51 protein-coding genes and 1 pseudogene (1 of these 52 running past the window's edge) are annotated in these 57,671 nt (G+C 42.1%); 25 read left to right on the top strand and 27 right to left on the bottom strand.

Features of this window, described 5'->3' with window-relative positions; translation table 11 throughout:
• A protein-coding gene (locus EYW48_RS11170) for a type I secretion system permease/ATPase (RefSeq protein WP_274682008.1) crosses the window boundary here: on the top strand, positions 1-955 show its 3' end. The gene continues 1,187 nt to the left of window position 1, outside the view; the window shows 955 of its 2,142 coding nt (coding positions 1,188-2,142); its start codon lies off the left edge, out of view; it ends in the stop codon at positions 953-955.
• A 36-nt stretch (positions 956-991) separates the two neighbouring features.
• Here EYW48_RS11170 and EYW48_RS11165 read toward each other — a convergent pair whose 3' ends face one another.
• Positions 992-1,780, bottom strand: a complete 789-nt coding sequence (locus EYW48_RS11165; RefSeq protein ID WP_053311134.1) for a helix-turn-helix transcriptional regulator — start codon at positions 1,778-1,780, stop codon at positions 992-994.
• A 99-nt stretch (positions 1,781-1,879) separates the two neighbouring features.
• Between EYW48_RS11165 and EYW48_RS11160 the strand changes: the two genes are divergently transcribed.
• From EYW48_RS11160 to EYW48_RS11150, 3 genes are all read left to right on the top strand, one after another.
• Positions 1,880-2,779, top strand: coding sequence for a DMT family transporter (locus EYW48_RS11160; RefSeq protein ID WP_176313312.1), 900 nt, complete (start codon positions 1,880-1,882; stop codon positions 2,777-2,779).
• A gap of 174 nt (positions 2,780-2,953) precedes the next feature.
• The gene (locus EYW48_RS11155) at positions 2,954-3,715 is read left to right on the top strand and encodes a DeoR/GlpR family transcriptional regulator (protein WP_053311136.1); all 762 of its coding nucleotides are present in this window, start codon (positions 2,954-2,956) and stop codon (positions 3,713-3,715) included.
• A 152-nt stretch (positions 3,716-3,867) separates the two neighbouring features.
• Positions 3,868-4,590, top strand: coding sequence for a LuxR family transcriptional regulator (locus tag EYW48_RS11150; RefSeq protein WP_053311137.1), 723 nt, complete (start codon positions 3,868-3,870; stop codon positions 4,588-4,590).
• Positions 4,591-4,596: 6 nt separating this feature from the next.
• On the opposite strand, the gene EYW48_RS11145 is transcribed toward EYW48_RS11150, so the two are convergent.
• The gene (locus EYW48_RS11145; protein WP_053311138.1) at positions 4,597-5,178 is read right to left on the bottom strand and encodes an acyl-homoserine-lactone synthase; all 582 of its coding nucleotides are present in this window, start codon (positions 5,176-5,178) and stop codon (positions 4,597-4,599) included.
• 1,086 nt (positions 5,179-6,264) lie between these two features.
• Between EYW48_RS11145 and EYW48_RS11140 the strand changes: the two genes are divergently transcribed.
• The 3 genes from EYW48_RS11140 to EYW48_RS11130 are packed head-to-tail and all read left to right on the top strand — an operon-like array spanning position 6,265 to position 10,137.
• Positions 6,265-6,552: a hypothetical protein gene (locus tag EYW48_RS11140; RefSeq protein WP_277432404.1), complete on the top strand. Its 288-nt coding sequence runs from the start codon at positions 6,265-6,267 to the stop codon at positions 6,550-6,552.
• 52 nt (positions 6,553-6,604) lie between these two features.
• Positions 6,605-8,377 carry a carboxylesterase family protein gene (locus EYW48_RS11135; protein WP_277432419.1) on the top strand — a complete coding sequence of 591 codons (1,773 nt, stop codon included), beginning with the start codon at positions 6,605-6,607 and terminating at the stop codon, positions 8,375-8,377.
• Between the two features lie 35 nt (positions 8,378-8,412).
• Entirely contained in the window at positions 8,413-10,137 is a 1,725-nt protein-coding gene (locus EYW48_RS11130) for a hypothetical protein (RefSeq protein WP_277432403.1), read from the top strand.
• Positions 10,138-10,296: 159 nt separating this feature from the next.
• On the opposite strand, the pseudogene EYW48_RS11125 reads toward EYW48_RS11130, so the two are convergent.
• A pseudogene (locus EYW48_RS11125) lies at positions 10,297-10,457 on the bottom strand (IS5/IS1182 family transposase); the annotation flags it as partial.
• Positions 10,458-10,607: 150 nt separating this feature from the next.
• On the opposite strand from EYW48_RS11125, the gene EYW48_RS11120 reads away from it, so the two are divergent.
• Complete coding sequence (locus tag EYW48_RS11120) at positions 10,608-10,853, top strand: hypothetical protein (protein WP_171981333.1); 246 nt, start codon at positions 10,608-10,610, stop codon at positions 10,851-10,853.
• A gap of 343 nt (positions 10,854-11,196) precedes the next feature.
• Here the strand turns inward: EYW48_RS11120 and malG are convergent, their stop codons facing one another.
• From malG to malE, 3 genes are all read right to left on the bottom strand, one after another.
• Positions 11,197-12,087: a maltose ABC transporter permease MalG gene (malG, locus tag EYW48_RS11115; protein WP_168524427.1), complete on the bottom strand. Its 891-nt coding sequence runs from the start codon at positions 12,085-12,087 to the stop codon at positions 11,197-11,199.
• A gap of 12 nt (positions 12,088-12,099) precedes the next feature.
• Positions 12,100-13,674, bottom strand: coding sequence for a maltose ABC transporter permease MalF (gene malF, locus EYW48_RS11110; protein ID WP_053311141.1), 1,575 nt, complete (start codon positions 13,672-13,674; stop codon positions 12,100-12,102).
• Between the two features lie 80 nt (positions 13,675-13,754).
• Positions 13,755-14,936, bottom strand: a complete 1,182-nt coding sequence (gene malE / locus EYW48_RS11105) for a maltose/maltodextrin ABC transporter substrate-binding protein MalE (RefSeq protein WP_053311142.1) — start codon at positions 14,934-14,936, stop codon at positions 13,755-13,757.
• Between the two features lie 664 nt (positions 14,937-15,600).
• On the opposite strand from malE, the gene malK reads away from it, so the two are divergent.
• Positions 15,601-16,719 carry a maltose/maltodextrin ABC transporter ATP-binding protein MalK gene (malK, locus tag EYW48_RS11100; RefSeq protein ID WP_053311143.1) on the top strand — a complete coding sequence of 373 codons (1,119 nt, stop codon included), beginning with the start codon at positions 15,601-15,603 and terminating at the stop codon, positions 16,717-16,719.
• A gap of 129 nt (positions 16,720-16,848) precedes the next feature.
• Here malK and EYW48_RS11095 read toward each other — a convergent pair whose 3' ends face one another.
• Both EYW48_RS11095 and ppiC read right to left on the bottom strand, forming a co-directional pair.
• Positions 16,849-17,520: a LuxR C-terminal-related transcriptional regulator gene (locus EYW48_RS11095; protein ID WP_171981330.1), complete on the bottom strand. Its 672-nt coding sequence runs from the start codon at positions 17,518-17,520 to the stop codon at positions 16,849-16,851.
• Positions 17,521-17,826: 306 nt separating this feature from the next.
• Positions 17,827-18,105 carry a peptidylprolyl isomerase PpiC gene (ppiC, locus tag EYW48_RS11090; RefSeq protein ID WP_053311184.1) on the bottom strand — a complete coding sequence of 93 codons (279 nt, stop codon included), beginning with the start codon at positions 18,103-18,105 and terminating at the stop codon, positions 17,827-17,829.
• Positions 18,106-18,291: 186 nt separating this feature from the next.
• Here ppiC and EYW48_RS11085 point away from each other — a divergent pair, with 186 nt between their 5' ends.
• Entirely contained in the window at positions 18,292-19,209 is a 918-nt protein-coding gene (locus EYW48_RS11085) for a chemotaxis protein (protein WP_171981329.1), read from the top strand.
• 1 nt (position 19,210) lies between these two features.
• Here the strand turns inward: EYW48_RS11085 and EYW48_RS11080 are convergent, their stop codons facing one another.
• Together EYW48_RS11080 and EYW48_RS11075 are read right to left on the bottom strand one after the other, a co-directional pair.
• The gene (locus tag EYW48_RS11080) at positions 19,211-19,588 is read right to left on the bottom strand and encodes an MmcQ/YjbR family DNA-binding protein (protein WP_171981328.1); all 378 of its coding nucleotides are present in this window, start codon (positions 19,586-19,588) and stop codon (positions 19,211-19,213) included.
• 16 nt (positions 19,589-19,604) lie between these two features.
• Positions 19,605-20,087 (bottom strand): MarR family transcriptional regulator, encoded by a 483-nt coding sequence (locus tag EYW48_RS11075; protein WP_171981327.1) that lies wholly within the window; start codon positions 20,085-20,087, stop codon positions 19,605-19,607.
• A 116-nt stretch (positions 20,088-20,203) separates the two neighbouring features.
• Between EYW48_RS11075 and EYW48_RS11070 the strand changes: the two genes are divergently transcribed.
• Entirely contained in the window at positions 20,204-21,094 is an 891-nt protein-coding gene (locus EYW48_RS11070; protein WP_176246206.1) for an EamA family transporter, read from the top strand.
• 45 nt (positions 21,095-21,139) lie between these two features.
• Here the strand turns inward: EYW48_RS11070 and EYW48_RS11065 are convergent, their stop codons facing one another.
• Entirely contained in the window at positions 21,140-22,837 is a 1,698-nt protein-coding gene (locus EYW48_RS11065; protein WP_168524421.1) for a methyl-accepting chemotaxis protein, read from the bottom strand.
• A gap of 214 nt (positions 22,838-23,051) precedes the next feature.
• Between EYW48_RS11065 and EYW48_RS11060 the strand changes: the two genes are divergently transcribed.
• Positions 23,052-24,068 (top strand): GGDEF domain-containing protein, encoded by a 1,017-nt coding sequence (locus EYW48_RS11060; RefSeq protein WP_176246193.1) that lies wholly within the window; start codon positions 23,052-23,054, stop codon positions 24,066-24,068.
• 64 nt (positions 24,069-24,132) lie between these two features.
• On the opposite strand, the gene EYW48_RS11055 is transcribed toward EYW48_RS11060, so the two are convergent.
• Positions 24,133-24,711: a hypothetical protein gene (locus EYW48_RS11055; protein WP_168524419.1), complete on the bottom strand. Its 579-nt coding sequence runs from the start codon at positions 24,709-24,711 to the stop codon at positions 24,133-24,135.
• A 161-nt stretch (positions 24,712-24,872) separates the two neighbouring features.
• Between EYW48_RS11055 and EYW48_RS11050 the strand changes: the two genes are divergently transcribed.
• A complete protein-coding gene (locus tag EYW48_RS11050) occupies positions 24,873-26,390 on the top strand; it encodes a DUF3612 domain-containing protein (protein ID WP_053311151.1) in 1,518 nt (505 codons plus the stop codon).
• A 317-nt stretch (positions 26,391-26,707) separates the two neighbouring features.
• On the opposite strand, the gene EYW48_RS11045 is transcribed toward EYW48_RS11050, so the two are convergent.
• On the bottom strand, positions 26,708-28,060 hold the full coding sequence (locus EYW48_RS11045) for a diguanylate cyclase (RefSeq protein WP_176246194.1): 1,353 nt from the start codon (positions 28,058-28,060) through the stop codon (positions 26,708-26,710).
• Positions 28,061-28,388: 328 nt separating this feature from the next.
• Between EYW48_RS11045 and EYW48_RS11040 the strand changes: the two genes are divergently transcribed.
• Both EYW48_RS11040 and EYW48_RS11035 read left to right on the top strand, forming a co-directional pair.
• Positions 28,389-29,492 (top strand): DUF3541 domain-containing protein, encoded by a 1,104-nt coding sequence (locus tag EYW48_RS11040; RefSeq protein WP_274699628.1) that lies wholly within the window; start codon positions 28,389-28,391, stop codon positions 29,490-29,492.
• A gap of 242 nt (positions 29,493-29,734) precedes the next feature.
• Entirely contained in the window at positions 29,735-30,025 is a 291-nt protein-coding gene (locus tag EYW48_RS11035; protein WP_171981059.1) for a hypothetical protein, read from the top strand.
• On the opposite strand, the gene EYW48_RS11030 is transcribed toward EYW48_RS11035, so the two are convergent.
• A complete protein-coding gene (locus EYW48_RS11030) occupies positions 30,006-31,172 on the bottom strand; it encodes a GGDEF domain-containing protein (RefSeq protein ID WP_277432402.1) in 1,167 nt (388 codons plus the stop codon). The genes EYW48_RS11035 and EYW48_RS11030 overlap by 20 nt on opposite strands.
• 379 nt (positions 31,173-31,551) lie before the next feature.
• On the opposite strand from EYW48_RS11030, the gene EYW48_RS11025 reads away from it, so the two are divergent.
• On the top strand, positions 31,552-32,400 hold the full coding sequence (locus EYW48_RS11025) for a pirin family protein (RefSeq protein WP_277432401.1): 849 nt from the start codon (positions 31,552-31,554) through the stop codon (positions 32,398-32,400).
• A gap of 215 nt (positions 32,401-32,615) precedes the next feature.
• Here EYW48_RS11025 and EYW48_RS11020 read toward each other — a convergent pair whose 3' ends face one another.
• Positions 32,616-32,897 carry a pyrimidine/purine nucleoside phosphorylase gene (locus tag EYW48_RS11020; RefSeq protein ID WP_171981057.1) on the bottom strand — a complete coding sequence of 94 codons (282 nt, stop codon included), beginning with the start codon at positions 32,895-32,897 and terminating at the stop codon, positions 32,616-32,618.
• Positions 32,898-33,291: 394 nt separating this feature from the next.
• Between EYW48_RS11020 and EYW48_RS11015 the strand changes: the two genes are divergently transcribed.
• Both EYW48_RS11015 and EYW48_RS11010 read left to right on the top strand, forming a co-directional pair.
• A complete protein-coding gene (locus EYW48_RS11015; RefSeq protein WP_053311158.1) occupies positions 33,292-33,735 on the top strand; it encodes a DUF2850 domain-containing protein in 444 nt (147 codons plus the stop codon).
• A gap of 148 nt (positions 33,736-33,883) precedes the next feature.
• Complete coding sequence (locus EYW48_RS11010) at positions 33,884-34,969, top strand: mechanosensitive ion channel family protein (protein WP_277432400.1); 1,086 nt, start codon at positions 33,884-33,886, stop codon at positions 34,967-34,969.
• A 38-nt stretch (positions 34,970-35,007) separates the two neighbouring features.
• On the opposite strand, the gene EYW48_RS11005 is transcribed toward EYW48_RS11010, so the two are convergent.
• From EYW48_RS11005 to EYW48_RS10995, 3 genes are all read right to left on the bottom strand, one after another.
• The gene (locus EYW48_RS11005) at positions 35,008-36,252 is read right to left on the bottom strand and encodes an MFS transporter (RefSeq protein WP_053311160.1); all 1,245 of its coding nucleotides are present in this window, start codon (positions 36,250-36,252) and stop codon (positions 35,008-35,010) included.
• 252 nt (positions 36,253-36,504) lie between these two features.
• Positions 36,505-38,133: a methyl-accepting chemotaxis protein gene (locus EYW48_RS11000; protein ID WP_277432399.1), complete on the bottom strand. Its 1,629-nt coding sequence runs from the start codon at positions 38,131-38,133 to the stop codon at positions 36,505-36,507.
• Positions 38,134-38,383: 250 nt separating this feature from the next.
• Positions 38,384-40,744: an ATP-binding protein gene (locus EYW48_RS10995; protein WP_053311161.1), complete on the bottom strand. Its 2,361-nt coding sequence runs from the start codon at positions 40,742-40,744 to the stop codon at positions 38,384-38,386.
• A gap of 564 nt (positions 40,745-41,308) precedes the next feature.
• Between EYW48_RS10995 and zwf the strand changes: the two genes are divergently transcribed.
• The 5 genes from zwf to EYW48_RS10970 all read left to right on the top strand — a co-directional run bounded on the left by zwf (position 41,309) and on the right by EYW48_RS10970 (position 46,211).
• Positions 41,309-42,811, top strand: coding sequence for a glucose-6-phosphate dehydrogenase (gene zwf, locus EYW48_RS10990; RefSeq protein WP_277432418.1), 1,503 nt, complete (start codon positions 41,309-41,311; stop codon positions 42,809-42,811).
• On the top strand, positions 42,808-43,524 hold the full coding sequence (gene pgl, locus EYW48_RS10985; protein ID WP_171981053.1) for a 6-phosphogluconolactonase: 717 nt from the start codon (positions 42,808-42,810) through the stop codon (positions 43,522-43,524). The genes zwf and pgl overlap by 4 nt, the downstream gene beginning before the upstream one ends.
• A gap of 33 nt (positions 43,525-43,557) precedes the next feature.
• A complete protein-coding gene (gnd, locus tag EYW48_RS10980) occupies positions 43,558-45,006 on the top strand; it encodes a decarboxylating NADP(+)-dependent phosphogluconate dehydrogenase (RefSeq protein WP_277432398.1) in 1,449 nt (482 codons plus the stop codon).
• Positions 45,007-45,141: 135 nt separating this feature from the next.
• Positions 45,142-45,279 (top strand): hypothetical protein, encoded by a 138-nt coding sequence (locus EYW48_RS10975; RefSeq protein ID WP_168524312.1) that lies wholly within the window; start codon positions 45,142-45,144, stop codon positions 45,277-45,279.
• A 305-nt stretch (positions 45,280-45,584) separates the two neighbouring features.
• Positions 45,585-46,211 carry a DsbA family protein gene (locus tag EYW48_RS10970; protein WP_171981051.1) on the top strand — a complete coding sequence of 209 codons (627 nt, stop codon included), beginning with the start codon at positions 45,585-45,587 and terminating at the stop codon, positions 46,209-46,211.
• Positions 46,212-46,266: 55 nt separating this feature from the next.
• Here the strand turns inward: EYW48_RS10970 and xapA are convergent, their stop codons facing one another.
• Positions 46,267-47,097, bottom strand: a complete 831-nt coding sequence (gene xapA / locus EYW48_RS10965) for a xanthosine phosphorylase (protein ID WP_172532949.1) — start codon at positions 47,095-47,097, stop codon at positions 46,267-46,269.
• A gap of 122 nt (positions 47,098-47,219) precedes the next feature.
• Here xapA and EYW48_RS10960 point away from each other — a divergent pair, with 122 nt between their 5' ends.
• Complete coding sequence (locus EYW48_RS10960; protein ID WP_261928023.1) at positions 47,220-48,113, top strand: LysR family transcriptional regulator; 894 nt, start codon at positions 47,220-47,222, stop codon at positions 48,111-48,113.
• Here EYW48_RS10960 and EYW48_RS10955 read toward each other — a convergent pair.
• From EYW48_RS10955 to rbsD, 6 genes are all read right to left on the bottom strand, one after another.
• Positions 48,110-49,114, bottom strand: coding sequence for a substrate-binding domain-containing protein (locus EYW48_RS10955; protein ID WP_172532951.1), 1,005 nt, complete (start codon positions 49,112-49,114; stop codon positions 48,110-48,112). The genes EYW48_RS10960 and EYW48_RS10955 overlap by 4 nt on opposite strands.
• An 11-nt stretch (positions 49,115-49,125) precedes the next feature.
• Positions 49,126-50,046 (bottom strand): ribokinase, encoded by a 921-nt coding sequence (gene rbsK / locus EYW48_RS10950; RefSeq protein WP_053311167.1) that lies wholly within the window; start codon positions 50,044-50,046, stop codon positions 49,126-49,128.
• A gap of 157 nt (positions 50,047-50,203) precedes the next feature.
• Positions 50,204-51,082 (bottom strand): ribose ABC transporter substrate-binding protein RbsB, encoded by an 879-nt coding sequence (gene rbsB, locus EYW48_RS10945; protein ID WP_053311168.1) that lies wholly within the window; start codon positions 51,080-51,082, stop codon positions 50,204-50,206.
• Positions 51,083-51,206: 124 nt separating this feature from the next.
• On the bottom strand, positions 51,207-52,190 hold the full coding sequence (gene rbsC / locus EYW48_RS10940; protein ID WP_053311169.1) for a ribose ABC transporter permease: 984 nt from the start codon (positions 52,188-52,190) through the stop codon (positions 51,207-51,209).
• A complete protein-coding gene (gene rbsA / locus EYW48_RS10935; protein ID WP_176246204.1) occupies positions 52,187-53,692 on the bottom strand; it encodes a ribose ABC transporter ATP-binding protein RbsA in 1,506 nt (501 codons plus the stop codon). The genes rbsC and rbsA overlap by 4 nt, the downstream gene beginning before the upstream one ends.
• A 20-nt stretch (positions 53,693-53,712) precedes the next feature.
• Positions 53,713-54,132, bottom strand: a complete 420-nt coding sequence (gene rbsD, locus EYW48_RS10930; protein ID WP_171981049.1) for a D-ribose pyranase — start codon at positions 54,130-54,132, stop codon at positions 53,713-53,715.
• A gap of 305 nt (positions 54,133-54,437) precedes the next feature.
• Between rbsD and EYW48_RS10925 the strand changes: the two genes are divergently transcribed.
• Entirely contained in the window at positions 54,438-54,698 is a 261-nt protein-coding gene (locus EYW48_RS10925; RefSeq protein ID WP_053311172.1) for a DUF3012 domain-containing protein, read from the top strand.
• A 185-nt stretch (positions 54,699-54,883) separates the two neighbouring features.
• Here the strand turns inward: EYW48_RS10925 and EYW48_RS10920 are convergent, their stop codons facing one another.
• Positions 54,884-55,288 (bottom strand): lysozyme inhibitor LprI family protein, encoded by a 405-nt coding sequence (locus tag EYW48_RS10920; RefSeq protein WP_129532948.1) that lies wholly within the window; start codon positions 55,286-55,288, stop codon positions 54,884-54,886.
• Positions 55,288-57,671: type VI secretion system tip protein TssI/VgrG (tssI, locus tag EYW48_RS10915; protein WP_277432397.1), on the bottom strand; the 2,384-nt coding region annotated here is incomplete at its 5' end. The genes EYW48_RS10920 and tssI, both read right to left, overlap by 1 nt.

Raw genomic sequence — 57,671 nt, 5'->3', positions numbered from 1 at the left:
ATTACTGTGGTGGGGAGTCAACGAAGTGTTAAATGGTGAGCTAACACCAGGACAACTGGTCGCTTTCAACATGTTAGCTGGCCATGTTACTCAACCCGTACTTCGACTTGCGCAAATTTGGCAAGACTTTCAGCATACTCTCATTGCGTTAAGGAGAGTGGGCGATATTCTTGACGAGCCAAGAGAAAATAGCAAGCAAGGGTTAGCCTCCGTCCCTGAACTCAATGGCGGCATAGAATTTAATAACATTCGTTTCCGTTACCATGAAGATGCTCCTGAAGTGTTAGCCAACCTATCTCTGGAGATTAAACCGGGGCAATTTATCGGCATCACAGGGCCATCTGGCTCAGGTAAAAGTACACTTACCCGCCTACTGCAACGCTTGTATATTCCTCAACATGGGCAAGTATTGGTCGATGGAATGGATCTCGCCATAGCTGATCCTGTTTCTCTGCGTCGTAATATGAGTGTGGTCTTGCAAGAAAGTATTCTTTTCTCCGGTAGCGTGGCAGATAACATCAGGCTAAGTAAGCCCCAAGCTTCTGATGAGGAAATTCGCCATGCAGCACAACTAGCTGGCGCTTTGGAATTCATTGAGGGGCTTCCCCACGGATTTAATCAGCCAGTGGGTGAGAAAGGATCGGCTCTATCCGGTGGTCAGCGTCAGCGTATTGCCTTGGCAAGAGCACTGCTGGTGAATCCTCGAATTTTGCTGCTCGATGAAGCAACGTCTGCACTCGACTATAACTCTGAGGCTGCCATCATGAGCAATATGGAGGAAATTTGTCGAGGCCGCACCGTAATTAGTATCGCACATCGCCTAAACACAATTCGTCATGCTGACAATATTCTTGTCTTAGACAAAGGCCAAGTATGTGAAAGAGGAACTCACCATGAGCTGGTTGCGAAAGAAGGACTTTATGCCAAACTATGGAAACAACAAATTGGCATCTAACTCAAAGACATAAATTATTGATGGCATAAACGATGGCTATAGCAGTCGATTTTTATACTGCTCCGGTGTCTGGCCGGAGTATTTTTTAAACATTGCAATAAAAGGGCTGGCTTGGTTGTAGCCTAAGGTCAGCGCCACTTCTTTCACTGAATGACCGGTGCGCAATAAATCCATTGAATATAAATAACGCACTCTTAAACGCCATTCAGTAAAACTCATACCTAACTCTGTCTGGCAATGCCTTGCCAAAGTCCTTTCTGTAGTGTGCACTTTCTCGGCCCATTGAGAGAGAGTGGTATCATCGGTGGGGTTTTCTTCAACCGCAGCTAAAATTGGTGCCAAATATTTATTGTCTGTCGATGGCAAAAAGTGATGCTGCGTTTCTTGAGTTGCGAGTTGATCCAACAATACCTGTACTAACCTCTTATCTGCTGGTGTTTGAGCAACGTTGATATCACGTGCACGAAAATCTTCAATTATGGCAGAAACGATAGGCGTGACTTTAATAAGGCTAGTCTGCTTGGGGAAATGACGAGTCATAGCATGTTCGATATTCAACGAGCAATATTCAATCGGCTTGCGATTATAACTACAGTGTTTCACTCCAGCTGGGACCCAAATCGCTAAATGCGGTGGTGCAAGAAAGCGAGTATCTTCCGCTTCCATCTCAAGTATTCCACCTGAAATCAGTTGTACCTGACCCCAAGGGTGGCTGTGAGTACGGGTTTCAGTGTTCGATAAGAACGCCTCAAAATTCATAAACACGTCCGATGGTGCTCTATCAATGGATAAAGAAGGGTGAAGATTCCGCGCCGCTTTTTTCAAACTTGTCTTCCTATCGCTCGCAATGTCGTTTTAGAGATATATATAATTATATAGACCTGCCACACTATATTCCTAGCCACATTTTGCGACGAGACTCACATGGTATATCTTCTTCCGCTCTTCACGGTCCTTATTTGGGGTGGGAATTCCATCATCAATAAGCTTGCGGCCGAAACCATTGAGCCAAGCGCAATGAGCTTCTATCGTTGGTTTGTTGCTATGTTAATACTAACACCGTTTTGCCTGCCGACGGTGATACGTCAGTGGAACATCATCAAGCCATACCTAAGCAAACTAGCTTTTCTTGCGATGCTAGGTATGGTGCTCAACCAGTCGCTAGGTTATTACGCAGGACTGACCACAACCGCTTCCAACATGTCACTCATTACATCACTGGTTCCTCTACTGAGCGTCTTTATCAGTGTTCCCTTGCTCAATAAGCGTATTTCTGGATTAAGCATTGTTGGTGGAGTGCTTTCTCTTTCTGGACTCACGTTTATGCTTGGCCAGGGTGACATGAGCTTTTTTATACACCAAGATATCACCCAAGGTGACGCTTTAATGGTCGCAGCGGCCATCGTTTATGCTTTGTATTGTGTTCTTCTTAAGCGTTGGAAAATGCCACTTAGCAACTGGACGCTCATTTATATGCAAGGCTTATTTGCTGTTTTCATGCTGATCCCATTATGGCTAAGCAGTGATCAATTACTCCCCACCAAGGGCTCTCTTCCATTAATCGCCTATGCCGCTGTCGGTGCCTCGCTACTCGCACCATGGATGTGGGTGAAAGCGATAGATATTATCGGTGCAGATTCCAGTGCCATGTTTATGAATTTACTGCCAGTCGTTGCTGTTTCTCTAGCGGCCACACTATTGGGAGAAACCGTGCAAAGCTATCATTTTATCGGCGGATTGATGGTTGTCTCTGGTGTTATCCTTTCGCAAGTAAAGCTCAAGAACAAACGCTCGACAGCTATCGAACGCGTGACTCAACCTTAAAAGCAACGGTAAGTTATGAGGTAAACTTTGGCTAAGAATGTTCGTTTAATGTGAATTGTCGCTTAAAACGCGCAAATAACGTCACTCTAGTGATTGAATTTGCTCAAGTAAAACGTACACTGTTCAAGATTGGAGCATACAATCAAGTCAGACGAGCATATAAGGATATTTAGGGTGAAAGCAGTTAAACGCCATCAAGAAATCATCGAATTGGTTCAAACTCACGGTTTTGTCAGCACTGATGACTTAGTCGAACGTTTTAATGTTAGCCCGCAAACCATCCGGCGAGATCTTAATGAGTTGGCTGATGCCAACAAATTACGTCGTAATCATGGTGGAGCAACCATTGCTTCCAGTTCAGAAAACTCTTCTTATCACACTCGACAAATAACATATCAACAAGAAAAACAGAAAATTGCCATCGAACTTGTCAAACACATACCTGATGGTGCAACGCTGTTTATCGATATCGGAACCACACCAGAAGAAATAGCTCGCGCCTTGATGCTCAATCACGAAAACTTACGTATCGTGACCAACAACATTAATGTAGCAACCATCCTAATGGCAAAACCCGATTTCAACGTAATTTTAGCTGGTGGAGAAGTACGCAATAAGGATGGTGGTGTTACGGGTGAAGCAACGCTAGATTTTATCTCACAATTTCGTCTTGATTTCGGCATCTTAGGGATCAGCGGTATTGACTACGATGGTTCACTACTTGATTTCGATTATCATGAAGTTCGAGTAAAACGAGCAATCATCGAAAATAGCCGATGCGTCTATTTAGGTGTGGACCACAGTAAGTTTGGGCGTAACGCGATGGTCAAACTTGGTACCATTGCTGATGTGGATTTGATCATTACCGATGCCAAACCCCCTGAAGAAATTGATACTTTTGCTCGTGAGAATGAAGTCATTATTCAGGTGATATAGCTCAATATTTCACCTATTGATTTTTTCTTTTACGCTGTGGGATGACTGTTTTTAGATTTTAATATAAATAGTTTTATCATTTAAACGTACTACTAGTAATTTTTTTGGTATAAATATCACTATTCTTCCCCATTCTATAAGAATAACTGTCAATGCATAAGATCCTTCGGCTTATTCAAGAAAACCAGCACATTACCAGCCACCTGGAACTGGAAAATGTGCTGCTTGCTCTTAATAACCTGATTGACCATGAATTCTTTTTATTTGGTCTATCTTTGCATCCCACATTGAGAAGCCGTGAAACACTCTTAACTGACAATTACCCAAATTGTTGGCGCCAGCAATATGATGAATCTGGTTTTATGCACGTTGATCCCATAGTGAAATACAGCATGACCAACTTCTTACCCATTAGTTGGGATGATGCAAAGTATGCTAATAAAGATGGCCGCACAATTTTTGAAGAAGCACGCTCTAATGGCCTAAAAGCAGGATTCAGTATCCCCATCCACGGACTACGTGGGGAATTTGGCATGATCAGCTTTGCAACCTCTGACATTAAATCTTATCAACTTAACCAACAAAGCATTCAAACCTCTCAGTTGATCGTTCCGCTATTGGCACACAATATTTATAACATTGCCCGTTGCCATAAAGACGCCGAACCTCGAGCAAAATTAACAGCCCGTGAAATTCAATGCTTAACTTGGGCAGCTGAAGGAAAAAGTGCATGGGAAATTGCAATCATCATTGATACTTCAGAACGAACAGCCAAATTCCATATCAGCAATGCGTGTAGAAAGCTTGGAGCGACGAATCGCTACCAAGCAATTACTAAAGCCATTTTAGGCGGTTACATTAACCCTCATTTATAAAACGCACTAAGCATTTACACTTGCTCGGTATACCTCATTCATTGGGATATGCAGCGCGACTGATCGGGTGCTTCCGAGCATATGAACCTTTCTATCACCTAAGCGTTCGCAAGGAATTCCCATTCGTTTGATCAGCTTTTCAACACTGGCAGACGTAACCGTTACATACGACTCGATATGATGCTTCTGCGCGTGATGGTATAGTGATTGAAACATCTGTAAAGTAACATTACTCACCCCTCCTAACTGCGCTGAATAATCCTTATCGACGGCAAAACGACTCAACTCATAAATAGAGCGATCAACGGGAGCTACTTGGCTTCCCATCAGCTCTGGAAAAGTATTTTTGAGCATATAGTTGGTTGTGGTCGGTAAAATACGCCAACATCCAACTAGGTGACCATTATCTTCTTTTGCGTACAGATAATGAGCATCAGGAATATCATATTCATCACTTTCTAAACCTTGATTCGTTTTTAACTCCCACTGCAAACGTTGCGAAAACACTTTGTAACGCAGCTTAAGTAAGGAGACGTAATCGCCTTGAGGAACCGTTTGAAAATTGTGTGAATATATTGAAATAGTCATGGGATTTCTCCGTAGGTTGATGGAGAAATCAAGCTAACCAATATTAAAATATATAAAACCTGTTCGATCGAACAGTTACACCAAGATAATGTTTAAACTATTATTAACTCTACTGAACAACTAACGCTCAGTTGGCTTAATAAAGGTACAACATAAATTAAATAATTCGTACCGCTCGGCTTTAAAAATCCTCCTAGGCAACTAGGAGGATTTTTTATATCTCATCAATTTAATTGCTAAAAATATCATTACAGTTTGGTTGGTGCTTTGTTATCTGTTGGTTAATGGCAACGTTTAACCAAACCAGTAGCCACCAATGAGTATTGATCCAACCATAAGTTAATATTTTTGTGATACCGTACATTTGAGCGTAAATTAACGCGGGAAATTTCTTACGCAAAATGCTCCTAAACTCCCCTCACTCCACCGACAAATTCAATCGATAGTAAACATATGACAAAGGCTCTTGGTAATTAAGGCACGACAGAATCGCTGGGTGGCCACACACATTTTATGCCAAACGCTAACAATTCAACGAAACCGTAATATCTTAAGGTTTCGTTAAAACCGAAGTCATCGAAAAGACAAAGTGAATCTCAATGGAAACAAGAGCGTCAATCCTTACTTGAACAACTCACACTCGTCTTCGACCGCCAGAGAATCACGGTTAATGAGTGATTGGTTGTATTGCTTCCTGTTGGCTGTTTTGTAGCGAGGCTTAGGCATAAGGCTGAGAGGTAGTGGATGTAGCTGATCAGATCGTAGGTTATAAATTTAGTTTCATCGATTTGAGCAACAAAGCCCGTGTAATGCATGACCGATTAGGTTTAATATACTATCAATAGTAAGTTACAGTTAAAATTTGTGTTCGAGCTTGATTCAAAGTGACCATGTGATGTATGAATGCTCAATCAGCTATATTTTGATTAGCCTAACCATGCTCAATGGCTATTTTCTCATTTATGGCAAGATTGAGTTGAAGCCGTGGTCATCTTGCAAATCTCATACTGTTTAAAGTCTGTTATCTTGGCGTTAAAGTGTTTGTGATGATCATGCTCTATAATTCCTATGTTTAAGAGGTGAGTGATGAAAAAAATTTTTGCAGTTATGTTGGGGGTTGCCCTTTTCGGCTGTCGTGATGATACGACGGAGTTCAGCTTCACCCCAGATCCCGAAGAAGAATCGCCTACCCCCACCATTTTTGAGACTCAAATTGGCGGGGTGACTTTACAAGGTCTCAAAGAACCAATAAGCCCCGTTGTTCCTTCGTCTGTCGCAGCTTCATCCGTTGTTTCTTCATTTTCTGAGACAGTACAAGGCACCAACTTAGTCACTATAGAATCGTTCAAAGCCTTATGCCTATTCGGGCGATAGTAGTACTGAGGCTTTTTTCTTCGGTAAACCAAACCGCTTTGAGCACAGCGTGATGTTGCCGCTTGCAAAGGCTGCGGTAGAAGACAACTCCTTTACAGATTTTGGCAACATATGCCCACAGCCTGATTCATCAGAATATTCAGAGACTTGCCTTTACCTCAATATATGGCGACCTAATAACACCTCTGCAGATGATAAACTACCTGTGTACGTTTATATTCATAGCGGTACTTTTGAAACGGGATCGGGTAACTTGCCGAATATCATTCCCGATGTAGCTGTTGCACAAAGCAGCATGGGTAATAACCCATTTATCGCGGTCACTTTCAATTATCGTCTCGGTTTATTGGGAAAGCTTTGGGTTGAAGATAAGAGCAATACCAAGGGGGGCAACTTCGCTATTGGTGATCAAAAGCGTGCACTCGAATGGGTCAATCAACACATAGGTGATTTTGGTGGCGATAGCGCCAACGTGACGGTGTTTGGGCAAGGTGCTGGTGCTACATCAATTAATGCTCTTCAACAAACAACGACTGGAGATCGCGAAACGAACGATAATGTTGCAGGCAACTTCTTTAACAGAGCGATTATGCAAAGTTTACCGCTTGGCCTCTCATTTGAGTCCTACGCGGCGGCCAAAAACCAGTATGATACGTTGAAAACTGCAAAGGCCACACTGTATCCAGATCTGACCATCAACCAGTTAACTGTTGAGCAAGTTTTAGAGCTTCAAAAACAAGTGAAAGCAGAAATTACGGGACGCTTGTTTGGTTTACCTGACCAAACGATTGAAAATATGGTGAGTGACATTTTGGGTTGGATTGACGATGGTGATAGCACTCAGTCCATTGTTGCGAAACTTGGTGTGAAATACGCGTCAGATATTGCATCTATAGAACCGAGAGCTAAATTACTCCCGTTCTCTCCCTATATTGAATCACACCGTGAGTGCGTAAAAACGTTTTTGGGACTTTGCACAGAATATAAAGACTACCCGGGTTACCACATAACATCTCTTGCGCATGAAGCACCGTTAAAAGTGCCTTCTATTATTGGTTTCAATAACAATGAATCTGACGGTTATATTGCAGAACTAAAATTACTATTTTTAATTAATGTTGAGTTACTACCTGGGGTTAAGCTGATTGATGTTGTGCTATTCCTCATCGGAGATAGTAATGATATTCGAGACTTGCCAAATATTCCTGACATTCCAGCATATACATTAATTTCATCCATTTTATTCGCTGACCGTTTGACCGATACACCTTTACGTCTGGACGATTTTGCTCCTTCGACAACCCCAACAACTCTTGAGGGGATTAAGGAAGATCTTGGTAAATTTAATCAACTGAATAACCAATTGCTGTATAAATGTGCAGTTCGTGATTACGCCAAAACCGTTACCCATGATGTTGCGCCGACCTTATATCACTTTGATTACGAAGCGAGTTTTAATAATCAACTCCTTGATGGTTCAATTTTTGACACGATAGGCAACTTAGCTTGTTTTGGTGGAAAAGCATGTAATCAAGCTGAAATACCATTTATATTCAACCGGTTATACAACCAAGATGGTAAAAAAATCGCACCTAATGAAGGTGACCTACTTCTTATGGGGGAAGTGTCACGTTTCTGGTTTAGTGATGATTTATTTAATCCTGAATATCGATATCAAGAAAATTTGGATAATGTCTTGATGATATCTAATAATTCCGCAGATGACGGCGGTGAAATAAACACCAATCTTACAGAATGGGACGCTACGATGAATAAAGGTATTGATACCGAAACACTAGACGGTATTTGTGATGCGCTTTACTAAAGCAAATATTATTAATTACAGTGGAGGTAGTAACAATGCTGAATAAGTTAAACGGTACATACTGGGCTGAAATAAAGAACAACCGGCTCATAAGGTTTTATTTTACTCGTCATCTTAGTTGGTGCATCAGTATATTAGCGTGTGCTTTAACGCTCGTTAATATTGCTCATGCTGAAGAAGTTTCTACATTTGAACAATATGGCATACCGGAACATTTACCTAAGTTCGGTATTAGCACTTTATCTCAGGGAGATCATATTGTTGAGCACGTTCGTAAAGTCACTTCAATTAATGATGAGTCTTCCTCTTTTTATCTAGTACAAACAACAGATTTAAAGGGAAACATTGACTTGAGAATAAAATATTTCTCGGATCAAATTTCTCAACTCGATGGTGAACCTTCACTTTCAGAGGATGGTGGAGCGATTGACTCTATTGAATATTTGACCAAAACAGAATATCGACTTCGCACTTACGCTGAAAGCTACGATCGATCGTCGGTTACCGTTGAAGAATTAGATGAACGTCACGCAATTGTGCGCTTTAACTACTCTAAGTATCAATTACCTCAAGATGTTGCCTATTTTCGTTTCATGAAAGTTGAGATACATGTTGAAGATCGCAAGCCTGTAAAAATGGTGATCACTAATTCACAGCCATTTGCCTACGGTACTTATAGCATTCAGGATTATAGACAAGAAACTGTATTAAGTGAGCTTGATGATGGTTCACTTTATATTAAGAATAAAACCATTGTTGCAAACGGAGAAACTAGAAAGAAAGAAAAGCTTACTCTTTCAGTGGTCATGACTCCCGTTGCTTTTTATGACGATGTCGATGGTGCCGAAGTTCTAGATAGTCAAAAGCTTGAAGAAGCTTCTGACCCGCGCATTCGGGAAGCAAAGGTCGAGGTTGACAGTTTTTTCCCATTAATGGGAGACTTAGTCCGTAGGCAAGGGATTGATATTCCTCTTCCCTATGGTTTCTCTGTCGCGTATCGTAATCAAGATATGGATTTAGATTTTCGATCTTTTACCTTAGGTCTGGGGGCATTAGGACTGCAAAATCTAGATAAGGATTTTGATCCGAGTCAGACTTTCGCTAAGGTCAATGCTGAGAGTTTAACGGTTAGGGGAGATGTGTATATCTTGCCTTTCTGGAATGTTTACGGATTGGCTGGAAAAGTCAAAGTTAGAGCAAATATTGATGCAAGATATACATCAGAAAGTGTAAATGAGATTAAAGATAAATTAAATGGCATTGGCCCTGGGCTAGGTGACGCCTTATGTGATGCGTTAACAGGACAAGGGCTTCCTTTGTGTCGCCCCGGTAGGTTAAATCTTCCTTTAAGTCTTGATTACGACTTGCTGGGTGTTGGTACAACTTTGGCTGTCGGATATAAAGAGTTTTTCGCTACTTTAAATATGACAGTCTCCCAAACACGATTAGAGGGGTCTTCGAGTTGGGGCGAACCTTTATTTGTTGCCCAACCAATGGTCGGATATCAATTTGTTGATTATAGAGCTCAAATTCTTGTCGGTGCAGAATACCAAGGCATAGATTCTAAGTTGTCGGGTAACCTAGGGTATGTTGATGCGTTACAAGGTGAATTTAGTTACGATGTTGATGTTTCTTTAAACCAATGGGCTTATTTAGTTGGTGTTAATAAACAGCTCGGTAAGCACTACAATATTACCGCGCTTTATAATAAAGGTGAGACGAGAGAAGCCTACACACTTAGTTTAGGTTATCGATGGTAAATGACCGTGGTACCGATGAGTAAAAACTAATATAAGGTATTTTGTTCTTTATACTTTATTGGTTCCTCAAAACCACCGTCTAAGGCGGTGGTTTTGTTTCTTGAGGCGATAGCCTAAATAAAAGTCCATGAATAAAAGTAACTTTTATGCATGGCAAGTAAGCGCAACTGCTTGCTTATCGTGACAGGCTCTCATGCCATAAGCGCCATCATCAAACACCTCAAGGATGCTTCGGCATGTTTGTTCAAGTAAGTTTGGAGTACTTCTCCATCTCTAGCAGTCGATAAACTTAGCTCTGCTGCAATGATTTCATAGTTACTGTACATGCGTAAAGAGATTGGTGAAGAGATGGAGTATCTCAAATAATATCTTGTACTTTGCTCATCAAGTTTCCTAGATTGTCATTTTTCTTTCATCTTTATCTGATTAAATTGCCGCTTTGCAATTAGCGAATAAAGATGGAAGACACATTGAGCTTGCAAGGTATTACATTGAGTGAATCCACGATCGTGGACCCAAAATCTGTAGAATATCAGTGGGTCCGCACGCTTTATGTCGAAGGTTACCAAGCTCAAGAGATCAATCACTATATTCGAACCTGTTTTGGTGGTGATGACACCTTTGCCGATCTGTTCCGTAAGGTCGCCCTGCAACAAGAAAGTCTCTATGTTTTATTACAATACTTAGGTTGCGCCCCTTCTAGTCGCGAGTTCTAATTTTTTTGTGCCGCTAACCTTATTTTGCAGCAACATATCTGACATGCGTCGCATCTGAGCGCTGTACTACTTTTGAGAAAACAATTACCCAATATACTTTATTCGCGCTACGAATTCTGGATAACAGTACTGCATGTGTATTTTCCAAATTGACACATATAAAAAAACCCAAGCAATGCTCGGGTTTTGGTTACAAAAACTGTTAGTCGTTTGATAGTAAGGAATAGAGCTAACAGCCAGCTATGCGTAACGCCAGATTTGCATATTACTTAACTGACCGGCGGCCAAACCAAAGACGTTAAGCATATACAAAATGGGCGACCTCACGATCGCCCTATCGTTATTATCCTTTCACACCACCAGCAGTAAGTCCTCCGACAAGCCAGCGCTGTGCAAGTAAAAATACGACAGTGATAGGTAAGGCAGACAATACTGCCGCTGCTGCAAAATCACCCCATAGATAGTTCTGTGGGTATAGATACTGCTGCATACCAACCGCTAATGTGTACGAGTTTACATCAGAAAGTAGTAATGACGCCACTGGTACTTCACCAACGACACCAATAAATGACAGTATGAATACCACCGCAAGGATTGGCACTGAAAGTGGCAACAGTACCAATCTAAAGGCTTGCCACGGTGTTGCGCCATCTAGTGCTGCAGCTTCTTCCAACGAGTTATCAATGGTTTCAAAGTAGCCTTTTATCGTCCACACGTGCAGGGCAATACCACCAAGATAAGAGAAAATCAGACCACCGTGAGTATTCAACCCTAAGAACGGGATGTACTGACCTAACTTATCAAACAGAGCATACATTGCAACCAAAGCCAATACTGCTGGGAACATTTGGAAAATCATCATCGCTTTCAAGATGGTATCTTTACCCTTAAAGCGCATACGAGCAAATGCATAAGCCGATGTTGTTGAAAGTGCCACAATCAGTATTGATGTAATCCCCGCCACTTTCACTGAGTTCCATAACCAAGTTAATACTGGGAATGGAGGCGGTGTTACTGAACCATCAGCGTTAGTCACTGAGAAACCTAATGCCAATTTCCAGTGCTCTAACGATGGGTTATCTGGAATCAAGCTGCCTGTCGCAAAGTTACCTTCTCGGAATGAAATCGCAATTACCATCAAAAGTGGAAAGATAATCAGTGATAAGAAAGCCCAAAGAGCTATATGGGTTGCCCATACGCGGTATTTCAATGAGTTACCTTGTACCATAGCCATAATGATTGCTCCTTAATTTTGAGAAAGTTTAGTGAAACGTAGGTTGAGTAGCGCCAAACCGCCCACCAACAAGAAGATCAAGGTTGCAATCGCACTTGCCAAACCAAAGTCTTGGCCACCGCTGCCTTCAAACGCAATACGGTAGGTATAGCTTACAAGTAAGTCAGTATAACCAGCAGGTTCCGATGTACCGATCATGTTTGGACCACCTTGTGTTAATAGCTGAATCATAACGAAGTTATTGAAGTTAAAAGCAAAACTTGCAATAAGCAGTGGTGTCATCGGCTTAATCATTAACGGCAGCGTAATCTTAGTAAAATTGTGCATAAAGTTCGCACCATCAATCGCAGATGCTTCGAATAAATCCTCTGGAATGGCTTTCAACAACCCCATGCATAAGATCATCATGTATGGGAAGCCTAACCAAGTATTAACCACAAGCACCATACATTTAGCTAGGAATGGGTCAGAGAACCAACTCGGGCTGATGCCGAAGATGCTATTTAACACCATGTTGATCTCACCAAAGCTTTGGTTGAAGAGACCTTTAAAGATCAAGATAGAAATGAAAGCCGGGACCGCATAAGGCAGAATTAAAAGTACTCGATAGACAGCTCGACCTTTAAGCTCTTCCCATTGCACAACACTCGCCAGTACTAAACCGATAACCAGAGTGAAAATAACGGTCAATGTTGAGAATACAACGGTCCAAATAAAGATATTAATGAAAGGCTCTTTGATGCCATCATCTTTCCAGACTCGTTCAAAGTTATGTGTGCCAATTTGCACGACAAAACCAGGAGAAACCGTAGAGTCTATAAATTGACCTTTTTCATCAATGGGTTGATAAAAACCAACATCCATATTTGGTCGTAGTGTATCGCCAGTTTGGTTGTTAACTAGTGTCTCACCATCGGCTTGCATCGTGTACAAAGGCGCAACCGCAGCGAGTTTGCGAAGACCACTCATGCGCACGCTTTCACCTGTCGGTAAATGCAAATCCACACCACTTAACGCAGAGCGATTATTAATAATTGTTTTGATTGGCTCTTTTTTGCCATCAATAGAATCCACGATTTGCAGATCCATATCGGTAAGTGACATGCCTTCAAGCGAAAACTCTTGTGTAGCCAAAGTTTGCTCACCATCCACGGTTGAGATTCGATAACCATTGTCTGTTTTGTACAGCGTAAATGGATAGCTTTGTCCACTTTGGTAGGTTCTATCTAAAAGGACCGACTGAGCGCGATCTAAAGAAAGTTGGTTTTTGGCACTGTAGTTAGTAAAAGCAAGGCCAACGGTGTACGCCAGAGGGAAAAGAATGAACAGAATCATCCCCGCAATACCTGGATAAATATAACGGTGTGCGTACGTTTTTTTACTACCGAAAATATAAAGTGCCAGAGCGGTAAGAATGAGAGTAAGCATAGCAAAAGCGAGCTCACCGCGTGAATACATAAGAATAGTGGCATAACCATTCACAACGCCAACCGAACCAAGTAGTGCCCATTTAATAAAGACATTTTTACTGGTAGGTAATGTTGTTTCTGGTGCTGACAAAGCATCTGTACCTTGAACTGACTGCATAGAAAGAACCTGCTAACGATATAAAACTTAAAATGAAGGAGGGGTTACCCCCTCCTTAAAAGGGTTTGACCAAAACCAAATTATTTAGTCATTTGTTTCTCAGCATCAGCAAGTGCTGCATCAACTGTTTGACGACCATCTACGATGTTAATGATTGCGTTTTTAGCACTTCCCCAGAAAGCGTTCATCTGTGGAATGTTTGGCATGATCTCACCGTTCATTGCGTTATCCATTGTTGCAGCGATACGAGTATCGGCATCAAGTTCACGTTGGAAAGAGTTAAGAGCAACCGCGCCTAGTGGCTTATCATTGTTAACCATACGTAGGCCATCATTGGTTAGTAGGTAGTTTTCAATGAATTCAACAGCAAGGTCTTTGTTTGGAGAAGCAGTGCTGATACCAGCAGTCAATACACCTACGAACGGCTTAGAAGACTGACCGTTAAATTTAGGTAATGTAGTTACACCGTAATTGATGCCTGACTTCTCGATGTTACCCCACGCCCATGGACCGTTGATAGTCATCGCCGTTTTGCCTTGGTTAAACGCAGACTCTGATACTGAGTAATCCATATCTGGAGAAATTACACCTTTCTCGACTAAACTTTTCACAAAGTTCATTGAGTCTTTAACGCCTTGGTTAGCAATACCAGCGTCTTTTACGTCATAGCCATCAACAGTGTATTTGAATGCATAACCACCATCAGCAGCCATTAGAGGCCACGTGAAGTATGGTTCTTTTAGGTTCCACATGATCGCAGACTTGCCGTCTTTTTTCAGTTTCGCGTTCAACGCTTCAACTTCTTCCCAGCTCTTCGGTGGGTTTGGCACTAAATCTTTGTTGTAGATAAGTGATAGAGATTCAACCGCCACTGGGTAACCAATAATTTTACCGTTGTATTTCACCGCATCCCAAGCGAAATCAACAATGCCATCTTTAACTTCTTGTGAAGGTTTGATTTCAGCAAGTAGACCTGATTCTGCATAACCACCAAAACGGTCATGAGCCCAGAACACAATATCAGGACCATCACCAGTCGCTGCTGTCTGTGGGAATTTATCTTGAAGTCCATCAGGGTGAGCGACGGTCACTTTAATACCAGTATCGGCTTCAAATTTCTTACCCACTTCAGCAAGACCGTTATATCCTTTGTCACCATTAATCCAAATGGTCAACTGTCCTTCTTCAATAGCAGCATGGGCACCAAACGAACCAAGAGCAACTAACGTACTTAGTGCTACAGTGCTTAGGGCGTTTTTCATGTTCATATCCTTTTTATATTTGTGTTGTAGGGCTCACCGAGAGGTTTCGCCGTATTTCGTCATATATAATCAGAGAAAACCTATTTAGACTCATCCTCCTACGCCCTACGCCCTTGGTATTATGGACTATTTTCGTGATCACCATCGCCCAAGGTTAGAGAGGCAAATCACAAAAAAGCACCTTTATGTGACAAGGCTCTACTTTGGCACGACGAAATATTTGAGCTAGATCTAACTACGCCTTTTTACCCCTCCTCCACCTCATCCTTTTCTACTCCCCCTACAAAAAATTGGATTGGGAGGATGTATCCCCGTTCAACTTCACGGAAACTACAGTCATCCAAGAGTGGATAGTAAGAACCCTTTCCAGTAACGCTTAGGTTAACTTAGTTTGACTGGCTTACATTGCCGGATTGGTTTGCTGTCACAAATGAGCGTTCGTGGTATTGATTCATTACGGGGGAGGCGCTCACTGTGCGGGGGAAGCAAATCAATAGTTGGCATTGATGGGTGATGTTTGCTTCAAACTCCCTTATTTTGAGGCCATCACCCTTTTTTCTTACATTATTAACCACCTTACCGAATTCCTACTGTTATTGCCTGCGAGAACATTCATATAATGATAGGCAGTGATTTATAAAAATATTGATCGAGGACAAGCTACATGGCAGGTGTCACGTTAAAAAATGTATGTAAAGCATACGGTGATGTACTGATTTCTAAAAATGTTGATTTAGAAATTAAAGAAGGTGAATTTGTTGTCTTTGTTGGTCCATCGGGCTGTGGTAAGTCAACCTTATTACGTTGTATTGCAGGTTTAGAAGACATTACCTCTGGTGAATTGTTCATTGGCGATCAACGAATGAATGATGTGGAGCCTTCGAAACGAGGCGTCGGCATGGTATTCCAATCTTACGCACTTTATCCGCACCTTAATCTTTTCGATAACATGTCATTTGGTCTTAAGCTTGCCAAAGCTGATAAAAAAGAAATCGAACAACGTGTTGAACATGCTGCTGAAATTCTACAACTTAGTCACTTACTTGAACGCCAACCAAAAGCGCTATCTGGCGGTCAGCGTCAACGTGTAGCGATTGGTCGAACGCTTGTATCACAGCCGAATGTATTTCTATTGGATGAACCGCTTTCTAACCTAGACGCCGCACTTCGTGTACAAATGCGTTCAGAAATTACCAAGCTACAACGTAAACTGGGTTGTACCATGATTTACGTAACACACGACCAAGTAGAAGCCATGACAATGGCCGACAAAATCGTGGTACTTGATGCTGGGTTTGTTTCTCAGGTTGGTAAGCCACTAGAGCTTTACCACTACCCAGAAAATCGTTTTGTTGCAGGCTTTATCGGCTCACCAAAGATGAATTTCATGAGCGTATTCATTGAAGAAGCGGAAGCAGAGCGTGTCAAAGTTCAATTATCCAATGGCACTTCTTTCTGGATCCCTGTCGATGGCACAACTGTCAATCGTGGTGAACGCATGTCTTTAGGGGTTCGCCCAGAGCATTTACTAAAAGCTGAAGATGGTGATGCGCAAATCGAAGGCAAAGTGATGATTGTCGAAAAACTCGGTAACGAAACACAAGTGTATATGAACTTGAAAGGTTCAGATTCTGATGTAATTTATCGTCAACCCGATACGTTAAGTGTTGAAACAGGTGATACATTAACTATCGGCGTTCCTGCTCATCGCTGCCACCTTTTCCATAGCGACGGTCGAGCTTGTCGTCGCCTTCATAAAGAAAAAGGCGTCTCTTTCGAATAAATGTGCTAAATGAAAATAGCCCCTGAATGGGGCTATTTTCATTTTTATAAGATAAAATTTTTACTTAGAGTGAGAACGTTTTGTAGCAGAAAATGTTGTTAACACATTGGTCAGGCCTGTCTTAAAAAATTAGCTAAACTCTTCGATGCCGATATTTTCTTTAGCCCACAACAACGCTTGTAACCTATTTTTGGCATTGATCTTCTTAAAAACATTATGCAAGTGCGTCTTCACTGTATTTTCACTAACAAATAGTTCATCAGCAATTTGAATATTCGAAGCCCCACTACCCAACAGTTTAACGATTTGCTGCTCGCGTTTTGTCAACTTCGCATAGGCTTGGGAAGTAACCGAAGAATTACCAGCCCGATAGTGTTGAATATATTCTTGGGCTAACTTCCGATTAAACCACATTTCATCATCAAGAACTTTTTCCATGCCTTTGACCAGAGATTCAAGCTCATCGTGTGAATAAAAAACCCCAACTAGGTTTTGCCACTTAAATAATATTTTGGGCTCAATATCTGCCGGGCAATTAATCAACACCTCTTTAGCATCTGGACATGACAAACGTTTAAAAGCAGAATAATCAGCAAAATTATTAGCATCCACGCGCGAATAATCAATGATGATAATTTGGATGTCTTGTGATGATTGATTGCTCTCTTGCATCCAAGTATCGCAAAATGGCGAGATATCCATACTGATCGGTAATTTTGACTCTAGAGAATCTTTAAGCAGTCGAGACTGCATACAAATATCAGATAGCAATCGAACGTTAATTTTTCTGTCATCACTCATTTTAAACTCCTAGACCATACTGCTGACTTAGTAAAACTAACGTTAAGCCAATATAAGTCAATATACCAAAGTAACCGTACTTCTCTCCCCCGATAAAAATGACCAATAACCACAATAAATTCAATGTGTTATTTAAATTTCTTATTTGTGAGAAGAAGTGGTAGTTTTATTAGTAGTAAGCTGCCCGACAGGGTGATTAAGGGAAAATGAAGATAGAAGAAATACGTTGCAGCTTAGGCCACTGCAACATCTGATGGGGAAAGGCGTACGATGCTCGAAAGGTCCCTTACAATCTCTAGGTACGACCTATGTCCTGTATAACACTTTAACAACGTGCCAACCAAACTTCGTTTTCACAAGGTGTGGTGTAAGTACTTCGCCGCTAAAACATATTTTATCAAACTGAGGAACCATTTGCCCTTGGCGAAACTCGCCTAAATCGCCCCCTTTTTTACCCGACGGACAGGTGGAATACTTACGCGCCAAAGTTTGAAACTTCGCGCCTTTTTTAAGTTGTGTAATGATATCTTCAGCTTGTTCTTTGTGCTTCACCAAAATATGAAGCGCTGCTGCTGTTCTTGCCATCATGTTTTCTCAGTAAATGTAAACTGCTGAATAGTGTAACTGATGCTTTTCAAGAGTTCACCCACAGCTTTGGATGAAAGAGATCAATAAACCTGCGGTTAACGGGTTAATTTGTATTTAACAGATTGCTGTCGGTAAGAGATCGTTTAGTATTAAGCATAAGATCAAGATTTAGAGTAAAGCGTTATGGCTAAAACACCTAGTAAGGCAAATCAATCTCAAGGTATGTTGATGTTCACATTGAACACTCAAAAACAACTGTTTGCGATTGGGACCCTAAAAGTAAGAGAAATCGTCCCTTACATGCCAATGACACAAATCCCATACTCTCATCACCATGTGATCGGTACAGTGACCATTCGTGAATTAACCGTCCCTGTGATCGATATGGCTGCGGCGATTGGCTTTAGAGCGATAGATCCAAGCGAGTACAAAAGTTGCTACCTCATCGTGACTGACTGCCTGCGAACCATTGTTGCCTTTATGGTGCGTAGTATTGAAAAAATTATCGAATGTGATTGGCGTTCTATTGAATCCTCACCACCGACTGCCGGTAAGAATGTCTTTGTTACTGGTATTACGCGTTATAAAGAACAAATCGTCCAACTCCTTGATGTAGAGCTACTGCTGTCGAAAATTTATCCACAGTATGAATCCGCTAAAATTCCAATGCTAACGGACATTGAACGCGAACGTTTAAAAGCACTACGAATTTTATTGGTTGATGATTCATCTATCGCCCGTAAACAGCTTGCGGACGCGTTAGACAGTATCAATATCCCTTACCAAATTTGTAAGAATGGATTAGATGCCATTGAGTTAATGAGGAAAGACGCACATAACCATCAGCCTATCGATCTTTTAGTTAGTGATATAGAAATGCCAGGTTTGGATGGTTACGAGCTAGCATTTGAAGTTCAGAATGACTCCATGCTAAACCATGCTTACTGTATTCTGCATACTTCACTTTCTAGTGAAATATGCCTAGATAGGGCTCACCAAGTAGGGGCACACGAAGCATTGGAGAAATTTAACGCGACAGAGTTAATTGAAGCTATGCTGCGTGGTGCCAAAAAATTAGAGCAAACCAGCCAAAGCGCTTAGATTAGCTTGGTTTAGCTTGTTGGAAAAGGTGCTGTAGTGCCACTCTGTCGGTTTTTTTCAGTTTACTAACCACTAACTTATAAGAGCATTCACATAACTCTTCTAACATGTTGTCATCGACATCTCCATTCAACGTGATGGAGATCCAATGCCTTTTATTCATATGATAGCCAGGGCGTATCGAAGAAAATTCACTGGTCAGTACCTCCGCATCTTGAGGAGTACATTTTAAGGTCACAAATGGCTGGTTAGAAGATTGTGAAGTATAAGCAAACATTTTACCGCGAATTTTATACACCAAAGCATCAGGGCCAAACGGATAACTGCTTTGTGCTTGCGGTAATGCCTCTAAAAACGATTCAATATCAGCAAGTTCCATGTGCACTCCTTTACGCTTACTCGAAATGGCTCAACCATACTTTAAGGCTTTGGTTTATCATTTTTTGTTCATCTAATGATAAGTTTTTGACCAACTTTTGTTGAGCTTTAACGTGTTCTTCTATTATTTCGTCAATGAGTTGCAGACCTGATGCTGTCAGCGCGACACTCACACTACGACGGTCTGCTGTACTATGACAACGTGTAATGAGCCCTTTATTTTCTAACTTATCCAATCGATTAGTCATTGCACCGGAAGTCAGCATCATCGAAGCAATCAGTTCCGACGGTGTTAGCTCAAATGGCTTACCTGCACGACGCAGCGTTGCAAGCACATCAAACTCCCCAAGTTTTAATCCGTAACGCTTGTGAACGTCTGCAATAGCCATTTCTAAATGTTTATAAAGCCTTGATAATCTACCAATCATCGCCATTGGTAGGGTGTTTAAATCTGGTCTTTCTTTATCCCATTGAGCAACTACTCGATCAATCGCATCCACGTACAGCCTACTCCATCACTCATCATCAAGGTATTTATCTTAACATAAAGATTCTTTACAAGAATAAAAATAACCATTATCTTTACACAAAATAACTTCATATAAAGATAATAATGATGAACATATTACTGGCTATGATCCCTGCCTTTTTCTGGGGAACGACTTACGCAGTAACAAAATTCACGTTGCCAGACTGGCCACCGTTATTACTTGGTGTATTTCGTGCTTTGCCTGCGGGCCTGCTATTACTCCTAATCAAACCTAGCTTGCCAAAGAAAAATGAATGGCGACCATTGCTCTTGATTGGACTCATTAATATCGCTGCTTTCTTTAGTTTGATCTTTGTGATGGCTCTGTCACTTCCCTCTGCGATTTCAGGTATTGGGATGATATCTGTTCCTGTATTTGCCATGGTTTTCCATTGGATTGTCAAAAAGAAAAAACCAAGTTTTATTCAAGCATTCAGTGGCATTGCATTGCTCCTACTCGCTTGGTTACTATTTAATCCAGAGACACTCTCTTTAAGCCCTATCGGTTTGGGGGCAATGTTGGCCGCTATTTTTTGTATCATTATTGGTAGCCACTTTACTCAAACCTTAGGCAACAAAATGGATTGGTGGAGCGTATTGACTTGGCAACTTATCATTGGTGGCCTGGCCTTAGCTGTGGTCGCCTCCATGCAAGCATGGCACTCACCGCAAATTTACCAAGATGCATTTATTCATTTCGATACCACTCACTTAATGGGGCTGGTTTGGGTATGCGTGCTCAATACAGCATTAGGTTATAGTCTCTACGTATGGTTGTTACAGCGAATGAGCGTTGTTGATTTCACCTTTGGCGGTATTGCCAACCCAATTTCTGGCATTATTTGTGGCGGGATATTGCTTGGAGAAGCCTACACACCCATGCAATACACATACATGGCGGGGATGATAGTGATGTCATTGATGCCACAAATAGTGAACATGATTAAAGCTCGCCGCGTAGCACATATTATCCGCTAAAGGATCGAGAGAGGTAAGCCAACGGTACGGCTTACCTCTCTTTGATCACACTCGATAAGTTTCAGTTTCGGCTTTCAGTGTTTCCGCTAACCGAGCTAGCTCTAATGTCGCTTGACTACTTTGTTCAGCGCCTGATGCCGTTTGGTTTGCGATATCACTGATAATGGTAATGTTTTGGTTAATGTCTTCTGTGACTAAGCTTTGTTGCTCGGCAGCCGTTGCAATTTGTGCATTCATGGCATTAATTTGATCAACCGCAGCCGTAATTTGAGTTAAAGATTCTCCCGCGAGCTGGGCTTTATCAACCGCCAAGCGCGCATTATCCGCTCCACTTTCCAAGCGAGTGGTTGACTCTCGGCTGCCCTGTTGTAGCCTTTGAATGGTTTGTTGAATCTCTTCTGTCGATTTCTGAGTTCGGCTAGCCAATGTTCTCACTTCATCCGCCACAACAGCAAAGCCTCGACCTTGCTCTCCTGCGCGAGCCGCTTCAATGGCTGCATTCAGTGCAAGTAAGTTCGTCTGTTCAGAAATCCCTTGAATTACATCAACCACACTACCGATTTCCTCAGTTTCACGTGCTAGCCTTTGCATCCCAACCACAGATTCTTGCATTTCTTGCGAGAGGTTAGAGATCATTGTAATCGTTTCTTGCACGATGCTTTGCCCTTGCTCTGCCGCTCGATCAGCCTGCTCAGAAGCACTGGCCGCATTACTCGCACTTTGCGCAACCTCGTTTACTGTGGCAGTGAATTCATGGATAGCGGTAGCAACAAGCTGAGTTTGAGTTTGTTGATCAATAACATTTTGCTTGGTTTGAACAGCAACAGCAGAGCTTTCTTCAGCCGCTAAAGCTAATTGAGTGGTCGAGTCTTTATTGGTCTGAACAACATGTTGAAAACTGGCTACAATGCGATTCACATATTGCGCGATATGAGCAAACTCATCTTGACCTGTTAACTGAATTCGCTGTGTTAAATCTCCTTTCGAGATTAAATCAGAGGATTTTCCCAGCTGCTGAGAGGCGAGAGAAATACGTCTCACGATCAGTACTGATAAGCCAATTATCGTCAACACCGCAATCGACACAAGGATGGTCGCCATCCACATGTATTGCTCAATGTTGTGGTTTGCCTGCTGAAAGTTGCTTGCTCCTTCTTCGATTTGTATAGATAAAAAACCTTCCGCTTCTTGGGTAACTTGTTTAAATAGTGGATTAATTTTTTTAAGTAATGTTAGATTCGCTTCCGTATACTGATTTTCTTTCAGATACTGCAACGCCGTATTAAATCCATTTTGGGTAATATCATCCAGCTTATCAGCGAGACGATTGACCTGCGCTTTTTCCATATCACTAAGGGGAGAGGATAAAATTTCATTATCAATGATATGGTGTAATGCTTGGACAGAGCGTTGAATACTTTCGATATGTTGATCAATAACATGGTCATGCATATCGACAAACTGAGAGCCGGGTTCATGCTGAAAGGCTAGTAATAGTTGACTTCGTGCCGATCCTAATTCATCCAATACCTTTCCAGCACGAATCGTATGCTGCATACCCTCGCTATATAAATCCTCTATGGAATCAGCGGCCATCTGCATACCCTTGATACCTTCATAGGTGAGAAGGACAAAAAAGCAGGTGGTGATCACAGCAATTGTTTTCAAACGCACACTGACTGAAGAAAATATCTTCCGCCAGCCTGAAGGTGGTGTTTCTTTACTTACTTCTACCATCGACATTAAGCCAACTCCTTATGGTTTTAATTATTAATAATATAGCTGAATCCAGATCATCTAACTGGCTATCCATTTGATCAAAATCAACTAGCTTTCAATAATTATTGTTAAAAAAATTCAAACAGATCCATAAGATGCATTTTTTTAGCGCATATCATTGTGATATCCGCTAATCTTAGCAATATGAATTCTGTGACTAGCAACTAAATTTACGATAATGACCAACGACGACTTTAAAAGATCTACGGCTAATTTAAAAAAAGCAGTTCCGTTAATGATGAAAAATCATGTTGCGGCAACGCCTTCTAATTATGCCCTTTGGTATACCTATGTAGATAATGTCATTCCTCAGCTCAACCAAGAGCTGGATACTGTGCTTGAGAACTTTGGTCTGTGCCCTCCAGCGACAAGCTCGCAGCTCTATAACAATTACGTGGCTAGCCGTTCTGAAACTAACTTAAATCAATTGCGCAATAACATTGAGGTATTGGTCAATGAAGTTGCAAGTTCCATGACTGATACACTGACTGATACTAGTGAATTTGCAAAAGTGATAGACAAAAGCTTTAGTGAGTTAGAGCGAGTTGAAGATGATGAGTTATCGATAGAAGAAGTGATGACATTAGTGCGTCAGTTGGTGACAGAATCTCGTGATATCCGTCACTCAACACGATTTTTAAATGGTCAATTAAACAATGCTAGCCAGGAAATTCAACGCCTGAAAGAACAACTAGCTGAAGTACAAAAAGGGGCTTTATTTGATGGGTTGTCTGGCTTATATAATCGCCGCTCATTCAACGATGATCTAAATGTTCTCATCAGCGCGCAGCAACCGATCAGTTTGATTTTACTCGATATTGACCACTTTAAGTCATTCAATGACAACTACGGGCATTTATTTGGCGATACTGTCATTAAAGGGATTGCTAAAAGACTACAATCCACCAGCCGAGATGGCATAACAGCCTACCGCTTTGGTGGTGAAGAATTTGTATTAATTGTTCCAAATAAAACATTGCGTATCGCAAGACAATTTGCAGAGTCACTGCGTCGCTCTCTCGAAAAATTGAGTGTCAAAGATCGACGTTCAGGAAAACTGGTCGGAAATATTACCGCATCATTTGGTGTTGCAGAGTGGCAACTTGGTGACACATCAGAGACTTTAATAGAAAGAGCCGATAGCTTGCTTTATGAAGCCAAACAACTCGGGCGTAATCGTGTGATGCCTCTTTAATATATTACATCTTATAAAAGACATGGGGCCTTTAGCCCCATATTTCATTTCACGGTTCAACTCATTAGGCGATATTAAAACTGTAATTTAAGCAGTAATCCTCGCCATTTTTAGCCCTGTACTCTTTATCCTCACTGCACGCTTTGGGTTTACCCTGTTCATCACCTTTCACTAAACTTATCCAATGACGCATTGCTGCACTTGGCACATCCTCAGCAAACTGAGTGAATGTTGTGCATGTTTCTAACTGAATATCATCAATGGCTATCAACTCGACACATCCCGTACCTTTAGTGCAACCAAACATCACCTCAACATGACTTCCGCTGCCATCACGAAATAGTATCGAGCAAGGTGACTCTTTTTCACCGTTGAATGCCACGAAATGCTTGGGGTGCTTTAATCCACTATGTCGCCCATCTTTGAAGTAAGCCAATACATGACGGTAGTCTATCACGTAGCTAGTCACATCTTGGTGAGAACCCATTTCAAGCGGGAAAAGCCTATCCAGTAGCTGTTTTGCTTGTATCTGTTTTTCGTTTTGTTGATTAGCACTGATCGTCTCGACGGCGAAGACAGCTTCAGCGATAAAGGGTTTGTTTTGTTTTTGGATTTCTGTTTTATCGAATGTCAGCATATTCATCGTCTTTCCCTCTTGGATAACTCATTATTTTGTGTTCTAGAGCAATTATTCCAAACTTGCGTTTAACTTTACGGCAAATTTGTGACCTTGCTTACTTGGTAGATTAACCAATTTTTTACTACAATTTCACAACAAAAATTTTACAGTGTGAATTTTACAAAATGGCCTTGTCAAAAAGTTTAGTTCGTCAATCTCACTTCTTAGGTACCAAAGTACGAAACCTGAGAAAACGTAACCACTTAACAATGGAAGACCTTTCTGCACGCTGTATTCGTATCAACCCTGAATATGCACCGTCGGTTTCTTATCTATCTATGATTGAACGAGGGAAACGTGTTCCGAGTATTGATATGCTGGAAGTTATTGCTCAGGTTTTCCAAAAAGATCCGGCTTGGTTTCTCGATGATGAACCAGAACAAACGGATATTACCCCCGACAAAGGTAACCGAGGTGGTATCAGCGGTATGGCGCTTGAGCCTAGTTTTTTATTTTCGAATGATATTTTGCAAATCGCTATTCCAGAGATGCTATCGCAAACTGGGATTACAGGACGACAGTTTGCCCACTTGCTGATCCGTGCTCACCAAGAAAGCCTTCAAAATCATTTTCCAGATCTAGAACGAGCCGCTGAAGAAGTAGGACTGAAACGATTAAATTTAGCGGTTGAAGACCTGATTGATATTGCTAAAAGCCTTGGTTTATCGATCCGTTGGGTCACCAGAACACCTCAAGATGTGGTCGATGAGTTAGGCGTGAGCGCTAAACAACTGATCACCTCTTTTTTTGAGCCACCAAGTACGATTTACCTAAATGAGATACTCAGAGAATACCCTACGCGCCTAAAATACGACTTAGCTGTCTATATTGGTCACAATATTCTACACAGCAAAGAAGGGCTAAAAAGCGTTTTAACGGTTGGTCACACGAATAGCTGGGAAGAAGCCCCCGATGCTAAAGCAACCTGTGAGCTCAATTCACAAGATATTCTTCAAGCATGGCGAGATTTCGAATCAAGCTTTTTCGCAGGGGCATTATTGTGCCCTAAAGTACCTTATCGACAATTGCTTGACCGCTGTGGTTATGAAATTGGTGTACACCTGAAGGCGGGAGTATCTCCATCCGTTGCAATGCGCCGTATGACCGTTGTATCCCCTTACCCACATTGGCACTATTTTGATGCCTATGGAGAAGGAAAACTAAAAGCGGTATACCGTGGGAATGGTATTCCACTGCCATGGGGAAATATGCGAAAGGTTAATGACCCTTGTCAGCACTGGGCAGTATTTCGACGCCTCTCAGAACCTCAAAAGGGTAGCTCAGCACAAATCTCGATTTTAAATGTGGGGGATGAGCCTAGAATCTACTGCTGCGAGTCGGTCAATATGGTTGACCCTGCTGGAAATAATCGAGTGTTATGCGCAGGGATTGATTTAAACCCTGCGATTAATGCGCAAGGTGGAGACGCACTTTCCATTGCAGAAGAACTTAAAGCATCTTGTGTACGTGGAGGAGGGAGTACCGCAATACCAAGGCATATCAAAAAAGATCTCACCACCATCGCGAAAATCCTAAACATTAATTGGATTGAACGTGGGATAGAAAATCAAGCTCGTTTGATCTGCTCTCGTGGCGCTGTTTGTCCAAGAAAGCCAAGTTGTTACGATAAGTGTGGCGAATAAAAATGCTAAGCAAATGGCATAAAAAAAGCCAATCACAATAAGCGTGATTGGCTATTAATAAATGTGAACAAAATAAGGTTCACTAACAACGTCAGTTGGCTAGGTGACCCTCGGCTTAGAAGGGTCATATCTAATAAAGCAGGATACGTGCCAACTTTTTCACAGCCTAAACAGCCTATATTTGCTCATTTTACAGCCAGTTTCATTACAACCCGTCGCATAATTAATTCGCATTTTGCAAAAAAATTCCATTTTGCAAAAAACAATTTCAAACTATTTCTTAAATACCACACTCATCGATCTGATGACTAAATTAACTAGCGACGCTTCTCTTCATACATTTTGTCATCGGCCACTTTAAGCATAGCGTCAATATCTTTAAATTTTGAATCAAAAGCAGAGTAACCGATGCTCACCTGAACATTAATTAGATGCTGCTCATAAATCACTGGCATATTACACAAGGCTTTTTTAATTTTAGCGTTGATCGCCTCTATATCAGTGATACTCGATAATCGAGGCAATAAAACTAGAAACTCATCTCCCCCGATGCGAGCAACCACGTCAGAAGCACGCAATACACCTTTAGTTCGCTCTGCACAAGCCACAAGCACTTTATCTCCCGCAGCATGTCCATAGGTGTCATTAATAGACTTAAACATATCGATATCAATGTTTAGTATCACAAAATTAGCTGATGCCCCTAGTTTCACAGCCTGATCAAAATAGCTTTCTAAGGTGTACATAAAATAGCGACGGTTTGGAAGTTTGGTTAACTCATCATGAAATGCTCGTTCATTCGCAATCGTATACAAACGATAGATCGCAATAAATCCGGCAACTAACACAACGAGAATAGAATAGCCAACTAACCGCACAACGTTGATTTGGTACCAAGGAACTTGATGCAAAATATCGCTTTTTTCTGAAACGGCCATTTCCCAACCACCGTAAGGAAAATGCACATTTTGCTTTGCGAAGGCATTATCGAAAACCTCTTGCTTACCTAAAAATAGCGGACCTTGTGCACCACTACTATCGACTCCGCGTATCGCTAGATTGAATCGATGGGTAAAACTCTCTACACCCGATGAGACTAATAAAGAATCTAAATTAATCACTAGGCTACAGACCCCCCAATACTTTTCATTAAGAGGAGGATCTGTAAATATAGGAATTCGAGCGATTAAGCCCCTTCCCCCCTGCACAAGGTCAAATGGGCCAGCAATAAAAATATCTTTTATTTCTTTAGCCTTAACGATTGAAGACCACTGACTTGGGATCGTTCGATAATCCAAACCTATCGCTTTTTGATTACCTTTAAATGGATAGATAAACTGAATGATGTCATTGGGAGCCAAGCCAACAATACGAATATGTTTACCTCTATGAAGAATACTAGTGGCTATTTTTTCCCAGTCATTGAATTGGTATTGACTATTTACGGCTATCAAACTGGAAACACCACTGGCTACATAAATATCAGAAAGAATCGAGGCTTCCAATTGTGATCGAATAATCGATAACTCTTCTTTCGCTCTGACTTGCAAATTGTCACGAATATAATTGCGCTGATTAAAATTGACAGCTTCAATCAACCCACCGCAAAAAAGGATGAAAGCGATAAGAAGCAAATTGACAGACCATTGCTTGCCTGAGACAGACCTCATGCACTCCCCCTGATAGTCTGTAGTAATGACTACATCTGTTTATGATTTCACTAGTCTCTTTAGGATAGTGCTTTTAATGAAGAATAACGTATTTGGATGGTAAATACATCGACTAATTTCAATTCTAACTTTATAAGACAATGATAATTAAATAATTTAATTTATTAATCACATCAAAAATCAGAAAGCTAACGCAACAAAACCGCCGATATCAGTGAAATAAAACAGTCAAAATCGGTTAATTTACCCTCACCTGACCCATTCCTCACAATGATAGTGACCCATAATAGTAAGCTATATTCAATTGATAATTTGCCAAGTTTTGATTATGTCACTTAAGAAATTAACTTCATTATATTGTTTAGTCACTGCTCTTTGCTTACCCACCTTTAGCTTTGCACAACAGGCACTGACCTCACATGAAGGCTTTGAACAATCAGCAGAGCACATCCGCCAAACCTATGAAAGCCAGCTTTACACTTTGCCTGCATTTAAGGAAGGTCATTATGGCTTAAGAATGTACCGACAGACGTTGGATGCCAAATACTCTGCAGCAGTGTGGAGTGACCTTGCTCGCGTAGCGAGTCGACTCAACAGATTCGCAGAAGAGGTTCACACTCCAGAACAAATTTTTCTCTATTCAGAAAAGCGTTTAAGCGGCTATGTTGATGAGACCGATGAGCGTAGCAAATTACGCTATATGGCAACTAAAAATACACCTGAGTACCTTTATCTAGGTGTTGATTTGCTTGGTTCAATGGCTAGAGCTAATGAATATGGCCTTAAGCATAAAGATGACCAAGTGCTTCGCCAAGTGATTCGTCGATACGATTTCACTAAATACGCAACCAATGAAGCAATGATCAAGGCGTGGGCGGCACAATTGGCTAACCAAGTCTATTGGTTACGCCAACTAGGTGAGCAAGATGTAGTGCAGCCGTTTATTGACAGCTTTAGAAAAACCTACCCAGATTCAGCCGACAGAAAGCTATCTAGTCAACAATATGGCAATAAGCTGTATGGTATGACACACATTATTTTCGCTGATTCTGAATATTACCAACATCCAGTTAGTGAAAAACAACATCAGTGGATCTACGATTATTTCCGCGCCAACATTGATACGATTTTGGCGCGAGCAAAAGAAGATGTCATCGCCGAAGTCGGCATTGCTTTTCTGCTTGCAGGTTTAGAAACCGACCCTGTTGTAGAGAAAACTCGATTGGCAGTTCAAGCCTCAATTGATAAACAACAAGGCATGATCCCATCGACGACAGGAGATTTCGAGCTCGCTTATGGCGAACACCGTAATGTGTTAGCAATCATGTTGCTTGACTGGCAAAGCGTTAACCAAGCACCGACTATCGAACGTAATCCGAGCGTTTTTTCCAACTTACCTTATGGTTTAGAAAAAATGTCATCTCTTAAGTAGGGCCAACAACCAAAATCCACCAAGAGCAAAATTATCAATAAATTCAAATTACGGCACAGAGTCAACACTAAGATCCTTAAGAGGGATTAGATGAAATTGGACCCTCTGCTTTTAGTAATGTAATACTGACGGCATACAACATTGCCCCCGCTCTTGTAGAACTTCGTAACAATTAGCGGTCAAAACAACTCAAAGAGGTAAGCTATAATTGAATTAAGTGCATTCAGAGGGGGAGAAGTGAGATGTCAGTGTTACCTAAACATACAGATAAAAATGCGCACTATGATCCTACTGAAGATTTCACTCAGGATCAAATGCACCGTTTTACCAAAGTTGCCAACCAAGCGCAGAAAAAACGTGAAATACTAGAAAATCGTGATGAGAAAGACCTTTCCATTATTGATGCAGCAAGGCGAGTTGCACTAAGGCCAGTGGTTAAACCCAGAAAGGATAAACCCAATACAGTAAGGTACGCTGTATGGATGTCACTGTTATGCGTATTAGGGCTATGGCTTATGTATATGACTCGCTAGCCTTTTTAATTGGTGTGACGGTTGCTGAGCATTTTGGTTCTTGAATTTCAGCAGAAGATATATGTTTATAATACTGGTACTGATTTTTACCTTTGTGTTTTGCCCAATACATGGCTTTATCCGCGCAGCGGGTGAGTTCTGGTAGGTTATCAGCATCATTTGGAAATAGCGCAGCACCAACGCTGACAGTGAGGTTGTTAATCATCTCGGAACTTTGATATTTATCCTCAAACATGTAACAAATACGGTTAAGAATAGCATCAAGATCTTTTTTGGTTCTTACATCGTACAGCAACAATACGAACTCATCACCTGCAAACCTTGCGATTGAACAGTCATGTTTAGCTGTCTTCCTATCTCTATTCCTAACGTTGTTCTTTAATCTGTTAGCAAAATATTGCAGTACTTTATCGCCAACATCGTGGCCATAGCTGTCATTAATCGATTTGAAATTATCAATGTCGAGAAACACTAAGGCAGTGATGGAATTACTTTTCATTTGCTGACAAAGTTTTTCATTCGCCCAATTTTCAAAACTCCAACGGTTAGCAAGACCAGTGAGCTGATCTGTATAGGCAAGGTCCTCAATTCCTTCTTGATAGAGGGATTGGATATAATTGATGGCTTTGTTGTAATAGTAAGCTGAGATATGACAGATGACACCTAAAATAGTTAGGCTGATAACGAAACGATCCGCCGATAAGTAGTCTGATGATAATTGCGTATTAGTCACCAATAATGAGATGCCAACCAACATGCTAAAACTAAAGCTAAATACTATCCCAATTTTAAAGTCATTAATGAAAATGACCGCAGCTAGAATAGGATAGAGCCATAAAATACCGCTTGTGGCTTGCGCGCTGTAAAACAGCAGCATGATACCTTTAGTCAGTAAAATTCCGCTAAGAACTAAGTCGGCGTAGGGCATGTCGGGACGCTGATATAAATAGATAGCATTGAAAATGATCGCCAACAAACAGATAAAATTAAATAAGCTAAGATAGTAGCTGTGATCGATGAACTGAACGAAACCGTAGTAGGAAAATAGAGTAGCCGACACAACAGAACACAACCCAACAACTCTACGTTTGCGGGATAATTGCATATTGGCCATTTCTTCTAAATGCCTTCCTACTAACTCTGCCATTCTTAAGCTCCCCCTAAAGAGTTAGATACCAACTCAAGTCTAGAAGAAAAAAATCACTTGTGGCTAATTATTTGTTTAGATTTTAAAGCGTGAATAATGGCAGCATTTCTATTCATTGGCTGCAAGAGCATATAAAAATTGAAGACAACAATGATTTTGAGCGATTCTATGTACTCGCAGGGTCATTGCATCTTTTACTACGCTTTCATCCACATTTACGACGGAGCCGGATTAGGCGAGCATAGCCAACGCCACAGCTGCATCAAGTAGGGAGAGCATAGAGATGTTCGAAATTATTGAAGAAGATACTCAAATCCGTAGGCTCATCTTTGCAAGATTGTTGATTTACACTTTGCGTATTCCGTAGAGGAGAGCCGTTATGCCAAACCAACGTACAGTGCAACAAATGCTTCGCGCGCAACCAACATCTGATGGTGATGGAGTTAAAATTCGCCGAGTCGCAGGGTTTAATAATACCCACTTTTCACCATTTTTGATGGTTGATGAATTAAAGTCAGACCAAAAATCTGACTATATAGGTGGCTTTCCGCCTCATCCTCACCGCGGTATAGAAACGCTCACCTATATGTTAAATGGGCATTTTCAGCACAAAGATCATATGGGTAATATTGGCGAGTTACGTTCTGGCGGTGCCCAATGGATGGCAGCAGGACGTGGAGTCATTCACAGTGAAATGCCAATTATGCAAGACGGCCACTTGCATGGTTTTCAGATTTGGATAAATCAACCCGCTAGCCATAAAATGCTTCCTGCTCAATACCATGACTTTCAACCAGAGAGCATTACTGAATATCGCACACCTAGTACTGGCTTACTGCGAATTTTAGCTGGTCACATCGATTGTAATGGCGAGACATTGATTGGCCCTTTGACTCAGACAGGGTCGACATTGAGTGTAGCAGACTGGCAAGCGATACCGAAAAGCGCTATCCGTATCAACACACCAGAAAACCATAATGTGATGGTTTATGTCTACCAAGGATACATAACCTTGGGTACAAAAGTATTAAGAGAGGGTGAGATAGCATTGATGTCAAAAGGTGAGTTCTTAGAGCTTGAAACCAATGAAATCGGTGGTGTATTGCTATTGATGGGCGAACCAATCAATGAACCGGTTGTTCACTATGGCCCTTTTGTTATGAACTCTTTTGCAGAGATTGAACAAGCCATCAAAGACTACAACTCTGGTCTTTTTGAAACCTATTAATGATCTAAATATCATCCTCATCGGTATAACGTTCACTTGACACGTATTAAGGCGTATTGACCTAGTAATAAGTCTGTATCAGTAAAACATTATTGGGTTCTGGTTTAGATCCCACAGCACAAAAACTGAATATCCACTGCCATTCATTTTTTGTTTTAGCCACACTATTGGGTGTGGCTTTTTTATATCAGTGGACATAACACTGAAAGCAATAACTACAGATATTCACATAAATAGGCTGTAGATTGCGCTACCTGTAAATCAAACGATGAATTTCCGGCCACCTCAAATGACTCGCCACTGTTAAACGTCGACCACTCTTCATCACCAATACGCTTAATGACTAATGTACCCTTAACCACGGTCATTCGTTCTGGGGCTGCTGTACCAAAAGTGTACTCACCAGGAGCCATAACTCCAACAGAGCTATCACCATCTTGCTGCGTGAAACCCAAAGATTTTACGTTACCTTCAAAATACGAGTTTTCTTTGATCATTTTTCTTCCTTGTAAAGGCCATCATCGACCTACTGTGATAAATCATTCACTTGTTTTATCTGATAATTTCAAATTACACAAGAAGCAAATTAGACCCAAACAAACCATCGCACTCAGTCTATAATCAATAGTAGAACAATTAACACACTATCTATCTTGTCATCCATTAGCTCTTCATTTGGAATTAGAGTCACATTTAATGGCGCGAGATTTGCCAAACTGTACGACATCTTTCAGTCTCTGATTTCGTTCTATACCCAAACAACTTGAAGTTGCAGATTAAAGGTAGAAAAGGGATGGATAAATAGGCTATTGGTTCAAACTGCCCCCCCCTAGATAACCTAAACAGAATAAGGACTTAGCGAATGAAAAAAAACCATTTTCAGGCCCCTCGATGAAGAGAGAATCGCTTTTCAAAAGTGTTTTTTGGATAGCATTAGTCACAGTGGCTGTCGGCTTTGCGGCACTGCTGTTTTTCAGCTATCAAGAGTACACTCATCCGAAACAAGTCTATGGTTCATGGATTGAAATTGGTGCACCTAGTTATAGCACGGAGATTCTGACTTTTAATGAAAAAGGAGTATTTCGCAACAACCGGTTGATAAGCACAAACTTTGACTACAATGGAAAGCAAATTGAAATTCGAACTGGTGATGGCATAACTATTTACCAGCAGTCAGGAACACTCAACTCACCTCAGTTAAAGCGCATTGAACCCAGTACGCCCACTCAACGATTTATAAAACAAGGCTACGAAGAGACTATCCAAGCCGATGAAAGCGGCGATCCCAGTAAAAACCGCCGCTCCGCGCTCTCCGAACATTTTTCACAGCAATAGCTGACACCATACTTTTACAAGGTGCTCAGAGTCGGTCTAGATTTGATATCGTCCATATATCACCTCTTATCTTCGTCCACATGATATAGAGATAGCTGATGTTTTCTGTTAGTTTGAGCGTCAACATTCACACTAAGACTAAAACATTATGAATGAATTACTGACTCACATTGAATCTTCCTCCCTTGCCCAAAATTGGGATACCAGCATTATTTTTATCTCTATTGCCAGCCTTGTCGCATGGGGGATTTGGCGAATCGTATTTAGCAGATTACTGTTTGTCGCTGAAAAAACTCAACTCCATTGGGATGATTTACTGTTACACGCGTTAAAAACGCCAGTAAGCACTTTAATTTGGTGTTGGCCAGGCACAATATCACTTGGACTACTACTTCAAGATACGATGAAAGATAAGCTTAACTGGCTGCAAACGGTAAAGCTACTGATGTTGATCGCTATTTTTATCTGGATCATCATGCGCCTCATCAACAATGTTGAGCACTACGTGTTATCACAAAAAAAATATGATGAGACTACAATTCAAGCCATTGCAAAGGTTGCACGTTTATTCTTCATTCTCATCGGTATGCTTTCTATCATGCAGGCATTTGGTCTGAGCCTTTCTGGGCTTTTAACCTTTGGCGGTGTGGGTGGTCTAATTATCGGTTTTGCAGCAAAAGATTTATTGTCCAACTTCTTTGGTGGGTTAATGATCTACTTTGACCGCCCTTTTAAGGTCGGCGATTGGATTCGTTCACCAGATCGTCAAATTGAGGGGACCGTCGAACGTATTGGATGGCGTATGACTATCATCCGTACTTTTGATAAACGACCACTTTACGTCCCCAATTCAGTATTCAACAACATTGTGCTCGAAAACCCTTCGCGCATGCTTAATCGCCGCATCAATGAAACCATTGGGTTGCGTTACGATGATGCTGCAAAAATGGCAAAAATTGTCAAAGAAATACGTGAAATGTTGGAAAATCACCCTGACATTGATAGTGAACAAACACTGATGGTCAATTTCAACGCTTTTGGTCCTTCATCGTTAGATTTCTTTATCTACACCTTCACCAAAACCGTTAATTGGATGCGCTACCAAGAAGTAAAACAAGATGTGCTGTTAAAAGCAATGACGATCATTCACAACAATGATGCCGACGTTGCCTTCCCAACTCAAACATTGAAAGTGGAGCCAGCAAGCGCAGGACTAACAGCGCAAGCCAAGTAACATTAAAACATAAAGCCCTCGATGAGGGCTTTTGAGCATTAAGCCTGAACGATCGGTTCTCTTTGTACATTATCTTCTTGATGCTCAGCCACCCAATACAACCAAATCATCACTAAACATAGTACAAAGCAAACACCGAATAGCCAGTTGGAACTGAGTGACTCAATCACCACACCACCAATCAAAGGTGCAATCGCAAAGCCCAATGAATACAATGCCGCCGCGCCGAAATACGACCCACGGAGATGCGCTGGAGCCATACGATCAATTTGTACATTTAGAGTAGGAAAAGCGATAACCTCTCCCATACTTAAAATAAAACACGCAATCGCCCAGCCAATAGGCCAATCTGCGGGAGTAAGAAGAAAACCTATCTGCGCCACCGCCATTAACCCCATACCAATCCGAGTACGTACGAAAAGAGGAAGGCTTTCTAGCCACTTAAGCATTGGAAATTGAAAGACGATAATGGTCATGGTATTGACTAATACTAGCCCTGCGACAATCTGCGCGGCGTCCGAAACGCTGGTTCGTACGATAACCTGCGGAATTGACGATTCCACCTGCCCGTACACAAACATCATAATAAAGTTCGCCACCATCAATTTAACAAAGATATTGTCTTTACTGATCACACGTAAAGTAGAAGTAAAATTGGGGAGTGCTGTGCGATCCGGTTGGATATATCGACCTTTGCGTTCAATGCCAAATAACAGCCAAAAACCATAAATGAGGTAGGTTCCACCAGCAAAAAAGAACAAACTTTGAGGATGCGTTAAACCTAATGTAATACCTAATAACGGCCCAACAGCGCCACCGAGATTTAATAAAAAATAGCGAATATTAAGTGCCAATTCTCTATCTTTTACATTCGATAAGTTGTCACCAATAACCGCTTTAGCTGGAGCCTCAATCATCGGGCGCATTAACCCGGTGATAACAATAAGCACATAAAATTGCCAGATTTGGTCTGCGATACCAATTCCACTGTAGGCCAATGCCGCAATCCAACTACCAGCTACCATCACCCATTTGCGGCCGAACTTATCGGATAGGTATCCAGAATATAAACCAGTCACAGCCCCAACAACGGCTGAAGCGGCCAGCATTCCCCCCACTTCAATCGCTGAAGCACCATAGTCTTGGTAGAGAAACACTATCAAAAATGGCCATGCCATGAAAAAACTGGTGCGAGCAATCAACGTACCCGTTAGCACCGTCCAAACCGAGAAATTAAACCGCTGTACTCTTTCCCACTGAAATAAGCTGTCCTCTTTACCCATAATTACTCCTTCTCATAAGCCAACTCACGCACTACAGGCGCGATCATCATCACATTTTTGTTTTTATGGCTTCAATATATGGAGATAATGTTAAAAAAGATAGCAATTTATTATGCAACACAACGAAGATCGCTGTGAAGGTAATGATATTTAAAAATTCAATTATTTCTGATAGTTAATTATGCTTAAATTAGAAAAAAAGCCGCACAACCTTGCAAGTTATGCGGCTTAAAGCTTAAATTATCAGAAGATTTATAGCTTAAAGAAAGCCAACTGAGCTTTTTGCTTCTCTGCTAATTGCGATAGCTCTGAGCTAGCACTGGCACTTTGGCTAATACCTGTGACATTTTGGTTAACAAGCTCAGACATATTCACCACACTGCGGTTAATATCCTGCGTTACTTGAGACTGCTCTTCCGCAGCGGTAGCAACTTGCGCGTTAGAATCATTGATATCAGAAACCGACTCAGTAATACCAATTAAAGCATCATTCGCTTTCTGAGTTAACTCATTATTTTTCAATAACATATCTAAGCTTATTTGCATGCTATCATTGGCGAGTACAGACTGGCTTTGTAACTGCTCAATTATCGTTTGGATCTCTTTAGTCGAGTCCTGCGTTCGCGCGGCTAGCATACGAACTTCATCAGCTACCACCGCAAAACCACGGCCAGTCTCACCAGCGCGAGCTGCTTCAATAGCAGCATTCAGTGCAAGTAAATTAGTTTGCTCCGACACCCCACGAATCACTTCAATAACATCGTTGATCTGCTCTGATTGTTCTTTCAAACTTGATACGACATGAGCAGCATGATTCAATGCATCGGACATCTGTGTGCTCGCTTGAGTGCTCTCTTTGAATATTGACAAGCCAGATTTTGCAAGCTCATCCGCTTCACGTGCCGTTGAGTCCGCTAATGTTGCATTGTCACTAACGTTGTTTGCTGTGCTCGCCAACTCATTCACCGCCGAAGCAACTTGTTCAATTTCACTCAACTCTTGATTGGCATTTGATTCAGCTTGAGTCATTACCGCCGCCAACTCTGTTGATGCTGATGCAACGTCTTCACTAATACGGTTAAGCTCGTCAACAATAACATGTAGCTGCGAAGCGGTCGTGTTAACATCTCGACTAAGCAATGAGATTTCGTTTTTCCCGTCTGCATCAGCGCGGATCGTTAAGTTACCCTGTGCAAGCTCGCGCATCACACCTTGTAATTTTTGAATCGGTGTAACGATAAAATTCGATAAAACCCAAGCCATGAACAAAGATACAGCCAACACCAATAGCACACTGACCATTGCGCTGTTCATAACACGGGCGTTGTCTTGAGAACTTTGATCCATTGAATCAATCGTGTAGTCATTCAGTTTTTTAGAGAGGGCATTGATTGCATTGACCATATCATTACCGCTAGTACGATACTGAGCAATAACAGCGTTCAATTCAGACTCAGATACCAATCCCTGTTCCCTACGATTAGAAAGGTCCATCACTTGAGCAGTCATTCCACCATACTGCTCAATGCGCTCTCGAACAATAGATACATTATTGCCATACACATCACTTTTCTGCATCTTATCCAGATCACGATTTACGTCTTTTAAACCATTATTTAATTGGGATAAAAAATCATTGCGACGAGCAGGATCATAAATCGCATACACAGCGTTAATGCGCAGTGGATAAATAGTGTCGTCAATATTTGCTAAAATATCTTTATACTCAATCAGTAAGTGCGTGTTGGTTGATACTTTTGTTTGTTCGTGTTGTAGATTAATTTTAGTGACCCACAGTGCAATCAATAGAACAATAGTGGTCAATAAAACCGGCAGTAAAACTTGAACACGAATGGATAAGTTTTTCAGGGAAAAATGCATGTTAAAACCTCGATATAAAATGGTTAGCATCCATGCCTTAGAAATAACCCCAGCCAAATAGAGTAATTATTCTAGATTAAGATCACACTGTAGTCTATGCGATAATTCATATAGATTCATATGGTTATGATTTAGATATCGCCATAAATATGACTTTTCGACAAGAAAACAGCACAAGTCAAATTATGATAGTTTATGTAAAAATATAGCCACCAAAAGGTGGCCATATTTTGCTAGTAAATAGGTTGTTTTACTTTCTCAACGCATTCAATTTGGCTTGTGCTAAGCCAAATATAGTATCTACCGGATAGCTCCCCTCTTCGGTGGCAATACCTGCGGCTTTACCAGTAAAAAGTTCGATAGCTTCGGTGACATGCTCAATTGCCCAAATGTTGAATTCGCCTTTTTCTACCGCTTTCACGACATCCGAACGCAACATCAAGTTATGCATGTTGGAAAGAGGAATAATCACACCTTGTTGGTTGGTGCGTCCTTTTATGGTACATACGTCGAAGAAACCTTCTATCTTTTCATTAACCCCGCCGATCGGTTGCGATTCACCAAATTGGTTCATAGAGCCAGTAATCGCAATATCTTGTCGATTCGGTTGCTTTGAAAAAGCAGACACAATGGCACAGAATTCCGCCATACTCGCGCTATCCCCATCAACCCCGCCGTATGACTGCTCAAAGGTAATCGTGGTCGTCAGTGGTACACGCGCGGTTCGACCAAATACGGAAGAGAGGTAAGCCGACAGAATCATTACTCCTTTGGAATGGATACTCCCCCCTAAATCAACACTGCGTTCAATATCAATGATCTCACCATCACCATAAGAGGTGGTTGCGGTAATTCGATTCGGCGCTCCAAACATATGATCACTGGTGCTCAGTACCGATAAAGCGTTCACTTGTCCAATAGCCATCCCCCCCGTTTGAATAAGAGTCGTACCATTGGCGAAAGTTTCCATGACACTGTCTTGCAAGCGATTTACACGCATTTCCTGATTTCTCAGTGCCTCTTCAACGTGGTTTTGACGAATCATATTCGAGTTGGCTTGCTTAGCCACATAGTTTGATTCACGCAATAAATTCGCAATGTGAGCGGAATGCAGCGATAACTTGCCTTGGTCACCAGTCGTTCGTGAACTGTGTTCTATGATGCGGGCAATCGCTTTGCGGTCGCAGTGCAGCATATTGTTGTCATGTACAATACTCGAAATAAAGCGCGCATAGTGAAGTTCACTATCTGGAGTACGAGTCATCTCGTCTTCAAAATCCGCAGTCACTCTGAACAACTCACTGAATTCAGGGTCATAGCGGGTTAATAATTGATAAGTATTGTAGTCACCAAATAGGATAATTTTTACATTCAATGGGATCGGCTCGGGATCTAGTGACACTGTCCCCGTTAAAGTCACCTCTTTTTCAAGTGAGGTAAAGCTCAACTGGCGAGAGCGTAACGCACGTTTTAACCCATCCCATACGTATGGCTGCTCAAGCACTTTGACTGCATCCATCAGCAGTACGCCGCCATTTGCTTTATGTAAGCTCCCGGCGCGAATCAATGAAAAATCCGTAAACACCGTACCTTTAAACGTTGCCGTTTCAATGTAGCCAAATAAAGAGTGATAATTTGGATTTTCTTCCACAACGACAGGTAGTTTATCGGAAGGCTGACTGACCAAAACGTTAACTTTATAGCGACGAGGTAAACGCTTATCCAACGACGCTGTTGCTACTTCACCCTGCTCACTTTCTTCGTCTAAAAAGATATCCGCATTATCGACAATATCTTTTTGCAACTCGGTCAAGTAGTTTTTGATCTCAGGGTAACCTGAGTAGTCCTGCTTTAACTGTTTAATGAAATGCGTGATCACGCCTAGTGTCACTTCATCATTAAGTTTTTTGATCTTCTCACTGTATGACTCTTCCCATTCAGTAAGCTGACGAGACATATTGCGCAAGCTAATCTCAAGTTCATCAATAATATGACTAAACTGCTCTTGTTCTTTTTTCGACAACGCATCAAATGATTCTTCCGTGTGCATGTCCTCACCATTCATGGCAACAAATTGGTAGTCACCTTGGGTGGTAATGGTCAAACTGATGCCTTTATCTTTTGCCTCTTTACTGATGCTATCCAATTCACCTTGTTGCTTTTGTACCATCTGGTTTTTTAGCTTATCAGCGCGTGCAAAGTAGATCTCGTTATCAAATGCTAACGGGATGGCATTGACCAACTTCGTCATGAGCTTTTCTATGTCTTGCTTAAGGCTCACACCAACACCAGAAGGTAATTTCAGCACTTTCGGAGTACGAATATCGGCAAAATTAGCGACATAACACCAATCAAACAAGGCATCGGCTTCATGCTGGTGTCGGTTTAAATAACGCAAAATCATCGTACGTTTGCCTAATCCGTTACGACCAATCGCGTAGATGTTGTAACCTTTTTCTTTGATCGACATGGCAAACTCAACCGCTTTTTGTGCGCGTTCTTGCCCCACTATCTCATCGATAGGATCCAGTTCTTTGGTTGATTTACAAGGTAGCTTTTCTAACTGTGCAACATGGTAGAGCTGCTCTGCATTCAATCGTTGAATCGCCATCACTCCGCTCCTTAGCTTTTAGATTCTTGTTGTATACCCAAACTATTTGGAGTTGCAGGTAGGCGGCAAGTGAGTGAATCCCCATGAGCATAGATAAACTATGTGATTGGGGTGAGCAAACGTAGCCAACACCGCTGCACCTTCAAGTAAGAAGGGGATAGTTTGACCTAAGTGTAGAAGCAATTGATATATATTTTAGTGAGTTACGCCTTATTAGCGTCTGTTTGAACAAATAATAATCAATTATTCATTACTAGAAGCCACAAAAATCACCAAATCTTGAATTTTCAATTGTGCAGCATTCCATTTCGTCTCCAAGAGAGGAATAAAGCATCACTTGCACTAGGACAATGTCAGAATTTAATCGATTGCGTCATCAATTGTTGATGTATATCAAATTGTCGTAGACAATACGCACCCGAGTTTGGAGGGGGAATTGAAGATTTCAACCTCCCCAGCTATTGGTTATAGCTATCAAAACGATAGTTGTAGCCTATTTTCTATTTTTGCAACGCACTGCTACTGTGGGCGCATGCTAAATACCACGTTTTTAAGGGAAAGATGATGGTAATACCTGAAAACAGCAGTATCGTGATTTTTGGTGCTTCAGGCGACTTAACCTACCGCAAGCTGATCCCCGCTTTATACCATTTGTACGAAAGTAATCAGCTACCAAAATCCTTTACTATCCTAGGCGTTAGCCGAACTGAATACAGTGATGAATCATACCGAGAGAAGCTAAGACGCTCTCTTCAGGAAATGGAAAAAACCACCCCTGATGTACTCAATGCCTTTTGTGAGCACTTACATTATCAAGCGCTCAATACATCCGATGTTGAAGAGTATGCCAAACTGGCAACTCGCCTTGATGAGTTAGCAGACCACTATCAATTTGAACAACGCAATACACTTTTCTACTTGGCTACCCCGCCAAGCCTTTACGGTGTGATCCCAGCCAACCTTGCAGCTCACGGACTCCACGATGAGGCACAAGGTTGGAAGCGTTTGATCATCGAAAAACCTTTTGGTTATGACCTTGCTTCAGCTAAAAGTCTTGATATCGAAATTCATCGTCATTTTCAAGAACACCAGATTTACCGTATTGACCACTACCTCGGCAAAGAAACCGTGCAAAACCTACTGGTTTTCCGCTTTGCTAATGGCATGTTCGAACCGCTGTGGAATCGCAACTTCATTGATTATGTCGAAATCACGGGCGCTGAATTTTTGGGCGTAGAAGAACGTGGCGGCTATTATGATGGTTCGGGCGCGGTACGTGATATGTTCCAAAACCATTTATTGCAAGTATTGGCAATGGTTGGTATGGAGCCACCAGCGGCAATCAACGCTGACTCTATTCGTAATGAAGTTAATAAAGTACTGCAAAGCCTACAGCCTCTTTCAGAAGATGACCTACGTAACAACCTTGTTTTAGGTCAATACACAGAATCAGAAGTGCGTGGCAAGTTCCTACCAAGTTACCGTGATGAACACGGTGTTGCCGCTGACTCTCGTACTGAAACCTACGTCGGTTTGAAAATGTTCATCAATAACTGGCGTTGGAATGGCGTACCGTTTTTTGTACGTTCTGGTAAACGTTTACCAACGCGCGTGACCGAAGTGGTTATTCACTTTAAACGCACGCCACATCCTGTTTTTGGTCAAAATGCCCCCGAGAATAAATTAATTATTCGCATCCAGCCGGATGAAGGCATTCAAATGAGCTTTGGGTTAAAAGAACCAGGCGCAGGCTTTAAGGCCAAAGAAGTCTCGATGAACTTCCATTACACTTCATTAGAAGAAACCAAAATGTTGACCGCTTATGAACGCTTACTTTTAGATGCGCTCAATGGTGATGCAACCTTATTTGCACGTACAGATGCAGTAGAAGCGTGTTGGAAGTTTGTGCAGCCTATTTTGGACTTCAAGCAAGATCCTCAATCTCTATTTGGTTATGCGTGTGGCACATGGGGGCCGAAAGAGGCCGATGACCTAATACAACGTGATGACCGTGCATGGCGTTTCCCCTGCAAGAACCTAACTGATACGGATTACTGCGAACTATGATTAATCACAAAATTTTCGATACTGCCCAGCAAGTTGTTACTAGCCTAGCAGACGATCTAAAAGCCTACAGCGAGCAAGGTCGTCCGATACACATTTCATTGTCGGGCGGCAGCACGCCAAAAATGCTATTCAAGCTTTTAGCACAAGCCCCATACGCTGAAGGAATCCAGTGGAGCAACCTTCATTTTTGGTGGGGTGACGAGCGCTGTGTTGCACCTAACGATGTTGAAAGTAACTACGGTGAAGCAAACGCACTTCTGTTTAGCCAAGTGAACCTTCCTGCTGAAAATATCCACCGTATTCGTGGGGAGGATGAGCCACAGGTAGAAGCTGATCGTTTTGCTAAAGAGATGGCAGATGTCATCCCGTCAGAAAATGGAACCCCAGTATTTGACTGGATTCTACTTGGTGTCGGTGCAGATGGCCATACTGCTTCTCTATTCCCAGGACAAACCAACTATCAAGATGAAAACCTATCAGTGTTGGCGACTCATCCTGAGTCTGGTCAACTCCGTGTATCGAAAACAGCCAAAGTTCTCGAAGCGGCGAAACGAATTAGCTACCTCGTTCTTGGCGCTAGTAAAGTCGACATCGTAAACGAAATTCATACTACTCCCGCAAACGAGCTGCCCTATCCTGCGGCGAAGATCCAATCTAAAACGGGTCAAACGGAGTGGTACTTAGATTCAGACGCAGCAGCAAAAATCGCGTAACGCGCGTCCAAATAGATAAATTGGAGAGAAATAATGAAAGGTGATATCGGTGTAATTGGCCTAGCAGTTATGGGGCAAAACCTTATCCTAAACATGAACGACCACGGCTTCAAAGTTGTGGCTCATAACCGTACTGCTGCGAAAGTAGACGAGTTTTTAGCAGGCCCAGCTAAAGGCACCAATATCGTTGGCGCTTACTCACTAGAAGAACTGGTTGAGAAACTAGAAACACCGCGTAAAGTAATGCTAATGGTTCGCGCTGGTGATGTTGTTGATACATTTATCGAAGCATTAGTTCCACTACTAGACAAAGGTGACATCATTATCGATGGTGGTAACACCAACTTCCCAGACACTAACCGCCGCGTAGCTGCACTACGTGAAAAAGGGATTCACTTTATCGGTACAGGTGTTTCTGGTGGTGAAGAAGGCGCTCGTTTCGGTCCTTCTATCATGCCAGGCGGTTCTCCTGAAGCTTGGGAAGCGGTTAAGCCTATCTTCCAAGGCATCTCTGCGAAAACTGACGCGGGTGAGCCTTGTTGTGATTGGGTTGGTAACGACGGTGCTGGTCACTTCGTTAAAATGGTTCACAATGGCATCGAATACGGTGACATGCAGCTTATCACTGAAGCCTACCAGTTCATGAAAGATGGTCTAGGCCTGAACCACGACGAAATGCAGGCTGTATTTGCTGACTGGAACAAAACTGAGCTAGACAGCTACCTAGTAGAAATCACGGCAGACATCCTTGGTTACAAAGATGAAGACGGTGAAGCACTCGTTGAGAAGATCCTAGACACTGCTGGCCAAAAAGGCACGGGTAAGTGGACTGGTATCAACGCGCTAGACATGGGTATCCCACTAACGCTCATCACTGAGTCTGTATTCTCTCGTTGCCTGTCTGCACTTAAAGACCAACGTGTTGAAGCTGAGAAATTGTTCGGCAAAACTGTTGCTCTAGTTGAAGGCGACAAGCAAGAGTGGGTTGATGCACTGCGTCAGGCTCTACTTGCTTCTAAGATCATCTCTTACGCTCAAGGTTTCATGCTAATGCGTGAAGCGTCGAACGAAAACGGTTGGGATCTAAACTACGGTAACGTTGCTCTTATGTGGCGTGGCGGTTGTATCATCCGTTCTGCATTCCTAGGCAACATTCGTGATGCTTACGAAGCGAACCCAGAGATCGCATTCCTAGGTTCAGATGCCTACTTCAAAGGTATCCTAGACAACTGTATGGGCGCTTGGCGTAGAGTGGCCGCTAAGTCTATGGAATCGGGTATCCCAATGCCATGTATGACTTCTGCACTAACGTTCCTAGACGGCTACACAACAGCTCGTCTTCCAGCGAACCTTCTACAAGCTCAACGTGACTACTTCGGTGCTCACACTTACGAGCGTACTGACCGTCCACGTGGTGAATTCTTCCACACAAACTGGACAGGTACAGGCGGTAATACTGCGTCTACCACTTACGATGTCTAAAAAATTCTAGGTATAGTAGATAAAGGACTAGCTAAGCCCTACCGTCTACGCCTATAATTCTCGCTTCATGGAGGATGTTAACCTAGTTAACATCCTTTATTTTTTTGCTATTCAGAAACAAAATGAGATCCAAAGATGACCATCAATAAGTTCTATGTATTAGTCCCACAGGCAGTGGAAGAAGACGCTCATAGGGAAAATGAAGTTCAATCTGAAATGGAAGCTCAACGCCAAGCGTTGTTGCAACAAGCCCGACAGCTAGGCGGATTGTAATCCTCACATAAAATAATAAAGAGCACTCAATCGTGCTCTTTATTATTTTATATAGCCAAACAACTTGAACTTAAAGTTAGGCGGCAAGTGAAATCAAACGTTGGATTAGGCTTACCTCTTCCAACCAATTGATATATTTAACTGAATGCTTTTCTCTATTTACCTTAAACAATCTCTATAAAACTATCAAAACAACTTCATTAGTTCAGAAAATGAAACAATCAAGTCGATGATTCAGCCTATATCTTGCGCTGATGCCCTTTTACAATACAGACCATAAACAAGAACTTGAGAGAGCATTAGAGATGACCAATATTCACTATATTTTTGACCCAATGTGCGGTTGGTGTTACGGCGCAGCATCACTTATTGAACAACTTAGCGACATAGAAAACGTAACACTGAACCTTCATCCTGGTGGAATGATAGAGCGTTCTCCTCTTTCTGATGATTTTCGCAAACATGTACGGCAAGCTGACCAACGTATTGCTCAACAAACTGGCGCTAAATTTGGTGATGAGTACATCGCAAAGATCACCAATGGTGAGCCGGTAATTTTAGACTCATATATCACAGCTCAAGCTATTCTTGCTGCTCAATCGTGGGGAAAAGCTGGAATCGCAATGCTGAAAAAAATTCAGCAAGCACACTACCAACAGGGTTTGCCTGTTGCAGAACAAAAAACTCTACTGGCATTGGCGCAAGAACTAGGTATTGAGGCGAGTCACTGGGAGCAAGCAATGCTTAACGCGAAAGCGGCACTAGAGGAGACAATTAACCAAACTCATGGGTTAATGGATAAGCTGAATGTTGCAGGCTTTCCTTCTCTTGCCTACGAAAAAAATGGCCAGTGGCACAAAGTACCAGTAAGTTCTTTTTACAATAAACCACAGAAATGGTCAGAGTTCTGGCAACAAGTCATCACCAAATAGATGGGAGAAGAGAGCGCCGTATAGCGCTCTCTTTTTCTCTATGGCTTATGATTTACTATGATGCAAAATGCTTAGCGATGAATGATTTGATCAATTGAATAAAATCTTTTTCTGCTAATTTTGCACACTTTAGCGTCTGTTCATGAGAAAGTTGCACATCACCTAAACCTTCAGCCATGTTAGTAATGGCACACACGGCTAACACAGGTAAACCGCAATGTGCGGCCGAAATAACCTCAGGAACAACCGACATCCCCACCACATCACCACCGATGACTTGCATCATGCGGATTTCTGCGGCAGTCTCAAAATTCGGCCCAGTATAAGAAACAAACACACCTTGATTGACGTGAATATTTTCTTGTTCAGCCACTGCCATCGCTTCTTCTCGTAATCCTTTGTCGTATGCATTCGCTAAACTGAAAAAGCGTGGGCCATAATTGTCATCGTTAGCTCCTGTCATTGGCGATTCAGGCATGGTATTAATGTGGTCATTGAAAATGACCAGTGACCCTACACCAATACGCTCTGGGCGAAGTGAACCAGCGGCGTTGGTCACTAACATGAATTCGCATCCTAAACGTTTAAACGTTCGAACGGGGTTGGTCATCACTTTCATGGTTTGATGCTCATAAAAATGGCCTCGCCCTTTCATACATACCACTTCGATACCATTCATTTTTCCTAACACTAATTCTCCAGAATGCCCTTCAACAGTACTCACTGGAAACCCGGATAAAGATTCATAAGGGATCACAACTTTTTCATCTAATTCATCAGCAAGTACACCTAATCCAGAGCCTAAAATAAAAGCAGCTTGCGGTTTAAAATTTGGTTTATGTTGATAGATAGTTTCTAATGCTTGATTTACAGGGTCAGTATGCATGTTATTCACCTTATTATTGGAAATACCAATTCACTGTAGCGCATTATTAGTGCTGATAAAATTTCATAATTCAGCATAATTGTGCCAATATTCAGCACAGTTACTGATCAATTCGAATTACTATGCAGCTTAACCATCAAATCACTCTTAAAATGTTGCGCTACTTCTACGCAACAGCACAATGCGGGCAATTTAGCTTAGCTGCTCAACAATTAAATATCACAAAGTCACCATTAAGTGCACAAATCAAAGAACTAGAACACTTACTCGGCGTGTCATTGTTTGAACGGAACACGCGCAACGTGGCACTCACAGTAGCAGGCAAACAATTACAGCAAGAGTGTCATTTAATTTTTGAAGTATTGGATACCGCTTTGAACCGAGTACAGAAAGTCGATCGAGAACACGGTCAGACCTTCAATATCGGTTTAATGAGTTCAATTTTTTGGGCTGGATTCGGCGATACCTTGTATCAAGTGCAGAAGCGATCTCCACAACAACAGTTTAATTTGCTGGAGATGTCGCCAAAAAAACAAAAAATGGCGTTGCTCAACCACCAAATTGATATCGGCCTTGCTCGCTATGCCGACAGTATTAATATTCATCCTCTTCAAGCTCGTACACTGTATAAAGAAAAGATGGTCGTTGTGGTGTCAGATAAACATCGATTAAAAGACTATCAGAAGCTATCGTTATCTGAACTGATCAGTGAAGAGTTCGTTATGCTAAAACATGAGAACTCAGCCTCCACAGAGTTGATCACTCAACACTGTTTAAAACTGGGTTTCCATTTAAAAATAGAGCAGGAAGTCGTTGAGCCAAACACCTTGCTAGCCGTCGTATCAACGCGCAATTTCATCTCCATTGTGCCTGCCAGTTACGGCAGCCAGCAATGGCCACATATCTGTTTTATTCCGCTGAAAGAATCGATTCCAGCAGACATTTGCGCACTATATTGCGCCGAAGGAAATAATAAAACACAGCAATTTATTCAAGCAATAACAGCGAAATCCTAGTTCAAATGTTTCACACTTTTACGCACAACTAAGGTTGGATCAAGTTGCACAACTTGCGGCTCTAGAGTCTCTTTTTCAAGCTTTTTGAGTAAGGTTTCGACAGCCACTTTACCTAAACGATATTTGGGCTGATGCACGGTAGTCAGTGCTGGAGACATAAAGCGAGCAATATGAATATCATCGTATCCCATAATAGAAACATCCTCGGGAATACGGATGCCTTTTTCGTGGGCGGCATTGAGCACCCCCATCGCCATCATATCGTTTGAAACAAAAATTGAACTGGGTAGCGGACCTTTTTCTAACATGCGATTAAACGCTTCATAACCGCCTTCACACTCAAAGTCTGACTCCACAATCCATTGCGGATTGATCTCTAAACCTGCTTCTAAAACAGCGCGTTTATAACCTTCATAACGCATTTGCGCTTGATGTCGAATGAGCGGCCCCGTGATACAGCCAATCTCTTTGTGACCACATTCAATTAAATAATTGGTTGCGATATAACCACCGCTTAACGAGTTATCTTGAATCTTGTCACTGGCAAAGAGCATTGGTCCCCAATCCATCACTACAACTGGAATGTCGGGGTAGCGATCAAATACTTCGATACGTTCACCTTCTAAGGTTGAACACATCAATAACAAACCATCAACACGCTTTTGCAACAGCGTATTGATAGACGCTTTCATTCGTTCATTATCGCCTTCAGTGTTGCACAAAATCAGGTTATACCCTTTGTGATAACAACTGCGTTCGACCCCTTTCACCACTTCACCAAAAAAAGGGTTGGTTGAGGTAGTAACTAGCATGCCAATGGTTCGAGTACGGTTCATTTTGAGGCTACGCGCCAAAGCAGATGGTGCATAATTTAAGTCTTGAGCCGCTTTATTGACTCGTTCAGCGATATCTTCGCTCACAAAACGAGATTTATTAATCACATGACTAACCGTTGACGTTGATACCCCTGCAAGCCTTGCTATGTCTTTCATGGTGGCCATGTTTTATTCTCCTAACAATGTTGAGCGAGGAATGCATCCACCTCCTTGCGAGTAGGGATAGATGTCTGAGCCCCAAAACGCGTGACGGATATTGCCGCTGCCGCATGAGCAAACTTAATTGCTGATTCTAAAGGCATATCTTCCAACAAACCAGTCACAAGTGCGCCATTAAACGTATCACCCGCTGCCGTGGTATCTGTCGCATCAACCTTAAAGCCTGGAATCAATACTCCACGACCATTTTGGCTAAGCCACACACCTTTAGCACCTAAGGTGATCAGCACAATTTCTATGCCTTTCTTATGTAATTCATTGGCAGCCAGTTGCGCTGATTGATCATCATCAACCGTTATTCCAGTGAGAACTTGTGCTTCGGTTTCATTGGGGGTGATCACATCAACACACGCTAACAAAGTATCAGGTAGCTCGCGGGCTGGCGCTGGGTTGAGTATCACATTAGTACGATTTTCTTTAGCAAATTGCGCCGCTTTAATAATGCCGTCAATCGGTGTTTCAAGTTGCATCAACAGGTAACTAGCTGCACCTATATTGGCAAGGTCAGACTCGATGACTTGTGCGGTAAGTTTGGCATTTGCCTCTGCAGAGATACAAATACTGTTTTCGCCACTGTCAGACACTTGGATCATCGCGATCCCCGTTGGGCAGTTAGGCTGCATTTTCACGCCTGAAATATTGATGCCATCAAGCTTAAAGCTTTCACGAATATTAATGCCAAACGCATCATCACCGACACACGCAATAAACCCGGTGTCTGCATTTAGCCTTGCTGCGGCCACGGCTTGGTTTGCCCCTTTCCCACCAGGGATAACTTGATAATTGCGCCCATGCAATGTCTCACCAGGGCGAGGAAAAGAAGGCACTTGAAGAACATGGTCAGCGTTAACACTACCTAATACCACTAACTGATTCATAAGATTTCCTTTGTTCATTAATGAACATGATTAATAGGGAGATATCCCGTTGTGATTTGGGGTATAGAGAGGTTTGAACTTTCTATCTAATAAAAAAACCAAAGCTCAACACACCGGAAAACGGGCCCTCTCTCGTTAAAGAGAAGGCCATTGAGTATTATTTGCTGATAATTTTTAGAGGAACAGGGATGTACTCATCAACAGATTCGCCCTTTAACACTTTAGCGGCTGTTTCAATGCCAAGCGCCCCAATCATGTCTGGTTGTTGTGCAACCGTCGCTGCAAGTTGGCCACGTTCTACCGCTGCAATACCGTCATCAGTACCGTCAAAGCCAACGATCATCACATCTTTACCTGATGCTTGAACGGCGCGTAGTGCACCCAATGCCATTTCGTCATTTTGCGCAAATACCGCTTGCACATCAGGGTTAGCGGCAAGTAAGTTTTCCATAACATTCAGACCTTTAGTACGGTCAAAATCTGCCGGTTGACTAGCGAGTAACTGCATTTCACTGCCGTTAACCGCATTCATAAAGCCTTCACCACGCTCACGAGCGGCTGAAGTACCCGCAATGCCTTCAAGTTGGATAACTTTAGCTTTCTCACCCACTTTTTCCATGATGAAGTGACCCGCCATTTCACCACCAACCACGTTATCAGAGGCAATGTGGCTAACAACATCACCACGGCTCGCACCACGGTCAAGCGTCAATACTGGCACTTTTGCTCGGTTCGCCATACGAATCGCATTCGATACGGCATCAGAATCAGTTGGGTTAATCAAAATGGCTTTCACACCGCGTACGGTTAAATCTTCTACGTTTGATAGCTCTTTACTTGGGTCATTTTGTGAATCCAGCACAATAAGTTCATAACCCAGCTCTTTTGCTTTGGCTTCTGCGCCATCTTTCATGGTAACGAAAAATGGGTTGTTCAATGTCGATAATACAATCGCCATTGTGTCTTGCGCCTGCGCAGAGACAGAGACGGTGGTTGAAAGTAGAGCAGCAGAAATTAAAGTTGCGAGTTTTTTCATCTTTATAGTCCTTTTTGTAGGGGCCGATACTGGGCAACTGGTTGCTTGGCATCGAGGTTTTGTCCCAAAGGTTTAGGCACTTACGCATACTTTGCGAACGTGCCCAATCCATAAGGGGATGTTGCTATTTATTTTTATTATCCACCAATACTGCCAGAAGAATGACCACTGCTTTCGCTATCATCTGGTAGTAAGAAGAAACATCGAGAAGGTTAAGCGCGTTATTTAAGAAACCAATGATCAGCGCACCAATCAAGGTTCCCATAATGCGACCTTTTCCTCCCATCAAGCTAGTGCCACCCAAAACAACCGCAGCAATAGCATCTAATTCGTAGCCCATGCCCGCCGTTGGCTGAGCAGAAGAAAGGCGAGAAGTAACGATGATGCCCGCTAATGCCGCCAGTAAACCACAGATGGCATAAACACCAATTTTAACGCGATCGACATTGATACCAGATAAACGTGTTGCCGATTCATTACCACCAAGTGCGTAAACATAGCGGCCAAAACGCGTGTGGTTAAGTAAATACCAAACTGCCGCAAACACCACGACCATCATCCATACTGGGACCGGAATACCCAACGCATAACCTGTACCAAACCACGCAAAAGCATCTGCGGTATCAGTAAAACCTGTAGAGATAGGGCGACCATCGGTATAGACCATGGTCACACCACGCAGTAATGTCATGGTTACCAATGTAGCGATGAAAGCCTGAACCTTACCTTTCGCAATAATGATGCCGCTAATCGCGCCCAATGCCGCGCCAGCAAGCAACGCTGTAGGAACCGCAATAATGACCGGAATTTCAAGACCTATCATGGTTGCAGCGAAAGCACCGCATAACGCCAAGACCGAGCCGACACTCAAATCAATACCCGCAGTTAGAATAACCAAAGTCATCCCCACCGCGATAATGGCGTTGACGGATGTCTGACGCAAAATATTCAAAATATTGTCGAGCGTAAAAAAGTTAGGGTTTAAAAAAGAAACGACAACCACTAAGAAAAGCAAAGCAATCAGAGATTTTTGCTCAATAAGCCACTCTTTACTCAGCAATTTCCTGCCGCTTGATGGAGTCGATGTGTTCATGCTGTTGCTGCTCATGCTGCTTCCTCGTTAATCTTTTTTCCTACTGCACAGGCGAGTAAGTTTTCTTGGTTGGCCTCTTTGGCATCAAACTCACCGCTGATTCGCCCTTCATGCATCACCATAATGCGGTCACTCATTCCTAACACTTCTGGCATTTCTGAAGACACCAAAATGATGCTCATCCCTTCGGCTTTAAATTGGTTAATGAGTTGGTAAATTTCTTTTTTTGCACCGACGTCTACACCGCGAGTCGGTTCATCTAAAATCAAAACTTTAGGGCGTGTCATCAAGCCTTTGGCTATCGCGACTTTTTGTTGGTTACCACCAGACAAATTGCCGATAATTTGATTACGTGACGGGGTTTTTATATTGAATAAACGCATGAAATCTTCTACTGCAATGGCTTCTTCGCCATGCTGAATTTGCATCCCTTTAGAAAATTTATTTAGCGCACACAGAGACATATTCTCTTTCACCGATAAGCCAAGCACTAAACCATCGCCTTTTCGGTCTTCAGAAATATAAGCAATACCGTTAGCTAAACCATCTTGAGGGCTAACAGGGTTGATGGTTTTGTTGTCGAGGTTAATCACGCCACGTTCACTCGGCAGCGCACCGTAGATCACTTTCATCAGTTCTGTGCGTCCAGCCCCCATCAAACCCGACACCCCTAAAATCTCACCACGTTTTAAAGTAAAACTGATATCGTGCACTCCAGATCCCGTCAGGCCGATCACTTCAAGGCAGGTTTCACCATGCTTAACCTCAATGCGTGGGTACTGCTCTTCAAGTTTGCGCCCCACCATCATTTCAATTAAGCCATCTTCGTCGGTATCAGACACTTTGCATTGACCAATAAATTTGCCGTCACGCAACACCGTAATATCATCACAAATTTCGAAGATTTCTTTTAAGCGATGAGAGATATAAACAATGCCGCAACCTTGTTCGCGCAGCTCATTAATAACATTAAATAGCGACTCAGTTTCGGTATCCGTCAGTGCATCCGTCGGTTCATCCATGATGATCACTTTCGACTCAAATGAGAGCGCTTTTGCAATCTCAACCATCTGTTGCTCACCAAGGCTTAAGTCACCCAGCAGGGTCTTGGAGCTGTGTTTAACGTTTAAGCGAGCCAGTAGTTTATCGGCTGCTTGATACATTTCATTCCATAAGATTCGACCCATCCCACTGGTCATCTCTCTGCCTAGAAAAATGTTTTCAGCAATGGTCAATTCAGGAATCAAATTCAACTCTTGGTGAATAATACTAATGCCAGCGTGCTGAGAATCGCGGGGACCTTTAAATGCGGCAGGTTTGCCTTGGTAAGCAATGCTGCCAGCGTCAAGTGAATAGATGCCCGTCAGAACCTTCATTAACGTTGACTTACCAGCACCATTTTCTCCCATTAGTGCCATAACTCGACCTGGGTAGACATTCAGGCTCGCTTTATCAAGAGCCTTAACTCCTGGAAACGCTTTTTCGATGTCAGTAAGCGATAAAATTGCTTGAGTCATGATTCGTCCTCAATCGAGAGTTAGAAAACTACGCCAGCTTGGAAAATAACGTTTGCATAAGGCGTACATTCGCCAGTTCGCACGACCGCGCGACTTTGTAGAGTTCGGTCTTTAAACTCTTCATGTGAGAGGTAAGTAATGCGAATTGACTTCTCACAACTTTCTTCTTCCATACGTAATTCGTTGAGTAATGCTTTATGGTGGTCAGGACTAACCTCAGCAAACTCTTTCGCCATCACCACCCCTTCGATTTGTGATTCAGACAAAATCACGCGGACAGTCTCTAAGAAGCTCGGAATGCCATGCGTCAGCGCTAAATCAATTCGCTGAACCTCATCTGGGATCGGTAAACCTGCATCACAGATCGTGATTTCATCGGTATGACCTAACGTGGCAACAAGATAAGAAAGATCAGCATTAAGTAGGGTACTTTTTTTCATTGTTATACCTTCAACATTGGGGTTCGGATATCTTTGAACATCGCCCTTTCAGGTGAGTAGATAGTTCAATAAAACATCATCGAAACGTTTCGATGAATCCTAGCTGAGGGATTTTTAATTGCACTAAGGTAAAAATAATAATGTGAGTTAGATCGCCGATTGAATGGAAAAACAGAGAAAAATAGTGAAGCCAATCACTGACCATTTTGTCATTAGTGATTTTATTTTTTGCTCTTTGCTAACACTTAGAGCAACATTTTCGCTATAGTTTTTATTAAAGAAATCGTGCTTACTTGGAAGCCATTATGAAGAAAATCGCATTAGTATTAGTCTCGTTAATTTCACTAGCCGCTTGCTCTGACGTAGGCAGCGAGTCTTGGTGTAACGAGATGAAAGAGAAACCCAAAAATGAGTGGAGCGCGCAAAGCGCTGTCGACTTCGCCAAGTTCTGCATTTTCCAATCTCAAATTGGCAGCACCGCTTGGTGCAAAGATATGGAAGATAAGCCGAAAGGTGATTGGACAGCCAATGAAGCCGGCGACTTCGCTAAGCATTGTATTTTTTAGAATTGGTTTAAATAAAGAGCCTAGCTATGCTGGCTCTTTTAAATTTCATCATTTATTTAAAAAACTTTTAATTTAATAAGGTCTTCAAAAACGACGTAAGATATTTTAACCCACTATATGATTACTACTGTATTTTAATAGTAATATCAGCGTTTGAGATCCACATTATTATTTGAATTTTTCTCTTATGGCAGATTTTGAATAAAGTTAATTTCTTTCTCTAAATATATAATTCTATCTTGTGTTGAGTAATATAAACATTTATGTATCTCAATGCCTTGGAATGGCGTGTTTTCCTCAGAAAATGCACCTTTAGCGAAGCATTGATGATCTCTCATTTCAATCCAATTCCGTTGTGATTTAACAAATGTAGACCAATAAATATTTTTTGCTGATTCTTCATATGCACTTTTCATAACAGTATTTTTAAGTTTCTGATAGATGTCATTAAGTAAAGCATCACTTTCTTCAGACTTTTTTTCGTAACATGCAGCTATATTCCCTAAGGGAAGGCCATAATCACAATCCTCATTAGCTAATGAATAACCAGAAAATAGAACTCCGATAAAAATAAACATATATCTTAACATTAATAATTACCCCTTAAATAATCTGCTCGTCTCCGACCTTTCTCGTACTGATTCAATGTTGTATTCGCACTAATATAATCAGCAAATATATTTTTATCATTTAACATTCCATACACCATGGGTCGAGGACCTTTAGTAAAACCCTGATATACTAAATCAACAATGACATCTTGTATTTCTGAATCTAATTTCCCCCATTGAACCTTGTCTACATAATTAACATTGGAAATATTTGCCAAACTAACATTCGGTTCAGTAGTCCATTTTTCATAATTATCTCTAGCTCTTTTTATATATCCAGGATATATTTTCAAGAAAAGATTGTGCTGAGATTTCCTTGTGATTTCTGTTTTATATTTATTAGCCTTAACATATGCATCAGCATCAATACCTTTCAATCCTGCACCTTTAGAAATAATAACAGCAATATCATGTGTTACACCCGAGCTAAATAGATCATTATATACTTCTGTTTCATTACGCTCGCCTAGGTCATACCCTCTACCAATAGTTACACCCGACTTGGCATTTCCCGGCCAATGAATAACTCTGGAAAAATAGAGGTTACCTTCAACATCATTCCCCTCTGCATCAAAGGTCAATTGACCTTTTGGTACAGTCAACCATTTCAGATCCATCTCATCATTTTCATAAACCCACCCATCGACCAGCGCTTCGTCTAAACCTAACAATGTCCCTTGGCCAACAATACCATCAACGGGGCCAATGCTGTATGATGGATGCGTTTGATGGCTGGGTTGATAACTTTTTTGGAACTGCTCGATGGCCGTTTTGGTTTTATTACCGAAATCACCATCGGCTTGCAAATCAAATTTCATGTTGATTAACGCTTGCTGAATCAAGCTCACTTCTTCACCATTGTTGCCTTTTCTGAAAGCGCTGGCTTGTTTCTTCGCTAACTTTTCCAACTCTTCTGAAGGTTTCAGCAAATCCGATTGTAGTAGTGACGCTTTATCTTCGTTTTGTGCATCCTCTTTTTGGCTCTTTTCCTGAGCGCTTTTTTCTTCGGCCTTCGCTTCTGATTGCTTTTGTGGAGATGCAGATGATTTCTGTGCAGCGGATTGTGTGGCAGCGGCCTCAAAATGCGTGATCACATTGGCTTGCCCACTTTGCATGGTCGCGCTAACTGCACTCGCTTGCAATTCGGCCGGAGCTTTCATATCAATCAATGTATTTGCCAACATCGCTGGCTGCCCACTATAAGCACTACCGCTGCCAGCGCTTCCGCCAGAGTTGAGGTTAATTGCAGGGCCAACGAGATGCACGCCACCGGCATCGACTTTGACGAAACTACCTCCTGCTTTTAAGGTCACTTCGGCTCCTGCCTCTACTACAATTTTGGTTCCCGCTTTAAGGCTGATTTCGCGCCCAGTTTGAATAGCAGTCAGTTGCGCCACTTTATACTGCAATGAACCGCCAACCTCTAGACTGCAATCTTTTGTAATGTTATCGCGGCTTTCGCCCTCGACCGTTAGGTGTTGGTTATTTTTGATATGGCTAAACTGGTCATTATCCACCGTCAGGTGGCTATCGTGTTTGATGTGACTGGTAGCGTCATTGAGCACCAGTGCTTCATAGTCTTTTTGCGCGTGCAGGTAGATTTTCTCTTGCGCCGCTTGGTCTTCAAAGCTCAGCTCGTTAAACCCTTCACCTTGGTGTGTTTCACTGCGCAGCACGGTTTTGGTTTTGTTGTCTGGCAGCGTGTAAGGCGCTTTGTTGCTGGCATGGTAGGTGCGGCCTGTCACTATCGGTTGGTCTGGGTCGCCATTTAAAAACGACACTATCACTTCATGACCAACTCTTGGGATAGCCATCATCCCGTATTGGCTGCCGGCCCATCCTTGTGACACTCGCACCCAGCATGAGCTGTGCTCATCGCCGTTTGAATATCTATCCCACGGGAAATGCAGTTTGACGCGGCCATGTTCGTCACAGAAGATTTCTTCACCATCAGGCCCCACGACATGCGCCATGCACGGTCCGTCCGTTTGTGGTTTGGTTTTTGGTGTAGCGCGCCACGTGATAGTGGCCGGGATGAGCGTGAATTGGTTGTTATAAGTGGTTGCGCCGCTGCCCCCCTCTTCTTCCAACGCTTGCGGCTGCTTGCCTTGATGATGCGCTTCAACCACTAACCATTCTCGGTTGGCGCTTTCATCTAAGTGCTCTTGCAAGTCAAACTTGTAGCCCGCTTGCAACGCTGGGTGGTTACTTTCACCCGTAGCGGTGTGCGCTTCGCGTCTTAAGTACTGCAAACGAATTTGGTTAAAGGCTTTACCGTTCACATCGTCTTTAAAGCGACCGGGCGCATCAAAATGCTCGTAAATGGCTTGTTGGTAGTCCATCTCAATGCCTTGCGCTTGCT

It is taken from the genome of Vibrio sp. 1180_3 (genome assembly GCF_029478545.1).
GTDB classification, from domain to species: domain Bacteria; phylum Pseudomonadota; class Gammaproteobacteria; order Enterobacterales; family Vibrionaceae; genus Vibrio; species Vibrio aestuarianus.
Note: the sequence above shows the minus strand (reverse complement) of the source record. Positions and strands in the feature narration are given on the sequence as shown.

Coding starts and splice junctions, on each gene's coding strand:
- EYW48_RS10955 (WP_172532951.1), bottom strand. CDS start 49,114: ATGGCCACCATGAAAGACATAGCAAGGCTTGCAGGGGTATCAACGTCA.
- EYW48_RS11070 (WP_176246206.1), top strand. CDS start 20,204: ATGAACATATTACTGGCTATGATCCCTGCCTTTTTCTGGGGAACGACT.
- EYW48_RS10920 (WP_129532948.1), bottom strand. CDS start 55,288: ATGTTAAGATATATGTTTATTTTTATCGGAGTTCTATTTTCTGGTTAT.
- EYW48_RS10995 (WP_053311161.1), bottom strand. CDS start 40,744: ATGGCGATTCAACGATTGAATGCAGAGCAGCTCTACCATGTTGCACAG.
- EYW48_RS11050 (WP_053311151.1), top strand. CDS start 24,873: ATGGCCTTGTCAAAAAGTTTAGTTCGTCAATCTCACTTCTTAGGTACC.
- rbsC (WP_053311169.1), bottom strand. CDS start 52,190: ATGAGCAGCAACAGCATGAACACATCGACTCCATCAAGCGGCAGGAAA.
- EYW48_RS11010 (WP_277432400.1), top strand. CDS start 33,884: ATGAATGAATTACTGACTCACATTGAATCTTCCTCCCTTGCCCAAAAT.
- EYW48_RS10970 (WP_171981051.1), top strand. CDS start 45,585: ATGACCAATATTCACTATATTTTTGACCCAATGTGCGGTTGGTGTTAC.
- pgl (WP_171981053.1), top strand. CDS start 42,808: ATGATTAATCACAAAATTTTCGATACTGCCCAGCAAGTTGTTACTAGC.
- EYW48_RS11000 (WP_277432399.1), bottom strand. CDS start 38,133: ATGCATTTTTCCCTGAAAAACTTATCCATTCGTGTTCAAGTTTTACTG.
- EYW48_RS10925 (WP_053311172.1), top strand. CDS start 54,438: ATGAAGAAAATCGCATTAGTATTAGTCTCGTTAATTTCACTAGCCGCT.
- EYW48_RS11160 (WP_176313312.1), top strand. CDS start 1,880: ATGGTATATCTTCTTCCGCTCTTCACGGTCCTTATTTGGGGTGGGAAT.
- xapA (WP_172532949.1), bottom strand. CDS start 47,097: ATGCATACTGACCCTGTAAATCAAGCATTAGAAACTATCTATCAACAT.
- malF (WP_053311141.1), bottom strand. CDS start 13,674: ATGCAGTCAGTTCAAGGTACAGATGCTTTGTCAGCACCAGAAACAACA.
- EYW48_RS11085 (WP_171981329.1), top strand. CDS start 18,292: ATGGCTAAAACACCTAGTAAGGCAAATCAATCTCAAGGTATGTTGATG.
- EYW48_RS11150 (WP_053311137.1), top strand. CDS start 3,868: ATGCATAAGATCCTTCGGCTTATTCAAGAAAACCAGCACATTACCAGC.
- EYW48_RS11135 (WP_277432419.1), top strand. CDS start 6,605: ATGTTGCCGCTTGCAAAGGCTGCGGTAGAAGACAACTCCTTTACAGAT.
- EYW48_RS11045 (WP_176246194.1), bottom strand. CDS start 28,060: ATGAGGTCTGTCTCAGGCAAGCAATGGTCTGTCAATTTGCTTCTTATC.
- rbsK (WP_053311167.1), bottom strand. CDS start 50,046: ATGAATCAGTTAGTGGTATTAGGTAGTGTTAACGCTGACCATGTTCTT.
- EYW48_RS11130 (WP_277432403.1), top strand. CDS start 8,413: ATGCTGAATAAGTTAAACGGTACATACTGGGCTGAAATAAAGAACAAC.
- EYW48_RS11030 (WP_277432402.1), bottom strand. CDS start 31,172: ATGGCAGAGTTAGTAGGAAGGCATTTAGAAGAAATGGCCAATATGCAA.
- EYW48_RS11145 (WP_053311138.1), bottom strand. CDS start 5,178: ATGACTATTTCAATATATTCACACAATTTTCAAACGGTTCCTCAAGGC.
- EYW48_RS11065 (WP_168524421.1), bottom strand. CDS start 22,837: ATGTCGATGGTAGAAGTAAGTAAAGAAACACCACCTTCAGGCTGGCGG.
- rbsD (WP_171981049.1), bottom strand. CDS start 54,132: ATGAAAAAAAGTACCCTACTTAATGCTGATCTTTCTTATCTTGTTGCC.
- zwf (WP_277432418.1), top strand. CDS start 41,309: ATGGTAATACCTGAAAACAGCAGTATCGTGATTTTTGGTGCTTCAGGC.
- rbsA (WP_176246204.1), bottom strand. CDS start 53,692: ATGACTCAAGCAATTTTATCGCTTACTGACATCGAAAAAGCGTTTCCA.
- EYW48_RS11015 (WP_053311158.1), top strand. CDS start 33,292: ATGAAGAGAGAATCGCTTTTCAAAAGTGTTTTTTGGATAGCATTAGTC.
- EYW48_RS10960 (WP_261928023.1), top strand. CDS start 47,220: ATGCAGCTTAACCATCAAATCACTCTTAAAATGTTGCGCTACTTCTAC.
- malK (WP_053311143.1), top strand. CDS start 15,601: ATGGCAGGTGTCACGTTAAAAAATGTATGTAAAGCATACGGTGATGTA.
- EYW48_RS11060 (WP_176246193.1), top strand. CDS start 23,052: ATGACCAACGACGACTTTAAAAGATCTACGGCTAATTTAAAAAAAGCA.
- EYW48_RS11020 (WP_171981057.1), bottom strand. CDS start 32,897: ATGATCAAAGAAAACTCGTATTTTGAAGGTAACGTAAAATCTTTGGGT.
- gnd (WP_277432398.1), top strand. CDS start 43,558: ATGAAAGGTGATATCGGTGTAATTGGCCTAGCAGTTATGGGGCAAAAC.
- ppiC (WP_053311184.1), bottom strand. CDS start 18,105: ATGGCAAGAACAGCAGCAGCGCTTCATATTTTGGTGAAGCACAAAGAA.
- EYW48_RS11055 (WP_168524419.1), bottom strand. CDS start 24,711: ATGAATATGCTGACATTCGATAAAACAGAAATCCAAAAACAAAACAAA.
- EYW48_RS11095 (WP_171981330.1), bottom strand. CDS start 17,520: ATGAGTGATGACAGAAAAATTAACGTTCGATTGCTATCTGATATTTGT.
- EYW48_RS11005 (WP_053311160.1), bottom strand. CDS start 36,252: ATGGGTAAAGAGGACAGCTTATTTCAGTGGGAAAGAGTACAGCGGTTT.
- EYW48_RS11140 (WP_277432404.1), top strand. CDS start 6,265: ATGAAAAAAATTTTTGCAGTTATGTTGGGGGTTGCCCTTTTCGGCTGT.
- EYW48_RS11040 (WP_274699628.1), top strand. CDS start 28,389: ATGTCACTTAAGAAATTAACTTCATTATATTGTTTAGTCACTGCTCTT.
- malE (WP_053311142.1), bottom strand. CDS start 14,936: ATGAAAAACGCCCTAAGCACTGTAGCACTAAGTACGTTAGTTGCTCTT.
- EYW48_RS10975 (WP_168524312.1), top strand. CDS start 45,142: ATGACCATCAATAAGTTCTATGTATTAGTCCCACAGGCAGTGGAAGAA.
- EYW48_RS11035 (WP_171981059.1), top strand. CDS start 29,735: ATGTCAGTGTTACCTAAACATACAGATAAAAATGCGCACTATGATCCT.
- malG (WP_168524427.1), bottom strand. CDS start 12,087: ATGGCTATGGTACAAGGTAACTCATTGAAATACCGCGTATGGGCAACC.
- EYW48_RS11025 (WP_277432401.1), top strand. CDS start 31,552: ATGCCAAACCAACGTACAGTGCAACAAATGCTTCGCGCGCAACCAACA.
- EYW48_RS11080 (WP_171981328.1), bottom strand. CDS start 19,588: ATGGAACTTGCTGATATTGAATCGTTTTTAGAGGCATTACCGCAAGCA.
- rbsB (WP_053311168.1), bottom strand. CDS start 51,082: ATGAAAAAACTCGCAACTTTAATTTCTGCTGCTCTACTTTCAACCACC.